The following is a 51341-nucleotide window of genomic DNA, read 5'->3' as shown; positions in this document are numbered from 1 at the left end:
GGCCTGGGTGATATTGTTTTCATATGGCTCACTGGCGTTCACAAAGAATAAAACACCATCATAAATACAAAGTTGCTCAAATATCCATTTTTTTAAAGTTAACAGGCTGATGCTCACGCAGGTGATAAATACAAAATTGTGCAATTCATTCAGGTTTCAGTGATATGAGTTTACCTGGAACATCTCCCTCTCGGTTATTGTCGTTTATTCCCTCCCGCGCACTTAATATTTTCAAACTGATGCTTGATTAATACAGGCGACATCGATCGATTACCACCTTTTGATAGTCACAGGCTATCGCGTGATTATAATTGATCGTTTTTGACTATCCTTTGATTGTGTGTATAATGATCAAAATACACTGTTGTCGCGAGAATTTTATGTGTAAACAACACTATAGCGTCTGACTGAGATTGTTTATTTTCATCTGTAGCCGTTCTTTTTTTGCTCGTAAGTAATAGCCTGGTTTTTAATCCTGGGAAGGAAAATCACATGGATGAGTGCACGTGCTGGCCCGAAAATGATTCTGTTTCTGGAAAGTGGGGCATGGCTATTACTGAGATAGCGGGCAGAGAAAATCTTTACTTTGTTAATCTTGATGAATCTCCATTTTATATATTTTTAATATGCCCTCAGGTTTTTAATTTAAAAAGGGGCATCATTATCCCCTGCCAGGCATTATATCCATTGCCGCTCTTATTATTGACCGAGTTTACCTCTGTATATGCCATATTCCCCTCAGACTGCAGGCCTGAGCGGGTTGCCGGTGAGATTAGGCAGGCACCTGACAACGGAGAAAAAAATATCCAATACTCCGAAACCCGTTTTCTCACGCCTTTTGAATTCAGGCTTCTGCACTTATTCATGCGGGCAGTCAGTATGAAAGATATCCCCTGCACCATTCTATGCACGGCCTGCGTATACCAGGAGCTATCAGAGAAAATGCAGCTCACGCACAAGGGAATGTCCGTTTACATGAAGCGGTGCGGGATATGAAAAACGACGTGATGCTGATTGTATTGACTGAAAACCACTGGTTATACACGGGGCTTGCTGCACTGCTGCCTGAAATGGACTCCCTCCGTATCGGGTTCAGTTCGCCATACCTGCCTCCGGAGGTCAGGGCTGCCGGGCGGGTAATCATCGCGGTGGACAGCCGGATTGTGCTCCGGGGGGAGTGGTCGGCCCTGAATGCCCTTCATGCGCTTCGACCAGATGCCACACGGGTCTGGCTGGCCTGCGAACAGAGCGGCAGGTTATGTCCGTTTGCAAATCAGAGATACCTCTGCGTTAGTCAGCGACAGGATATTACCTCGTTACGCCTGGCTTTACGTCAGTCAGGGCAATACTCACAGGGAAAATTTGCCCGTATCAAAAATATTAACCTGACACTCACCGAGCGTCACATGCTGCCGTTTTTTTTGTCAGGGATGAGCATTCATCTGGTTTCCCGTATAACCGGAAAACCCTTAAAGACACTCTACGCACATCGAAAAAAAATTCTTGAGAAGACCGGAATGCGGCAACTGGCATTTCTACAGTTTGTGAATGAACGAAACCAGGGATTACCAGGCATTTTTAGCTTAGAGGGCGTTAATAAATAGAAAACAAATTTGAAGCGGCATGAGGATGCAAGAAGGAAGGGGGGAGCCCCTCCCGATGCAAGCCTCCGTATCGCGCCGTGGAGTGGCCTCCAGAGAAACGGCAGCTGACGCATCACGGCATTGCAACTTACAACCCCCGTTCTCTGGAACTCACTTATTTGTACACAGCCGACGTCCGGACAGAACCGGCGTATTTTATGGAGTCATTTGTGAAGACATCATCCTTAGTTCCCGTGTCGCTGAGAATGCGATTATTTGCCTGGCTAAACATCGCCGTACAGGCAGCCTTTCCCCTGGCGGTCGCTTTTACGCCCGCGGTCGCCGGCACGGCCGGCAGTGACGGACGTTTTCTGCATGAGCAGGCAGTGTCAGCAATGCAGACCCGGGTGTACACCCTTGGTGAGGGGGAGAGCGTTTCGTCCGTTGCCAGAAAATACAATATGTCCGTAGATTCACTGCGTAAACTGAACCAGTTCCGCACTTTCGCTCACGGATTTGACCACCTGCAGGCGGGGGATGAGCTGGACGTTCCTGTGGCTCCGCTCCCGGAAGTTCGCTGGGATGATACGCCGTCAGGGGCGGTTTCAGACAAAAAGGAAAAGGAAGATGATGCGCAGACGAAAGTCGCCGGCTATGCCTCACAGGCCGGTAATTTCATCTCAGCCAGCACCAGAAGCGACGCGGCAGCGTCCATGGCGCGCGGGATGGCGAGCGGTGCTGCCAGTGGTGAAATCCAGCAATGGCTGAGCCGTTTCGGTACGGCCCGCGTACAGCTGGATGCGGATAAAAACTTCTCCCTCAAAAACTCACAACTTGACCTGCTTGTCCCGTTGTACGAACAAAAGGACAGGCTTGTTTTTTCTCAGGGCAGCATTCACCGCACCGATGACCGGACTCAGGCTAATCTTGGTGCCGGCGTCCGGCGCTTCTATGATGCATGGATGTTCGGTGCCAACAGCTTTCTCGATTACGACCTGTCCCGGGACCACGCCCGTGCCGGCGCCGGCCTTGAATACTGGCGAGACTTCCTGAAGCTGGGCTTTAACGGATATATCCCCCTGACCGGGTGGAAGGATTCCCCTGACCTGACCGATTACCAGGAGCGTCCGGCCAGAGGCTGGGATGTCAGGGCACAGTACTGGCTTCCGGCGCTGCCACAGCTCGGCGGCAAGCTGACCTATGAGCAGTACTATGGCAAAGAAGTCGCCCTGTTCGGTATTGACAGTCGACAGCGTGACCCGCACGCCATTACGGCGGGGATTAACTATACGCCGGTGCCGCTGCTGACGTTCAGTGCAGAGCAGCGTCAGGGGGCCGGGTCAAACGCCGAAACACGCTTTGGCGTGGACATGAATTACCAGCTGGGTATGCCCTGGCAGCACCAGATTAATCCGGACGCGGTGGCTGCCATGCGCAGCCTGGCCGGTAGCAGATATGACCTGGTGGAGCGCAATAACAACATCGTGCTGGAGTACCGCAAGAAAGAGGTTATTCGCCTGAAGACGGCCGATCTGGTGACGGGGCATACCGGGGAGCAGAAGTCTCTGGGGGTATCCGTCAACAGCAAGTACGGTCTGGAGCGCATTGACTGGTCAGCTTCATCACTCATCGCCGCGGGAGGAAAAATCGTGCAGAGCGGAGAGGACTGGGCCGTGGTGATGCCGGTTTACCGGGCTGACGTCAACAGCTATACCGTGCAGGGTGTGGCGGTGGACAGAAAAGGAAACCGCTCAAATCAGGCTGAAACTCAGGTGACGGTGCAGGCGCCTCAGGTCAGCGCGGTGCAGAGTACGTTCACGCCCGCCACCTCTTCGCTGGCTGCGGACGGCAGGAGTGTGCAGGCTCTGACCCTGAGTCTGCGGGACGGGAATAACCAGGCGGTGGACATGGATGTGAAGGACATCAGCCTGAAAAACAGCACGCTGAAAAGCGCCACGGTATCGGCACTGACCCGAAAATCCGCGGGCGTGTACACCGTGACGGTGACGGCGGGCACGGATGTTGAGACGGTGACGTTAACACCGTCGGTAAGTGGCGTCACGCTCTCCCCGGCCGGAGTGACCATCAGCAGCACCACGCCGGATGCGGGACAGTCGGTGTTCACGGCGAGCCCGGAGACCATTGCGGCTGACAACGCGGCCACCTCTACGCTGACACTGGTTGCGAAGGACGCGCAGGGTAACGCCCTGACGGGACTGAAGGACAGTCTGACATTCACGGTAAAAGACAGCGGTGGTCAGACACCGGCCAGCGGTATCATCACGGAAAGCGCCATCACGGAGAGCAGCACAGCGGGTACCTACACGGCTACCCTGAAGGGGACCACGGCGGGTCAATATACCGTGGTGCCGGAGTACAACGGTACCGCGATAGGCAGTCTGAGTGCAACGGTGACGCTGACGGCCACCACGCCGGACCAGAGCCAGTCCCTCATCGCGCGGGACAAGGACACCTACGTCTCAGGCGACGACATCACCATCAAGGTGACGCTGAAGGACAGGAACGGCACGGCCCTGACGGGCGATGCGGGCCTGCTGACCACCTCCACGGTGACGGTGCCGAACGCAACGCTTAAAACGGACAGCAGCTGGAAGGACAACAGCGACGGAACCTACACGGCGACGTACACGGCAGGGACGATGAGCACAGACAATCAGGCATCGCTGAAGCTTGCCGGGTGGGACACGCCGCCGAAGTCTGAGAAGTATGCCATTACGCTGAGAGATGAGGCCCCCGCATCCATCAATACGCATGTCAATGCTTACACCTTTACACAGACCAGTGAAGAGGGGACATTCCCGACCACCGGCTTTACCGGGGCGACGTTCACCATCGTGCCGAAGGACAGCAAGAGCGCGACTGACTACACATGGAAATCCGACGCCAGCTGGGTATCAGTGGCCAGTGGAGTGGTGAAGTTCACCGGCACGGGGACGGGCAGTAAAGTGACCATCACCGGCACCCCGACCAGTGGTCAGGGGAAAATCATTAAGTACAGCTTCACGCTTAAGAGTTGGTTCATAAATAATGGGCCCACCACAATGACCTGGCCCGAAGCGAAAACTTACTGCTCATCGCAGCCGGGTTATTCGCTGGCGACGGTGGCACAAATGTCACTTCATACCAATTATACAGCCACAAGGATTCGTGGCACGGGTGCTTTGTGGAATGAATGGGGCAACGTAGCTGGATACGGAGGTGCAGGTTTCAGCAGAAGTGGATACTGGACGGTTGAGCAAAATACAAGCAATCAATACTACTATGTCATAGTCATGGGCATTGGTTCCATACTCAGCAACCTCGAGGAGGCCAAGGGTTGGATAGCATGTCGCAGGGGACTTTAGTTTATCTTTCGTTCACCTGCGGCAGCCTCAAGGTCAGTGTGGTGTAACATCAGGGTCTTTAGCATTTGGTCTTTAACCTTTTTTATTGTGGTTTTTATACTTCCCCGTGGGAACGCGGGCGAGTATAAGGAGAATGAATGATGGATATAAAGGAGAGGCTGGCGCTGAGTTCCCATCCGGGAAAGCTTACGCTTATTCGGACGGGCATGGGCTTAACCGGGGACTGCAGGTTATTCCGGGGCTAGAGTAGACAGATTCGATGCCACCGACACGGAATGGGGAGGATGCACCGTATGACAGCCATCATTAACAAAGCGGGAGGGGCACCGGTGTAATGGACGTACTATTCAGCGTGCCGGCTGACGCAGTGTGAAAATATTCTATCGCGGGATAAGGAAGTGAGAAAGGGACACGGATTTCGGATTATGCTGACGGAGTTTTGTTGTGAGAAGGCGGAGGATGATGTGAGGGCTGTTCAGCAAACAGTGTAACGATGTTCCGTGTACGAGGCAGAGGGCACAGCATCAGAGCTGGCTAGGGCAAAGAGGTGCTAGAAAAATATAAGACACCGGAACCGCTACACGGTAACGCACGCCCTGCAAGGGCGCTAAGTTCAATCCGGAAGCACGTTGGGTGACACACATAACCTATATACGAACCCACGAAGGCTGGCTGTATCTTGCCGTGGTCGTTGATCTGTCCTCGTGCAAAGTTATTGGTTGGTCAATGCAACCCCGAATGATAAAAGATATTGTCCTGCACGCACTTCTGATGGCCGTGTGGCAAAGTAATCTTCAAAAATGCTGGTTCATTCTGATCAGTGTAGCCAGTACACAAGCTATGAATGGTAGCCGTTCATGAAATCTCACTGACTGGAAGGCAGTATGAGCCTGACCTGTCCCCAGTATTAAACACAATGATCAAATAGGAGATGAGCGGAAGATAAATCATGACCACCTGATTTAAGAAGCATATTTAATTAATTTAACATAAGATAGATTACACGCACTAAGGCTGTAATAGCAAAGTTCTAATGTCCGCTTTGGGCTAAAAGTTAAGATGTCCGTCACGTAGACTCACCATCGAGGGATTCTGATGACGGCTCATGCAGCGGAGTTTTTCACTTTGGACGAAGTTAACCGACTCAAAATCATTCAGGATGTTGTCGATCGTCGACTGACCACACAGATGGCCGCGCGTCGCCTGGGTATCTCCGATCGTCAGTGCCGACGACTTCTTTCGCGTTACCGCGAATACGGCCCGATTGGTATGGCTAACCGTCGTCGGGGAAAACTCAGCAATAACCAGCTCCCAGCTGGTTTTGCCCAGTATGCACTCGGCATAATCCGCGAACGCTACACCGACTTTGGGCCAACGCTGGCGTGTGAAAAACTCGCAGAACTTCACGATGTCCATCTGTCCAAAGAAACTGTCCGGTCGCTTATGGTCAAAGCCGGTCTCTGGGTTCCCCGCAAACAACGAGCGCCAAAGATTCAGCAGCCACGCTATCGACGAGCCTGTTGTGGTGAGCTGACCCAGATTGATGGCTGTGACCATCACTGGTTCGAGAACCGAGCGTCCGCCTGTACTGCGCTGGTCTACGTTGACGATGCAACAAGCCAGTTGATGCAGCTTCGCTTTGTAAAATCGGAATCGACGTTTACCTATTTTGAAGCTACACGAGGCTATCTGGAAAAGCATGGTAAACCACTGGCGTTGTACAGCGACAAAGCCAGCGTTTTCAGAATCAACAATAAAAACGCAACCGGTGGCGATGGCTATACCCAGTTTGGACGTGCGATGCATGAGCTGAATATCCAGACCATCTGCGCCAACACTAGCTCAGCCAAAGGCCGTGTTGAACGTGCCCATCTTATACTTCAGGATCGCCTGGTAAAAGAATTCCGGCTCAGGGGAATATCTTCAATAGAGGCAGCCAATAATTATGCTGATGAGTTTATGTCCGATTACAACCAGCGCTTTGCGAAAGCTCCCCGGCATGACTTTGATGTGCATCGGCCACTTGAAAATGATGATGATTTGGCCGCATTTTTCACATGGCGGGAACCGCGCCGAGTTTCAAAATCTCTGACGGTACAGTATGATAAAGTGCTCTATCTGATTGAAGATAATGAATTAAGCCGAAGGGCTATCGGCAAATATATTGATGTCTGGCACTACCCGGATGGACGGAAAGAACTCCGGCTAAACGGGGACGTTCTTCCCTACTCCACCTACGATCGTCTTCAGGAAATCGACCAGGGCGCTATCGTGGACAACAAGCGCCTCGGGCGCACACTCGAATTTATCAAACTGGTTCAGGACAAACGCGACAATAACCGGTCACAGGCCCTACCTGCCGGTGATGGCCCCTCGCGGCGGAAAAGCAAACCTACTGAGAAGAAATCCCAACGCTCACTTAACGGCGACGATATGCTTGATGCGTTGAAGACATTGCAGTCACGTTCTGGAGACATTTTTGGTAAAAGGAAATAACTTCAATGATATGATATACAATGGAAAGTCTAGGGAAACCGGGGTAAAGTTCGGGTGTCACTGAACCCCGAACCGCTTCGCGGTCAGAATTTCGTCACCATATAACATTGTTGAGGACTTTAAATTGGCAATTTTTGAACTTTTTTCCAAAAGACAAAAAAAATTAAGAGGAGAAGTTCCTGACATATATCAATATACGAAAATTTCAAATTCTTTCCGTGTTCAGGTTATCCATATTGTACGGGATACCATCGGTGAAGATGTTGGGTATGGTGAAGGTAGCGGACTATATAAATTAATTCACCAAACCTTATGTAAGGAATACGGTGTTTTTTCATTGAAGGAACGCGCCCGAAATAATTTCGAGGCCATTTATGAATCGTTTCTTAATGAGAATAATTATGAGAATTGTCTGGATGTAATCGAGATTTCTTTTAAATTAATTGATGGCTATGTGCGGAATAATGAATGGAAATTCAGAGGGAATAAGCAACAACCGGAAGATGCCATTGATGAGTTAAATATAAGATTCAAAGAGTCGGGCCTAGGGTATCAGTTTGAATCTGGAGAATTGATAAGAGTTGACTCGCAGTTTTTGCATTCAGAGGCAGTAAAGCCAACGCTACAACTGCTTGGTAAACAAAGTGATTACATTGGCTCGAATGATGAATTTTTGTCCGCTCATGAGCACTACAGACATCAGCGATATAAAGAATGTTTAAATGATTGCCTAAAATCCTTTGAAAGTTTAATGAAGGCCATACACAGGAGGAATAAGTGGCAATTTAATGATACGGACACTGCCAAAAAGTTAATTAATAGCTGCCTGAGTAATAACTTAGTACCGGAGTATCTTCAAAACCAGTTTTCCTCCATTCGCATTCTCCTTGAAAGCGGCATTCCTACGATAAGAAATAAAGAAGGTGGGCATGGACAAGGTTCTGAAGTGACAACAGTGCCTGAATATTTAGCTAGCTACACACTACATTTAACTGCTACTAATCTTTTATTCCTGGCTAAGTGTGAAGAGAACTACAACAAGTAATAATTAGTGGTTCACGCAATGACGTTATGCTAAAGAGGCCGCTGCGGAAGAAATTTTCGCAGCGGCCATTTTCAACAAATGGACATTTCAACTTTGCCCCACCCTGGACATCTGAACTTAGCTTTGACAAAGGCTGTAGCTGCAATATTCTGATGTCACTTTTACCCATTTAGTGGTTAGGGGAAATTCCTCCCTGTGCAGGCTGCAATGGCGTTCTGGTGCCGCCTCAGTACCTCTGGCCCTTTCATGCGGTTATACTTTTAAAAAAAACAGGAGGCTGGCGTGAAACTGAAAGTGCAGGATCTGAAACTGTTTAACCAAGTCTTTGAGAGCGAACCAGGCTGGATACTCGATTTTTCCAACCGTAGGCTGTCGGCTTTTTTTGATGAAGAGCTGAACATTAATATTGATGATGAACGCTATCAGACGGAGGGAAAGTCAAAAGCCAGACGGGTCAGATGCCTGCTGAAACAGGTGGATAGTGACACCGTCCTGCGGGTGCTGGCCGCCCTCTGGCAGCATAAAACGGAGTCCACCCCAGAGCAGGCAGAGCTGAGTCGTCAGGACTATCATGCCCTTATCTCCCGCCTCGAAAATGCAGACGCCGGTGCGGCCAGAGGTGCCAGGCCCGTCCGACTCTGGCACAGTGTGGACTGGCCTTCACTGATAGCCGAAATGAACGAGATGAAAACCATGCCCCCGCACCCGAGGGGGTTCAGGTTTGAACGCTGGCTGGCGGAGTTGTTCACCGTCTTTCAGCTTTCTCCCCGCGGATCATTCCGTAATACGGGCGAACAGATCGACGGCAGCTTCCGGCTGAATGAGGATTTTTTTCTTTTGGAGGCGAAATGGCACCAGAACCGGACGCCGGCGGCCGATCTGCATATCTTTGAAGGGAAACTCAGTACCAAAGCAGCAGGAACACGGGGAGTGTTCATCAGCTGGATGGGCTTTACGCCCGAAGGTTTGACTGCCTTCGGGAAAGGCAAGCGGGTGATCTGTGTCAGCGGCTACGATCTTTACCATTCCCTCAGCCACGGCATCGCACTGCCCGATCTGCTTGATGCCAAGCTCCGGCACGCGGCGGAAACGGGTGAGCCCTGTGCGAAACTTGACCGTCTTTTTGCCCTTAAAGACAGGATGCAGGCGAGCTGAAACCGCCTGCCGCCCGGCGTCAGACATTATCCATACAGAGCCGGACTAACGTCGCGCGGTCTGCCATCCTGCCTCCGGCGCCCTCCTGGTGCGTGACCGCGTTCTCAGCATCTGAAGTGCGGGAGCGCCAGAGGTGCGAGAATGGTCTTTCCTGAGACCAGCAGGGCTCAGGAGGAAAACCTTTCACCGGGAGAGGAAATAACGGCAAATCAGACGGGCTGGCACAACTGCCCCGGGGGAGTGCCATATCAGCAAATAATACTCATAATTATTGCTTTGTCTGCAATAATCCATAAATCACAACAATCCGATTATTTTTGTGCTCATCCTGCAATAATCCATTTCTCCTTATCCTGAGATCCGAAAACCGGCAGAGTCGGAAATTTTGCGGGCGGGCGGCTTTTACGTTTAAATATCGCTACTTTTATTTGCGTCCTGATACTCGGAGATATTCATGACCAGGCCGATAGAGACTCGTTCTGAGTTTGAGAAGAAGGTGAATGCCGGAGAGGTTATTCTGGAGCCGCCTCGCCAGCCTGGCAGAGATGCCGCCACTGGTCGTTTCGTTTCAAATAAGCGCCTGCCCGGGATGCTTCCGACGTTTCTGATACGCCAGCAGATGAATATCACGTTCTATAACGATATTGATGTGGAGGCCTTTAAGCGGGAAGTGCGTGAACAGGTCAGCCGGATACAGGACGATATCAGAGAGGATCGGTTCAGTGAAGCAGGGATCAGCTATCAGCAGTTTATCGACCAGTATGATGACTGTTTCGCCATGCCTTCCCCGGAGGGGTTTGAGGTGGTTAGACGGCGCGGTATCGATCTCTATGCCACTCTGGAACGCCAGGGAACGAATCTGACTGAGGAACTACATTTACAAAACAACCCCGACGCAGAATCTCTGCGGCGTTTTAGTGGTATCACAGATGCCCATATCAATCTGTTTTTTTATATGCTCGAACTGAATCTGGCGCTCTGTAACAAGATAGACATCGTTCAGGGGCAGTTACTCAAAAAACTGGCCCAGCTTGAAAATCGCCTGACCGCTTTGTTGAAAATCTACATCTATGGCGACAGGAAGGGAAACATCGGGTATGACGACATACCGGCGAGCAAGACACTGTATGGCTGGATTCTACTGGAGCAGAATAACTTGCGTGTCGCTATGGAAATTTACGACACCGATCCGGTTCTGCGGACCCACGAAGGGTTTGCTGAACTACATGAAGAGGTATTTGATGTCTATAAAACAACATGGGAACACATACCGATTTCGTCAATTAAGCGTGAACAATTCAACGATCGCGGTCTGACGAATCTCCGTGTGGAGATAGCCCAGAAACTGTGTTATTACCTGCAACAAATACAGCAAATCCGCCAGTACATTGATGAACTGACCCACGGCAGTGACGCCGCTGTTCCGGCCGAGGCGACTGTCGATATCCGCTCGCTCCTGAACCCCCAACCACCGGAATAAGCCAGATCGCCCGGTCCACTGGACCGGGTTTCACCCCGCCACCTGGCTTAGGCTGGAAGATACCTGGCCAATTCGCTATCAATATAGTCCCCGAGCCTCCCCGCCACCTCGTCAATATTAATCGTGTTGTTCTCCTCAGGCGTGCCGTTCGAGTACAGGTGGAAGAACGTGTACCCCTCCACAAACCGGAAACCGATCTCCAACTGCTCTTTCACCGTCACCGGCATGCTGTAAGGGCTGGCCACGTTAAAGATCCGCTCAGGTATTTTCGGGAAGGCGAAGGTCAGCCAGCTTTCAATTTTCGGTACTGTTTGCCCTTTGCGGGCAGGATTGAGCGTCACCCGAACCTGCCAGGCACCATACTCATAACCCTCCGGCTGGTATATCTCGACCGTACAGTACGTACCTGTAAGCAACGTCGAGTTAACTACAGCCACGGCCTGATGAAGGCCCATCTCGGTCATGCGGGATTCGGCCCTCTCCAGCGCGGCGTTAAAGACTTTCTCTTTTTTCAGCAACAGGGTTTTTCCATAGCTGTTCGGAACATCTTCCAGAACGCTGTGGCAGAGGATCAGTGCCAGGTAGGCCTCGCCAAGCGAAGACTGCACGTAGTGCTGAAGATGTTCGCCGGCGCGTCCGGTGGTGTCGTACAGACGCATGTCACTCTTGATCATACCGATATCAATGGCCAGTGCCTGACAGTGTTGTAGGCGGGCCTCTTCGGTCAGCCTGTCCTCGTTCATCAACAGGACGACCTGCGCGAGCCGGGGCCGGGCAGCCTGCAGACTTTCCAGGGTATTCTTCAGTGACTCTTCCGGCCGGTAGACGCGGGTTTCGACGGTAAACGGCAGGCTGTCGTTCTGGTCGATATACTGATAGAACGCGGTCATGGCCTGGGTAGCTGAATACCCCAGTTGTTGTAATTTCGTATCGACGCGTTCTTTCAGCGCCGCATCCAGGCGGACGTTAATCATGGCTAAAGGCATGGTTATTTTCCTTAGATGGATATTTATGTAAAGCATTATTGCTTTACTGTTTCGTGTAGCATATATGCTTTACATATTATGTAAAGCACTTTTGCTTTACTCTATTTTTGCCAGTGGTGCATTTATTCGTAGTGATTGCACTCTTTCCGGCATTAATGCACTGGGCTTCACAGTGATGTTAATTTATTGCTACTCATGCAACAGTCTGTCATTTCTCTCCCGCAGATCCGATTTCTGGTAGTTCCGGATCTGCCTGACCCCCTCCGGCGCGCAGCGGCGCAGAAACACAACATGCGCCCCTCAGTCAGCTGCATTTTCTTCTATATGTTGTGTTACCCCCCTGCCGCGTGACCGCCCACTCACTACCAGAAATCGCCGTTGCGGGGCCCGATCTGCCGTGCCACACTTCCGGAAAGTCTTCTATAGGAAGAAAGTCGGATCAGGGGAAAACAGGCATCCGGTAATTTACTGGCGGTGTTATATGGCTGCTTATTATCAGGTGAGTGATTTTTACGGCACGGAAATACAAGGGCGATCAGCATCCCGGAAATGATGGGGAGTTGATTTCTGGGCGCGTTTTTTTCATGGGATTGTTTTTGATGGTCGGTAAGCAAAGAGTTGATATGACCCAAATGTACAGAGCGCTGACGGAACTTGGGCACAGACGTATCTGGTTGCGAATAATCAACTCAGGTGTTCTGTTCATGGTTACTTTTGATAGCAGACCTCTTGCTCGTTTAGATCGCGGCTTAGGTTCATGGGGTTTACTGAAATATGCTGACCTGGTAGATGACTACCCTGTTGGGCGTGTTCCTGCGGGAGGCGAATTAACAGAACTGCATGAAAAGGATGATGGTGAGCTACTTTTCAATTTGACGATACGTGAAGATGATGTTGATAGACTGCGTTCATACCTGGCGACGCTTGATGGTTGATATTGTCAGCCGCATACCATAAATACCTGCTGGCGGGATTTCTCAATAACCAGGGAACCAACTTGGCTGATTGATTTCCTGGCATAGAAAGCGTGAATACTGTGACAGAAAGTATCACTTTAAATTTTAGTATTGAGGCATATTTTATTTGCAGAAAGCCGGAGAAGGATGATGTCTGGAGAGTTAACTGACTGGGGGCCACTGATGCCTTCACTTATTGGCGGCGGAATGGCCATCGCCGGTGGTCTGATGACTCAGTGGGTCATTGCCCGAAAAGAACACCGAAAGCATGAGCGAGAGCAAGCTTCGGCCCGCGCCTATATTGGTGCGGAGTTAATCACTGCTCTGGAAGAGCTGGCGCATAGGTGCACTAAGGCTGCCGATGAGGCTCAAGGGGCATGTGAAACACTTGAAGGAGCTGGGCCCGGGCATGGTGACCATCCATATTGTATGGTTTATCCCTTCGAGCTAAATATGATCCGAGGAGACTGGTCCGTACTTCCCGGCCAGTTGACCCTTCAAATCAGACAACTTTCACGGAAAGTAACTGAAAATGAACAGCTTCGCCTTACACACAGAGCTCTTGGATTCAAGAAGCTGGCGATTGAAGCTGAAGGATATATCACTCTCATCAGAACATGCTGCGATCTGTTACCTTCGGTACCGTACCCGCATGATAGCAGGCTAAAACAGACCGCATGGAACATTCTGATGCAACTGCGTTTTAGCAGATTTATGCCGACACCACAGGATCTTATCCAGACCATAATTTTGGTACTTCTTTGTTTCGGAGCTATACAATGGTGGGCCTCACCGAATATCAAAAGTGATCTTGAGAAGGGACATATATGGTCTGCTTGTGATGTCTCACGAATGGAGGCTGTTGATATGTTTAACCGTCAGCAACTTGTACTGATGTGTGATGGAAGCCCTGAAGTCGTTCTTTACAAGGAATATAAACATGCTGTCGAAAAATGGAGCAATTTTCAGAACTCCATTCGCCCGTCAGCATTGTCTGCACCACAAAAATCTACAGGTCCTGCCCAATGATTGAACCCAGCACGCACCGTTCGGGCATACCGATAATCTCTCGTCTGGAGTTATCCGGGCAGGTTCAGTCGTCCCTTCCCGTGACAATTGATTATCCCAGTGCACTGGGGTTACGCCAGATGGCTATTTTGCAGGATGACTTACCGAAATACCTGCTGGCGCCGGAAGTCAGTGCCCTGCTCCATTATGTGCCAGATCTTCACCGTAAGATGCTGCTGGCAACCCTCTGGAATACCGGCGCGCGCATTAACGAAGCGCTGGCACTGACAAGGGGGGATTTTTCCCTGGTGCCGCCCTACCCGTTCGTACAACTGGCCACACTCAAACAACGGACTGAAAAAGCCGCCAGAACAGCCGGCCGTGCGCCCGCCGGCAGTCAGCCTCACCGGCTGGTACCGCTTTCTGATGTTAACTATGTCAGTCAGCTGGAGATGATGGTGGCGACGCTGAAAATTCCGCTGGAGCGACGCAACAAACGAAGCGGCCGAACGGAGAAGGCGCGTATCTGGGAGATCACAGACAGGACCGTCCGCACCTGGCTCATTGAAGCGGTGGAGGCAGCGGCCGCCGATGGCGTCACGTTCTCTGTGCCGGTGACGCCCCATACGTTCCGCCACTCCTACGCGATGCACATGTTGTACGCCGGCATTCCGCTGAAGGTGCTGCAGGCGCTGATGGGCCACAAGTCGCTGAGCTCGACGGAGGTCTACACGAAGGTGTTTGCCCTCGATGTCGCCGCGCGCCACCGCGTCCAGTTCCAGATGCCGGAGGCCGACGCCGTGAACATGCTGAAAAACCTGAAGGGATAAGCCGGGCACGTCAGGGAAAATAATGACGAACTACTCTCTCCGGACCGTGGACATTTTTTCCGATAGTGCCAGAACGTCCAGGCCAGTGAGGGTTTTCAACAGTTCTTCAGCCCCGGGAATGACCGCGTAAGTACTATATGTTGTAGCGGTCGCAGCTGGCCGGGACACCAGATGTTGATTATCCACAGAAGCTGTGGGTAAAAACGGGATAACTGGACAGAATAACCTGAATGTTCAGGGTGGCGTGGGAATTAAAAGTCAGGAAGGTTACAGTGGCGGGAGAACGTCCCAAAACCCTCCGCCGGAGAGTTACCATTTACTCCTGGCCAGTGTACCAGACCAGGAGTAAAAACGTCCTTGAGCATAATCAAATAAATTGATGCTATCATAGAGAAAAAGCACGATGAAAAACTGAAATAACTAAATATCAGCGTTCAAGTGTTATTGAATAGCTAAACAGGTTGTTTTTGTAAAAAAAATATCGTTGAATTTTTTTGATGGTATGCGGATCTGGGTTGCGCTACGTGAATTCTGTAGTTTATGGAGGGGATTTACCCGAGAAAATTCACGAAAACGCGCCTGAATAACACTCCATATTTGAGATATATCTCTGGTATTCCTAGCCTTCAAGCGGTGGCAGCTGAAGCGGACGTGCGATAATCGAGAATACTAACTTTCCATTATTTTCTTCTTTCATGGAGACTTTCAGAGGCGTCAGTGTATTGATTTTCTCCATTGCTGGAAGCAAGAACGTTCGTTTCATCTCGGCGAAGTTAGCGCGTTGAGAATCAGGAAGTTCGTACCGATCTGCAAGCCAGCTAGCCGAAGTTACCCAGATACCTGTTGAACGATACTGGCATAGGCTTTCATAAAGCCGAATAACTCTTACTGAATTTATTCGCCCACAGTCAAGCAGTGTATAGGTGGTAAATTGGCTGGTTAGCCCGGTAAGGTATGGCATTACCTTCGGGTTGATCTCGATATTCCACTGCCCCCTCCCTCTTTTAAGCCCCGCCTCGGCCAGCCATGGGCGTCTTACTTCCTCATATTCGCCTTCTGATGGGAAAAAGGTTACCTGACGGTTTCCAAGTTCATCAATGCCTTTGCGAACATCTGTACTCGCTGTCGCCTGGCTAACTTTAAAGTAGCGCTGATAATCAGCAACCCGAACTGTAAAAAGACCAGGATGTTCCTGTTGATAATAGGTTTGCATCAGGCATAACCATAGAACTCGTTTGGCTTGAAGTGGAAGGTAATAAGCAGCCTCTGTCAGCTCGTTTGATTGAGATATTTTCAGAGAGCTATGCGGTTTTGTCTCTGCCAATACTGTCATTTTCAGGGGTCCATCACAGTTGTGGGAGATTTTATCTTATCCCATAGTGGCAGATCCTGTTCCGTCGTCAAGGAATTCATTAGGTCTTTCCCACAAAACTGTGAAGGCAGAATTTACTTTATCTATTTCCCATATGTACTTTAGCTATTCCCCATACCTACTTATGGTGTTACCCACCATAACCTTGTGCGTTTCCCACACGAACCAAGGCTATTTCCCACATGAGATGCTTCACAGGTCGCACTGTGTCTAGCTTTCCCGGCACCTAAAAAGTCTTAAAAAGATAAAAAAAGAAAAAAATCATTAAAAAAAAACAGTGGATAACTGGATATCTATGGGAAACACCATAAGTACAGTATCAATCTGCAGCTGTGGGAAACACCATAAGTACAGTATCAATCTGCAACTGTGGGAAACACCACAAGTACCGGGGCAATCTGCACTTTGTGGGAAATACCGCAAGTACAGCACTACTCTGCACCCCCTGGAAAACACCGAAAGTACGGCATTATTTTGTACACTATGGGAAATACAACAAGCACGGCATCAACCGGAATGCATTAGAAGCAAAAGTTCAACGCCGTAATCATGGGAAATAGCCAAAGTTTTCTTCTCAATTAATTTTGAGTGACCATGCGATATTTAAGTGCAGTTATCTTGCGCTTCCTCGCTTTGACAGACTTCGCTAGTCAAAGACTGCGGCGAGCACCGTATGTATCCGATCCCCTCTTGATTTAATCGATAATTTAGATAAAAAATAATCAACTTTGCGCTTTTTTGATTGCTTTGCAATAAAACCCAAGATTTAATAAAATAATGCAAAGTTAAAGAGAAAGGAACGCGTTATGGGTTTAATGGATACTCTGGAGCAGTGTATTTTCGCAGGTCATGAGATGACAAAAGCAATTGCGATTGCACAGTTTAATGATGACAGTCCTGAAGCACGCAAAATCACACGTCGCTGGCGAATCGGAGAGGCAGCCGATCTTGTTGGCGTCTCCTCCCAGGCAATTCGTGATGCTGAAAAAGCGGGGCGCCTACCACATCCAGATATGGAAACTCGCGGACGGGTGGAACAACGTGTTGGGTATACCATTCAACAAATTAACCATATGCGTGATGTATTCAATACTCGCCTTCGCAGGCCAGACAGCGTTTTTCCTCCTGTAATTGGCGTCGCGGCGCATAAAGGCGGGGTATACAAAACATCAGTTTCTGTTCACCTTGCACAGGACATGGCACTCAAAGGTCTCAGGGTACTTCTGGTCGAAGGCAATGATCCTCAAGGTACGGCGTCCATGTATCATGGCTGGGTGCCTGATTTGCATATCCATGCTGAAGATACATTACTGCCCTTCTATCTGGGAGAACGTGACGATGCAAGTTACGCGATAAAACCAACCTGCTGGCCTGGTCTGGATATTATTCCCTCTTGCCTTGCGCTTCATCGCATTGAAACTGAGCTCATGGCTAGTTTTGACGAGGGTAAGTTACCAACAGATCCTCATATGATGCTAAGGCTGGCTATAGAAACAGTTGCGCAGGATTATGACGTGATCGTTATTGATAGCGCCCCAAACCTTGGTATTGGAACAATAAATGTAGTGTGTGCGGCAGATGTTTTGGTTGTGCCGACCCCTGCAGAATTGTTTGATTATACTTCTGCCCTCCAGTTTTTTGACATGCTTCGTGATTTGCTGAAAAACGTTGACCTTAAAGGTTTCGAGCCTGACGTGCGTATTTTGTTGACGAAATACAGCAATAATAATGGATCTCAGTCACCGTGGATGGAAGAGCAAATCAGAGATGCCTGGGGAAGCATGGTGTTAAAAAATGTTGTCAGAGAAACAGATGAAGTAGGTAAAGGGCAGATTCGTATGCGTACTGTTTTTGAACAGGCAATTGATCAACGCTCATCGACAGGGGCGTGGCGAAATGCTCTTGCAATCTGGGAACCTGTTTGTTCTGAAATATTTGATCGTTTGATTAAGCCTCGTTGGGAGATTCGTTAATGAAACGCGCCCCCATTATTCCTAAAACTGTAAATACTACAGCACCTGAACCATCATCGAATTCAACCATACCTGCAGCGCCAGTGGTCGACTCGCTTATTGCGCGTGTCAGTGCAATGAAGAGCAATACAATAACACTCCCAGTTTGTGGACGTGATGTAAAATTCACGCTCGAAACAATTCCCGGGGAATCTGTTGCACTTAAAACCAAAGTCTGGGTGAATAACGAGCGTGATCAGGATTTACTGACTGAAGAAACTCTTGATGATTTAATCCCTTCGTTTCTGGTTTCTGGACAACAGAATCCAGGTTTTGGGCGTAAGGCATCTGATATTATAGAGATCGCTGATGGTAGCCGTCGCCGCATGACGGCCATTCTGACTTCATGCGACTATCGTGTGTTAGTTGGTGTTCTTGATGATGAGCAAATGGATGCTTTATGTAAGTTAGGTAATGATTACCGACCGACGAGCGCTTATGAACGTGGATGTCGTTATATTAGAAGGCTTAATACAGAGTTTGATGGAAAAATCTCATCTTTGGCCTATGCCGAGAACATTTCTCGTAAGATTGTGACCAGATGTATAAATACAGCAAAATTACCCAGAGATATTGTGGCTCTTTTCTCACATCCCGGAGAGTTATCAGCTCGTGCAGGTGATGTTCTGGCGAGGGTGTATATTTCCCGCGAAAAGCATGTACTCGAGCAAGCAAATCTGCTGGCGGCCCGCAAAATAGGTGGAGAGATTCTGTCCACAGAAGAAATTTTGAAGACGCTAAATTTGCAAGAAAGAAATACCAGGGCTGTTACACGGAGACAGTTCTCCCCAGGCGTTGTAGCTCATTACAAAGAAAATCAGGTGCTTTTCAAGTTGGATAAAAATAAATTACCAGCAGATATTATAGATAAGATCGAAGAGATACTTTCTAAACATGCTTCTTCAGTTCAGTAATGTTTTTTATATCATTTCTATTCTAAGTTGGGACCACGGTCCCAACACCTGAACTGGGACCACGGTCCCAACACCTGAACTGGGACCACGGTCCCAACACCTGAACTGGGACCACGGTCCCAACACCTGAACTGGGACCACGGTCCCAACTACACGAAGTGAAAAAGGGAATAAATAGTAATTATTATGTAGAGTGCTCACATTTATATGAGAAGTGTTCGTGCCTGCTTGCACCTGTTTAATGATGTAACATACTGATAAAAAACATTTCGCATGGCTATAAGAATCATCTATCTTGCCCAGTCACAGCACTGAAGTTCCTTAAATAACGTAGTAGTGCCCTATAGGTTCAGGATTTAAGGGAGTATCACTTGTTGAGTCATCTCCCTGCCACACCAGATAAGCTTCGCGAGTTCTGAACTGTGTAAACCAACCACACATAGCGACTTTCTTAAGTCTTTGTACAAGCATGGCGGGAGGCTTTGCCGTGCCTTCAAGTTAGCCCGTCAGCCTCGTTCAAAAGGGTTCGCAAGCCGCCATACTGAGCCGTTCTCACCCTGAACGTTGCATTCAGCCCGTTCAGGGCTGAGCTGTGGCTTCCGTTGACTCCCTTTTTTCCTCCGCTGTTCGCCAGGCTTTAGTGGCGGCACGGCGCAACCGGCGCCGCATTTTGCAGAGGAGTAAGGTTATGTCACGTTTTACTCATGGAGATTGTGTGCAGGTCATGTCCCGTTTTCCCGCGCGGGCGATCGATTTTATTCTCACCGATCCGCCGTACCTAGTTGGCTACAAAGACCGGACTGGCCGCACGTTTGCCGGTGATAACAGCAGCGAATGGCTCCAGCCCGCCTGCAACGAGATGTCTCGCGTCCTGAAAAACAACAGCCTGATTGTGAGTTTTTACGCTTGGAATCGCGCCGATATCTTTATCAGCGCCTGGAAAGCTGCCGGGTTTCGCATTGTTGGCCACCTTGTATTTGCCAAAGCCTATGCCTCCAAATCAACGTTCGTCGGGTACTCCCGCGAAAGCGCTTTTCTGCTGGCAAAAGGGTGCCTGCAGACGCCGGCTAATCCCGTCCCGGATGTGATCCCCTGGAAACACACCGAGAATCGCCATCACCCGACAAAAAAGCGGTCTCAAGCCTTTATCCGTTGATTGAGTCCTTTGTTCGCCTACGTCGTCACCACGCCTCACCCATTCCGCTTGCAGGTGAGCGTGTCCCATAGCTCCCTGACGGGGAATGCGCCATCCGGCGAAGAAGGTAAAGCCTGGCTGGCACTGATGGCAGAAAAATCGCGTCTTGCGGCGCTGCTGCCGGAAGGTTGGGAGGATGACTTCATTACCTTCTTTGCACTCGATGGCGACGTGCTGATGTCCCTGATGGCCTTCTGCACGGCCTGTTCGGTGGACGGGGTACAAACGCGCAATATGGGGCACACCTCCCGCAGCGACCTCGACACGCTGGAAACGGCAATCGGCTTCCATATGCGCGACTGGTGGCAACCAACAAAAGCCAATTTCTTAGATGACCTGAAGCATGCGCAAATCGTGGAGGCTCTTAACGAAGCTGGACATTCAGGGGCGACACTGGATGCCGCGAAAATGAAGCGAGGGGATGCAGCGGAACACGCTGAGTTCTGGATGAAAGAGGACCGCTGGGTTCCGGCATGGATGACGGCTCCCATCAAACCAGGCAGTGAAACGGTTGTCACGGCGGAGCCTGATGCCGAAGTGACTGAAACCCCGACTGAAACGCAAACCCCGGCGCAAGCTGCCTGATAACGGACACGCCGCCCGAAAGGGCGGCGGTAAGGAGATCCCCATGATGACGCATACCCCTGAAACCCTGAAAACCATGCTGCCGTCCGAGTTTGAAGATATCCGCGCCTCTGCCGAGGCGCACCGCCATGTGCTGACCAGCGCCGCGATGCATGTTGAGATGGACGACTCTCCCGACGAAGAATGATCGCTTATGACACGAAAGCCCCTGACGGGGCTTTCGCTTTGAAACAGGTTTACTATCCCCAAATTGGGGGTATAATATCCCCAAGTAAGGGATAGAGGCGAGCCGATGGAAGCGCTGTTTATAGAATTACCTCCGTTTGAGAGACACCGCGCGGAATATCTTAGTGATGATGAATACCGGAGTTTTCAACAGATGCTCCTGGCGCAGCCTGATTGTGGGGATGTGATCCCCCATTCCGGTGGATTAAGGAAAGTCAGGTTCGCGGACTCGCGCCGCCAGAAGGGGAAGCGGGGAGGCATACGGGTGATTTATTACTGGTATATTGAAAAGTCACAATTTCTGCTTTTCACGCTGTACGACAAGAATCAGCTCGATGACCTGACTCCGCAACAATTGAGTATTCTGCGCCAGCTCCTTGAGCAGGCCAAAATGAGGGTTAGATGATGAAAAAACGCGATATCTTTGAAGAACTCAAGGAAGGGATTCAGGCATGGGGCGACTATAACGCCGGAAAAATTACGCTGAAAACCCACCGTGTCAGCGTTGAATCGCCGGTGATCACCCCGGAGCATTTGGTTACCGTTCGTGAAAAACTGAATCTTTCTCAGGCTGTGTTCGCACAATACCTTCATGCTGGGTTGAAAACTTACCAGAACTGGGAGCAGGGACTGGCGCGGCCTAATAAACAGGCTGTCCTGTTGATCCGCATGATTGAAAAAAGCCCGCAGACGCTGAAACAACTTGCTTCCTTGTGAGTAGGGGGCAGGGAGGTTTCCTGGCCTCTTAGCCTCTGAGGCAAAGGGCCACAAATCAACGAGAAGATGGCGCCTGCGGCGCCATTATCCGTTCTGGCCACCTGCAGCTGGTTGAGCAGAGTGTGCCTCTCTCCATTTCAATCAAAACAAAGACAAAACAGCTGGCCACATTCGGCTCCCCGTCCGCTCCGGCCGGGTCGTCGAGCCCTGCTGCGGCAAGGCCGCTGCGGAGCAGCAGCCTGCCTCCGCCGAATCCCGCAAAAGCGCGGGTTTCGGGCTATCGCTAGGGTCTGATGGCTGAGGTCAAGGTCAGCATCTGGCGATGCCGTAGCTGTAAGGACGCCCCGGCGTTCCGCCGTGTCGGGTGTGCACACGACGTTGCCAGTGTGGAGGTTACGTTCTGGTAGATTCAGGCGCGGAGGGCTGGTCGTAGCACAGTCGACTCGCTTATCAAAGGGCCGCGTTGTTGCCTGCGAAGGCTCCCTTTGTTCGCTCATTGCCGGTGCTACTTTGTCCTTCGCTGAGGATGAATCGACCGAAACATGAGGGTAGGGCTAAAAACACATATCCCTTCGGACTGATGGGTTTGTTCGTAATCTTCACTCGAGCAATCCTTTCGATGTTGTCTGCACCGACAACCTGATTCAGCGTATGGAAAAGCAAGCTAATGCTGGTTGCGGCCAGCATTATGAAATCTATGACTCACGTTTGTTAGGGCTGGCGCTGGATTACATGTGTAATTTCCCCCTGAAAGACCGTCCGGTATTCATGGGCGCCGCATCCTCACGCGCGATAACTCTGACCTTAGCTGAAGAGAAAAAGGCTAAAGAAACGTGCGAAGAACTGATAGCGCTGATTCGGGCAGAAGATTGATTTGTATGCGCGGCCTGAACATTCGCATGCAGTTTGTAAAAGCAAAAGTGATGCGGGTTATTGACAGCGATAAAGCAGAACGTGAAACGGCAGACGTGCTGGTGAGTGCCTTTTCTCTGTTTTCCTGGACTGCGGTGTCACGATTCACACGCCTCCCTTCATGTTTGCCTATGAACCGGCACTACTGGCAGCCCGGGAGGATTGATTCCACTCGCATGAAACCTGAAAGGCGGAGGGAGTGACGAACACCATTCTGGTGCTGCCGAAACGAAATCATACTGGCAATCTGTTTCTCATCGAGAAACAGATTGCCATGGTGTTTCTCAATGGGAAACAGGAGGCTGATGTGATAAAAAGCTGGAAGAATAAAGGGTTGCAGAAGCTCTTTGAAAAAGGGGATGCCAGCGGTGTCCAGGATCAGGATGCCGAACGCATAAAGCTCCGGTTACTGGTTATTGATGAAGCAACGTCCACGGACGAGTTTCGTTATTATCCTGGCTTTCGTTGCCATCCCCTGAAAGGAGACAGAAAAAATCTGTATTCCATCATCGTCAGGGAAAACTGGCGCATTACATTCGAATTTACCGACGGGGATGCTTATATCCTCAACCTGGAGAACTACCACTCATGGCTATGTTTAATCCCCCGCATCCAGGCGGCCTCATCACTGAGTATCTGAAAGATAACAATGTCAGCCTGCGGATGCTGGCAAAAGAATTAGGTGTTTCTGCGGCAGCGCTCTCTAAAGTGGCCGCCGGAAAAACGTCTGTCAGCCCGGAAATGGCTGTTCGTCTTGAAGCGGGGCTGGGTATCGCTGCCAGACTCTGGTTGTCGATGCAGTCAGCCTGTGATCTGCATAAGGCGCGTGAAACGACGGATGTCTCCGGGGTGACTCTGCACCCTGGCATCCGTGAAGATGCGACTCCCTCTTTTACTGAGAAGCTCTGAGGACAATCGGCAGTGCTGCCCCGGGGGCGTGGTCGGCAAACGGCCAAATCAAACGAGATAATGGCCCCCTTCGGCTCCCTGTCCGTTCCGGCGGGTCGTCGAGCCCTACTGCGGCAAGAGTGCAGCGGAGCAGCAGCCAGCCTCCGCCGAACCCCGCAAAAGCGCGGGGTTTGGACTATTGCTAGGGTCTGATGGCTGAGGTCAAGGGTAAGGGCAGCAACTGGCCGTGAGCCAGCAGCATCGCCGCGCCGACGATGCCGCCGCTCAAGAATCTACCGAAAGATGGGAAGCTGCTGCCCCAGAGCATAAAGCAGCAAAGGTGCTGGCTTTATACGGCTCCGACGCCTGAACAGAAAAGGGATTTGTTTGCATGGGTTTTTCGTGCTGCTGGAGGTCAACCGCAGCCGTGGTTGTTCAACACCCGCGCATAAGCGGTAGAACTGTTCTTTTTCTATGACGATGGGCCGGATTATTTCTCTGTCTGGTTTTCACAGGAATATCCCGTCGCAGCCGGAATACCACTCGATGGTTATTTCTGTACCAATATTTTATTTATCAATCTGCTGTCAGAAGATAATTAATATGATCACTTTGACAAACCGTTACAGAGCACATGGTTCTATTTGTCAAAATCGACCACTCACCAATGATAAACTGGCTTGCATTGTCCCGAGCGCTTTTTCTACAGGCAAGTATGATTCCCATTCCGACCGTTACACCTATATTCCAACGATCAATATCCTTGACCGTTTGCGGGATGAAGGTTTTTAACACTTTTATGCTAGTCAGTCAAATACGTGGGGTATTGATAAAAATGACTATACCAAGCACTTGTTACGTCTACGCCTTCATGACTAGCTTAATGGAAATGAAGTGACTGAAATAATCCTGCTTAACAGTCATGATAGTTCCAGCAATTACAAAATGATCCCAGGCATGTACTGCCAGATTTGTTCTAATGGCCTTGTCAGCTGGAAGGGTTTTTAAGAAATAGAATTTCCACATGAAGAGGATATTGTCGGGTAGGTCATCGAAGGTGCCTATTAGGTTATGAAAACCTTCGATCCCGTTATCAATAATATATATGATGAAAAGCATCGAGCTAACCGGGCCTAAGCAGCGAATTTAGGTGAACTTGCGCTGGAATATAAATATGAGGGGAGGCTTGCGCCAGTGACTGCCAAACATATACTTCCCCCCGTAGAGGGGAAGATAAAAAATACGATTTATGTACGACGTTTAATCGTGCGCAGGAAAATGTCATTAAAGGTGGGGGGCAGGGAAGAGCGGCGAAAGGGAGGCAAACACGGACAAGAGATGTTACTGGGTTCTGGTTGTAGTCCATGATTTTTTCAACTGGTTTTTCTTCATGCGCTGCGTTTACTGATTGTGCGTAAAGCATATCGTGAGCGACGAGAACTTTAGAAATATTTTTAATGTCGTTAGCATATGCGCGATGTTGTTTTATCAGCTTTGGGCTGGGGCCAGTATTGTACATTCCAACGCTGCCTTAGTTTCTTTCATATTGCTTAGAGTTGTGTGCTTCGATCCATGCGTCTGTGTAAATTCATATGCAGGGATCGGCTAGCAACATTTTCCTGTTGATATTTAAAATATTTAATTCTCTTGTATTGAGAGTTGTTGATCTGCATGTTGCAAATATCATCAGTTTTACTTGTGTTTCTGTCATTGATGGCACTGTTTCTAATTCTCTACTCTTTTATTGAGTGAGCCATCAATAATCGTGGGTAAATTCAACACATTTCAAGTGCTGCCAGGGACTGGCATATCACCGAAAAGCCAGCCATAGCTAACCAATTCATTTTGAGAAGTCCAGTAAAAGTGCATATAATACGATGTTAGCAATCGTGAAAAAAATACGCACTCAGTCAACCTATGCAATTTAATTCGTTACAGACGCGCACAGGCGCTCTGTATGACCATCTTTGAGGCCTTCCAGATATAAAAAATACTAAAACAACCCCTTACTCAGCAAGCAGCTCTTTCTTTCAAACTAACAACACACCCAACGCAAGAATTTATCTTGCTGTTTTTGTGTTTAAAAACAGTTGTATATGTGATTTTTGAGGGTGCGTTTATGATGTATGTCGTGAAAAGGTGTGTTGATTGACACACGTTACAGTGCCTAATTAGATGACATAGAGGTGCCTAATTGTGTGTTAATCCAGCACCATAAACGGCACTGTCGCGTGTTACAATTGTGGTTACTCATATTTATTAATTACTTAATCGTGGATTGATGAAGGTTGGTGCCTGATTGTCACACATAAAAATGATGGATAGTGCTGGATTGACACACATTAAACTGGCTAAATTCCAACAGATTTGAGTGGCTTTGTACGCTATCCATACGTTTTTGTGCTCAATGTTTGTGCATAGTGCTGAATTGACACACATTTGAAAGTATAGGAATAATAAAAATAGGTAGTCTAAGTACTTTTTAAATCTTGATTTATGAGCGTTTGTGAGTTTTGGTTTGAAAAATTTAAGTCAAGATAAGGATTTAATGGACAGTTAAGGAAAATTTTATGGGCTGATGAAATTTTCACTTTAAAGAGAAGATTGAAAGGAAAAAATTATATTATGTCCAGATTGAATATCAGAAAGAGGCAACTCACGGAGTGGTTAAATTTTATTCTGTTGTAGGAGGGTTGGTTGACTTTGGATTCATTGTTAAAGAATATCAGAGTGAGACAAAGAAATTCTATCCGACTGGATTTAATCGAGACTTAATCAGAAGGTTGCAGGAACCCGAGAAGTCACTACCATCATGATAGCAATGCTATCTGATATTTATCTTCAGTTAAGAGAGGAAAGAGGAGAGGGGAGAATTCTGAAGATAAACTGGCAGACATTCTCAATCAAAATGTCATCCTCTATGATGACTGCTGAAGACGAAGTTGAAAATAAACGCGCACTTATGGAAAAAAAGAAATAATATTGTCTTCAGTCTTAGCTGCTATTAAATGAAATGATCGGCTTAGCCACTTCAACTGAATAGCAGGCTGCTCATCAGAACGATGAATTTATATGATGGCCTGCCCAATCCAGTTCGGAATTGTCCTCAATAAGTCAGATAATGTTTTGTCAGCGAAAACGTATTGTCTTAACATGTCTAGGTCTTGTTGTAACGCAACGCCTAATCTCTACGGTTGCTCTTTAAAAACTATAGATATAACCGGAAGCGAATGTGTAAGTGAGGTAGATTGAAGATCTTATTAAATAATACATAATGTGGGTCTTCAGGTTAACGTGCAGCTTGCTTAGCCCATTATTAAACCTATAGCTTTCGTTTGAAAAAAAACTATACATTAACAGAAAATGCAGGGCGATTTATGACAGGCAAATGAGGATTGTATTTTATTTTCTAAAAGATATTCGTGACCTGAATGCGTAATGTCATAACAAGGAATTTGGTGTGTGTTGTAGTTGAGTGGTAGTGTCAGCATGCTTTTCAAAATCAACGACTGCTTCTTTTATAAAGAATCTCGTTGGCAGAAAACATCATCAGGCTGTACTTCTCTGCTGTATATCCGGCAGGGAAGTACTTATGCTTTGTTATTTTTCTATTTTCTGTTTCGTTCAGCAAAGGGTTTTCGGCTACTCCAATCTTTTCATAGATAAATTCATCAAAAAGAATTGCCAGTTCCCGCAGCCGATGGATCTCCCCTGTAAATCTTGATGATATTTTTTTCTGGGCGGAAAGCGTAATGAGGCAACCAGTCGGTTAATCAGTCCATCATTAGTGATATACCTCCTGACCCGGGCGGAGACTAGCAGCTCCATCAACAGGTATTCTGGCAAATATAACTTGTGATAAGTAGGTGCAGCTTATCTCTATGCAGGTGCCATCACCTAATGCCGGTTGCGGCGGGCTATGCGTTTGACCTTTCGCTGCAGACGATCTGTCTGAGCTGAAGCATGCAAAAGATTTTCTTCAAAAATTGGCCTCCGATATCAACTCCGCCAACATGAGTTTGTGTCAGGCAGTGTAGGGCATTATTGGTGTTTTATGGCCTGTCTCTCAGGTTTCAAACCAGAAAATCTGCCAGGATATTGCCGGCGACAGCAACATTTTTTCTGACTGGGCCTCAGCCCTTCAGGGATGTACCGTGGGATGTCAAGGTGACAACGTCACGAAAAGGGCGGGAGATGATAAGAAAGGTCATGTGTTGAAGAACAAGAATCTTATCTGGAATGCACTCGGGCCTAACCATTCGGTTGACGGCATTGCACCTGCCTTTTTGTCTCTCAGCGCTGCTGCTGCAGAGGCGAATGATTTTACCCCTGCCCAGCAGGCCCGTATCGGGGAGATAGCCGCAGATTACCTGGTGGCATAACCGGATGTACTTATTGAGGTGAGTAAAAAACTGCAGGCCCGGCAAAACGAGATGCGCCAGCAGGCTTATGTGGGGTCAGTTTGGATATCTAAAATTATTTTACGTTAAGGTGATTTTTTATACACCTGGTCTGCGATAAGGGGACTTGACCACGTTGACAGGCAGCTATGAGCGAAGAGCCTTCAAATTCAGTTGGAATTAACATTCATTGCTGATTAGTTGCCTTTGTCTCCTTCCCTAAGAGATTCTGAATAATTCTGGTGCAGCATTGCCACCAGAGGCATCAGATGATTTTCCGTCAGCGGTGCCAGTAGCAGAGATTCAGAACCATCAGTGGGATACCAGATAACTTCTTCGATCTCCGCCGCTGGCTGAATATCGCTCGCAGTAAGGACGCTGTGATAAATCTCAGCAATAACGACACGTCCTGGCTCGTTTATCGCATTATCTGTGAAACGCCCAACGTAGCTAAGGTCCTGACCAGTCAGGTTTAGATTCAGCTCTTCTTGCAGCTCTCTCATCAGGGCTACGACGGGGGTTTTCATCTGGTTCCATTTTACCGCCCGGCTGAATAAAGTGCGTCGTGCCACGTTTTCTGACCAACAGACAGCGCCCGTATTCGTCAGTAATAATGGCTGAGGCAATGCAGATATTTTGACTGGTGCTCATGGTTCCCTCTTTACGATAACTGGGTTAATAAAATCACGCGGCGTTGAATCCAAAATGGAGTGAAAAGCAGCTGTGAATGAAGCTGGGCATGAGAAGCCAAGCTGATAAGCGACCTGTTTAACTGGCATTCCGTTCGCGAGAAGATCTAATGACGTAGAAATTCTGGCTCTCTGCTTCCAGGCTCTGTAAGTGAAGCCGGTATCCTTAATAAACAATCGCGAAAATGTACGTTCAGACATGGCCGCGATTACAGCCAAATCGCATCAACGATGCATCCCAGCGTTGATTAATCAGCAACTCTCTGGTCGCACAAAATAATCTCTCATCATGCGGCATTGGAAGCTCTGTAGTTAAAGGTGGAGCCTCGCTCAGGATTTCAAGAAGCAACAGAGCCATTTTTCGTTGACTCGCTTTGTGGTAATTCTCACTGAACAGCCCGGCTATCAACTTTTTCACCAGTGCCGTAGCAGTAATCACATGCACCTGATTACTCTTCGTAAAGTTCGTGCATTCAGCGATGAGGCTGCTACTGAAATAGACTGCCCGTAGGTCTGTTTGTGAAAGCAGGTTGTAGCTATGGATGTGAAGAGGCGGTAGCCATAATGCACGCTGAGGAGGGATGACCCATCGATCACTCTCTGTTTCAACCAGCATAACCCCCCTGGAGGCAAACAGTAACTGCCCCTCAACATGATGATGCGGAGGATCTGCCTCTCCGCGTTGATAACTTATCGCTGTGCTTGACCAGCCTGTTGTTTCATCGTGTCTTGGCGCTTTATCTATACTACCTGGCATTTCAGATTTAGCCCTTGCGATTATGATATCGAAGTTAGAACCACCCGCAGTATAGCCTTAATGGGTAGGTGAGTGATTTATCATTCAAATTATAATAGGTATTACAGGAGCATACTCTAATGCGAGTCCACTTTATCGTACATGAAAGTTTCGAAGCCCCGGGGGCTTATGAAACATGGGCAAGAAATCAAGGCCATGATGTGACGTACTCACTCGTATACGCAGGCGATGAGCTGCCAGCAGACGCGGAAGGCATCGATTTTCTGATCGTTATGGGCGGTCCGCAAGATCCGGGCACTACCCTGGAAGAATGCCCGCACTTTGATTCCAGAGGTGAACAGGCGTTGATTGCTTCTGCAATTCAGACTGATAAGGCCGTGATCGGTATCTGCCTCGGCTCACAGCTAATAGGTGAAGCGCTGGGCGCGCCATTCGCGCACAGCCCCGAAAAAGAAATTGGCAAATTTCTGATCACACTGACGGAAGATGGCTGCAAAGATGAGATGTTCTCCCACTTTGGCAGTACACTGGAAGTCGGACACTGGCATAACGACATGCCGGGCTTGACACCAGAAGCAAAAATCATTGCTTACAGCGTAGGTTGTCCACGACAGATCGTTGCGTATTCAGATCGTGTATTTGGTTTCCAGTGCCATATGGAACTGACGCTGGAAGTAGTTGAACTGCTGATTGCGCATTCTGAAAAAGACCTGAGCCGCGCCGCAGAATACCGTTTCGTTAACACTCCTGAAGCACTCCGGGCGCACGATTACAGCGAAATGAATCAGGTGTTGTTTGGCTTCCTGGATAAGCTGGAAGCTCGTTACAAAGCAACTCAAGAATAACGTCATGCCCGGTGATGCTGACTACCGGATATTGGTTTAAAGTCCGCTCCTGGCACGCAGCGGACTTTACTTACATAGATGATGCGTCAGGCTGCTAGTCACAGAGCGCTAACTATTACGCTATGACTGCAAATAAACACTGTTATTTCAGCTTTTCAGTTTTATGAAGCGCTTGTATCCGGCAAACCTGTGACGCACTGTAGCCCGTAGCATCAGCCGTTTCCTGGATACTCAGTTTCTTTACCTGTCGATAGTACAGGACTTTCTGATGTCGCTCCCGATCGGCCTGTTTACCCCGGTATTTCCCCAGTGTATGTGCCCGTTCAATTCCCTGCTTCTGGCGCTGGCGGCGGCTCAGCCAGTCCTTATGCGACATAGCGGCCATCAGGTCGATGAGCATATTATTGATGGCGGTTATCACGGCGCGGGTGATTGGGTCAGCCTGTGAAGTGTCCTTATCTGACAGTGCCAGCCATGAGGTGGGCACATCCAGGCTGACAATCCGAAGCTCGTGTTGTTCGATCTGCTTTTTCAGCGTCATCCAGTCGTTGTTACTCAAACGGGTCAGGCGGTCTATCTGCTCGACCAGCAAAATATCATTGCGGTGACTGTCCATCAGTAAGCGCCCCAGTTCCGGGCGGTCGAGTTTTGTCCCGCTGATGTTCTCCCGGTAGTAACTGGCTATTATATGTCCCCGTTCCTGAACAAACTGCTCCAGCATCTCTTTTGCCCGATCGGCGAACTGATCTTCCGTCGATGCCCTTAAATAAGCTCTGATGAACATTTTTTTCACCACATTGTCGCATTTAGGTTATTGCATTTAATCTATCGCATATAGGTTATGTCATTCATTGTGTGCCGTCACGTTTTGGTTATGGCGTCAGGGTGTACCCTTATGCGATAACCTCTTTTGTTAAAAATACCGCACGGAATAATTTACAAGGAAAACTATATGGCACGGAGGCAGATTCTTTCTCTGTCGGAAAGAGAATCATTACTGGCATTACCGGACGATGAGTTAACGCTGACACGAATGGCGTATTTTAGTGAGCATGATCTGGCGCTTATCAGTGCTCACCGTAAATCCGCCAGCCGTTTTGGTTTTGCCGTCCTTCTTTGCTATCTGAAAAATGTCGGCTTTGCACCGGATAAAAAAATCCCACCCTCTGATGCGTTGCTGAAGCATATCGCCAGCAGGTTAAAACTTACCGGGGATCTCTGGCCTGCTTACCTTTCCGGCAGGGAAACCACGCGACGCGAACATTTAACCGAACTGTACCGCTATCTTGGCGTAAAAGCGTTCACCGGCAAAATACAGCAGAACTGTATTACACACCTGCTGCCGATGGCGACACGCACCGATAAAGGTATTCTCCTGGCTGAAGAGTTACTAATCTATCTCCGGCAGAACAACGTGATAATCCCCGCGATTGATGTCGTGGAGCGTACCTGTGCTGAGGCCATGGCAGGCGGCGATAAAATCGTGTTTCAGACCCTGAATGCCCCGTTAACTTAGGCTCACAGGGATGCCCTGGATCGTTTACTTGAGTCATCGGATAATCAGTCTTCCAGGTTGACTTGGCTTCTGCAACCTCCGGGTAAAATCAATGGTAAGAACGTGCTGCAACATCTTGATCGGCTCAGTAGCATTGAATCGCTGGCATTACCGGAAGGTATAGATCGTACTATTCACCAGAATAGGTTGCTGAAACTGGCGCGGGAAGGCCGGAAGATGAGTAGCCGGGATTTGACCCGATTTTCAGCAGCCCGGCGTCATGCGATCCTGGTGTGCGTGCTGGAAGAAGCCAGAGCCACACTGACAGACGAAGTGATTGAGCTGCATGAGCGAATGCTGAACAGCCTTTTCAGCAAAGCCAAAAGAACACAGGCTGAGCGCCTTCAGCAGACCGGAAAGCTGATCCAGTCAAAACTGAGGCAGTACATCGATGTCGGTCAGGCGCTGTCTGATGCCCGCGATTCCGGTGGCGATCCATGGCTCGCAATAGAAAACATACTCCCATGGCCTGAATTTGTCGCCAGTCTGGAGGAAACTCGTCATCTCGCCAGAAAAAATAATTTTGACCCGCTGCATATTATTACTGAGAAATACAGCACATTACGGAAATATGCCCCACGCATGTTGTCCGCTTTACAGTTAGTCGCAACCCCGGCAGCTCAACCTCTGGCTGATGCGCTGGTTGTGATTAAGGATATGTACCGGAAACAGTCACGTAAAGTTCCTGCGACAGCGCCGCTGGAGTTTGTCCCCGAAAGCTGGCGCAAGGTGGTAATTACACCTGCAGGTATTGACCGGCAGTACTATGAATTTTGTGCGCTCAGCGAGCTTAAGGGGGCGTTGCGTTCCGGGGACATCTGGGTTAAAGGTTCACGCCGCTACAAAAATTTTGATGATTACCTCATTCCCGAAAAGGACTTTGACAAACTCACACCGGCGCTGCCATTGCCCGTATCTGCTGATTTTCATGAGTACATTACCAGCCGCATGACCCTGCTTCAGTCCAGACTTGAAGAGGTCAATGCCATGGCTGCCCTTGGTGAACTGCCCGATGTGGAGATTTCCGACAGGGGCGTAAAAGTCTCTCCGCTGGACAACAGCGTTCCGGCGCAGGTTTCACCGCTGGCAGAGCTGGTTTACAGCATGCTACCGCGCCCTAAAATCACGGAAATTCTCGATGAGGTAAACAGCTGGACGACGTTTACCCGACATTTTTCGCATATAAAAAATGACATTACCCGTCCCGATACCCGCCTGCTCCTCACCACCATCCTTGCGGATGGCATCAATCTTGGTCTGACCAAAATTGCGGAAGCCTGCCCCGGAAGCACCAAATCATCACTCGAAGATATTCAGGCATGGTACATCCGCGATGAAACCTATTCAGCTGCCCTCGCAGAGCTGGTAAATGCGCAGGGAAAAAGACCACTGGCGGCATTCTGGGGCGACGGGACAACGTCATCATCAGATGGACAGAATTTCAGAACAGGCAGCTCAGGCCGCTACGCAGGGCAGGTTAACCCGAAATATGGGCAGGAGCCCGGACGTCAGTTTTATACCCATATTTCGGATCAATACAGCCCGTTTTACACCTGCATAATCAGTCGGGTCAGGGATTCAACCCATGTTCTCGATGGCCTGCTGTACCACGAAAGCGATCTGGAAATCAGGGAGCATTACACCGATACAGCTGGTTTCACCGATCATGTCTTTGCCCTGATGCATCTGCTGGGATTTGCATTCTGTCTGCGAATCAGGGATCTCCACGACAAGAAGCTGTTTATCAAGGGGAAAGCTGACCAATACCCGGCGCTTCAGTCACTGATGTTAACGACCAGCCTGAATCTGAAAGAGATCGAAATTCACTGGCGTGAAGTGTTGCGTCTGGCGACCTCGATAAAGCAGGGAACCGTGACAGCATCTCTGATGCTGAAAAAACTAGCCAGCTACCCCAAGCAAAACCGACTTGCCAAAGCACTGAGAGAAATTGGCCGCATTGAGCGAACACTGTTTATGCTCGACTGGTTCCGCGATCCTGCACTGCGTCGGCGAGTACAGGCGGGGCTGAATAAAGGTGAGGCACGTAACGCACTGGCGCGGGCGGTATTTATGCACCGGCTGGGAGAAATCAGGGACAGAAAGCCGGAAAATCAGAGCTATCGCGCCAGTGGTCTGACGCTTCTGACGGCTGCGATCTCGCTGTGGAATACCGTGTATATGGACAGGGCGATCGATGCCCTGAAGCGTAAGGGACTAAAGATCAACGAATAACTGCTGTCGCCGTTAGGCTGGGAGCACATCAATCTGACAGGCGATTATATCTGGAAAAGCAACCGGATACCGGCTTCCGGTAAGTTTCGTCGGCTGCGGCCAGCTAAAGTCGAAAGGTCAAAAAATAGCCTTAACGTACAATAATTTTCGATATCCAAACTGACCCCAGCTTCAGCTTTACCTCGCCAGAAATCGTCAGAGCACTGATTGCAGTCCGAAATATCGGCAGTGTAAATGATTTCCATTTGCATTTGAGCGCGTTCATGGTTATACATTAGCTGTCAGTTGCACTTTTGTTGTGTTTCTGTTGGCGATGAAGGTGAGGGGATATTCAGAGCATAAATAAAAATCTGTTATCCTGAGTCATCAAGGGGATAAGTTAGCAATGATATCCAGAGTCTAACGACCAGGAACATCATCGGGCACAGTGTCAATTGCGCATTTTACTGCTGCAATGCCTGACTGCGTACTGGAGTATTTAAAAAATGAGCGGCTTTATGTCTTTTGGTATCTTTCCCCGAAAGGTTTAAGGAATAAATTGCTGTTAAAGGTAAAATGGAAAACCATATGAAAACAAATAACAATAACGCGATAGCAAATAAAATCCTTTACGGGTTCCTTTTTTTAGGGATTCTGCCATTAGGTTTAATCTTTATTATATATTCAAATAATCCTGTCTCACCTCTGCTTTATCATTTCGCAGAGATGGCTGGTAGTTTTCCGGCATTCACGTCTTCAAGTATTCCATTAATGTCGAAAGTGATGGATTTATACTGCAAAACATCTCCCTTGCTGGCAGTCTTGCTTTTTACTACATTAATAAAATATAAAAGAGATATAAATGTGACGAAAAGAAGTAGCACTATAAAATCGGCGATCGGTTCAATGCTGCTTAGCGTAGTTGTTTTGTATGTTATTCTGTTTCATAACTTTGAATTAACAACGATGGGCCGGCCTATAAGAAGTATGGCAAATGGTGACTTTTCGTTGTTAATCATTTATGTTTGCCTGTATTTCTTGATTTTTATGTTGACCTATGCACTGCTGCTGGCTCCATTGATTATCAAGAAAGCAATGACAAAATAAGACGACAGACATTCATCTTTGTGCCTGGTCATACAATGCTCACCGTGTGGCTATGACTACAGATATTGAGTATCTATCAGGTCAAATATGAAATGAATGTTAATCGGTGGGATTGAATACCCGCCATATATGCTGGCGGGCGTCTATTAAAAAAATCAGCTGAATAGTTTTTTGATTAGATCATTCAACTTTCCGGCAGTTTCATCGTCAATCATTGCACCAACTGTAGCGGCTAAAACGATACCCATCAGTCCAACAACAGTAGCTGACAGACCAGCCGACAGCAGGGGGCCTGCCATGAATAAAGAGAACAGGGCCAGGGCAATACCTGACGCCATTCCTCCTAACACCCAGGACTCGACTTCAAGCATCAGGGGTTCCCAGTTTCCCGTTTCATACCCCTCGATGCTTTTCTCTCTCACCTTCTCAGCTTTCATTGCAATATCAGCACCCTTAAATGCTTTGCTGATATTGCCGAGTTTATTTGCCATGTCATTGGCATTCATGGCCTTCCATGCATTGATTAATGCGTCCCTGTCTCCCCTATTAATTTTTAAATTCGGATTGTTCATCACGGCATTAAGTGATGCCATTGCCTGTTCAAAACTCCGGATTCTTTTTCCCTGGAAGTTCCTGATGTCCTCTGAGATTTTTGTTGATATATTTTTATATTCTGCACCAAAGTGTTCACTGACTTTGTTACCCATATCGGTAATAATTTCACTGGCTTTGGACAGAACCTCAAGTTCATTTTTCTTGCGTTCCTCGTTCCTCTTCTGAATTGCCGCCATGATTATACCGTTGTTCATTTTTGAGAACTGTGCGAATCGTTGTGCGTATATTCCTCTCGCTGCTCTCATATCATTGTTACGTAGTGCTTTTCTCAGATCCTTGTAATCCTTGCCGTCCTTAATATAAGGGCAATTTTTTTGACCACATCTGAGACAGATATCTGAATTAATCGCTTCTTTCACCGTATCGGATACAAAGTTATCAGTGCTGGGCCAGAGAACCATTGTATCGTCACTGCCGGTATCATAGGTCGGCCAGCCCCAGGATTCTCCCGACCATGCCATACCTGCTTGCGGTGGGACTCCGTTATTAAAATTATAAGAATCAAAGCCAACAACTGGATCAATCATAAATACTCCTTTTTATCTTCCATTTTGTTTTTCTTAACCACTATCCAGCTAAGACTAATTTATACTGTATGTATATACAGTTATTGCACCTTACAGGGTGATTTTTATCGTGTCAATAGATGCAATTGATTATCATTAACAAAGTGATTGTCATCCAAAAATGCAACGATGCCGTTGAAATCTGTCGCTGAGTTTCTGACATGAAGTCTCGTAAATCGAATCTTTAAAAGTTGAGATACAGTGAGCGTGCCGTGCCTTCCTGAGCACTTAAATCTCTATGAAAATACGGGGGGATGAACAGGGGCGGTGCATGTTGAGAGAAGGGCTGTAGATAACAGATTTCGACTGGTTGAAAGTAAACGTGAAGACCGACGCTACCTTGAGTAATCATCGGGTACTGGATTGGCTGGCGATGGTAAAAATTGTGCAGCCTGTTTCCCGCCCTCATTTACCTCCCTCATTTACCTCCCTCATTTACCTCCATGCATATAATTCTAGTTAAGTCTGGTCTCGTCCGTGCTTTTCGTCACGAAGCGTTATACCGATGATGGTTTTTTAATCGTGCGTCCTGCATGCTGATCATTCAGTGCTGGATTTAAGTGCCTCATGTGGGTATTCTTTTCGGGATTCGCCGGGCGGCGATCCTATTTTGATCCTTTCCCAATACTGTGGTGGTTGAGGGGGAGGAGAATTAAACCTGTGACCGGACATGCGCGGTACGGGGAAGTCATACGCGGATGGGACGTATCCGGAAAAACGTCCAGGGTATGAGTCGGGTGTTTTACCGGACTCAGAATGCAAAAACCCCCTGAAATCCTATCTAACTTGGCGGAAAGGAGGATATCAGGGGGTCCAAAAGCAGGCGCTGGCCTGAGATGGATTATAACGCATGCATTTCATAAGACAACCCCTGTCCGCCATAAGTCCGGGACAGGGTGACTGACCAGGTTATTAACCTGCGGGCAATGCCCGTACCTCACTATCAGCCCTCGCGGCGCGGCGAAGCGAATCGCCTGCGTAAAGGGCTGTCAAAGACGCACCGCAATCGTCAGCCGGCATTCGAGGGTAATGGCCCCCGCGGTATGGCGTCGAAGGTGGTTGCCCGTCTGCGTAACCATGACTGGAACCGCAATGCGGCGCTTATCGCGCTGCGTCAGCGCGGCTACACGCCGTGGTCCCGGTTGTTTGATAAAACGTATCAGCCCAAACCGATGCGCATTTCCACGCGTCTCGAGAGCCGGGAAGCGCTGACGGCGCTGTCCCTGACGCTGGCGGCCAGCTGCGACTACAACCCGGACAATGACTATATGTTTGAGGTCATGATGCCGGTGGAAGAGCTGGCCAGACGCATGGGCGTGCTGCATCAGTACGATAATGGCCGTCTGGCCTATGACGTGCTGCTGCATGCCCTGCGCGTCATGGAAGAGCTGGATTACCTCGTCGTTCACCGCGCCCGGGACACCGACTCCGGGCAGTTCAAACCCATGCGTATCTTTCTGACCGAAACGTTCTTTACGTCGCGGGGCATCGCCGTGGACGAAATTCGCCAGTGGCTGCACCAGTTCCGGCAGTGGGCTATTGCCCGCGGACTGACCGCGTCGCTGCAGGAGCGCTATGAGCGCCACCTGCTGAAGATGGCCAGAATGGGGATCGACATCGAGCGGAGCCATTCCCTGCGCAACCGGCTGCGGCAGATCAAACGCTGGGTCGTCAGCCCGGAGCTGCGGGAAGAGAAGCGTCAGGTCATTACCAGCCTGGGTTCACAGATAGAGAGCCTCGACCGCCGGCTTAAAGAGGCCGCTACGCCATCGACCGCAGATCGTTACTGGAAAGCCTGGACGCGCTGGTCAACGAGCGTGGAAGCGCCGCTGTACCGCGTGCGTGAGCTGGAGCTGGCCATGCAGCGCGAGTACCCGGGCCTGAAGGGGAGCGACGAGGAACAGTATTACCGGCTTCTTCTGGAGAAAGCCGGGGCACTCTGACGCCCTGAATTCACCGGTTTCAACCCGACCCGCGTCCCTCGCGGGTTTTGTGCTGCCTGTCATTCAGGAATGGCTCATTTTTCACTCACCTCTGCCGGCGGCCGCTGGCCACTTTCCTCTCTCTTTTCTGATTTTTCGCCGGCGCCGGCAACGGCCGTTCACATCCGGCGTTTTAATATGCAGTTAAATTCGAAGCCTGTCTTTTAAGACAGGTAATTTCGAACGTTATTTCTGAACTAAACATGCCCTTTAAAAAGGGAGTAACCTTCGTGTCAGCTAAAGACTGACACTCGAAGGTAGCACCCCTCGCTTTGCTCAGGGCAAAAACACATCCCCGGGCAACAGCGCTGGCAAAAAGTTTAGTTACATCATTCATAAAATTGAAAAAGGGAACACCACACCTCAGCAACTGTGCTTATCTGAAGCAGAAAGTACCTCCCGTCGCACGCGACGGGCCCCGGATCGGCGCCAGCTGATGCCCCGTCTTCTCCCTGACCCCTGCTAAACCGCCGCCGCACCGGCCCTCTGGGCCGGAACAGCATCGCTTTTAGAAGGGTGTTGTAACTAAATATTCCGTCGCTGCAGGGATGCCGCGGTAAGAAAGGAGAACACGCCCGTAAGCGCCTGACGGCGCTAACGCGGAGATACGCCCCGCCGGCGGCATAGCCTTGTCGGGACCACTCCGACGGCGTACAGGAGCTTATTCATGGCCATAAGCGGGTATGGCTTAGCAGGGAGGGGGTCAGACAGGTGAAACCTATGAAGAATGCAACCGGCGTAGCCGGGTCACGGCGCCCGTTACCTACGGCGTTCTCTTCAGCACCGGCTGGCGCCTCTATGCCCTAGCGGGCATGAACTGAACTTTACCCGCAACGTGCCGATACTTCGGGATCACTTTGAGGAATTCCCCACTATAAAGGATAGCGAAAATGAAACACAGTATGCGCGCTGTGGTACTTCTTAGCCTGGCCCTGACGGGCTGCACCGCTGGCCAGAAATCTTCCCGGCCGCTGTATCTGGCGACAGCTATGCAGTCCCCGGTCTCGGGTGAAACACAAATAACGGTGCCGGCAGACAGTCTCGCCCCGCAACCGAACGCCCGAAATGTCATGCTGTATTCTCTCGAAAATTCCTAAAATAATTGTGACAATGACACCTGCGATCATGCCTAAAATAATCCAATATAAAATGCCCATATTTTCTGCTTTACTTCAGTCGATGTAGAATCAGCCTGTGTCGGAGTATTATCCTTTTTCATGCTGTTATTGATTTATTGAGTTTTAGCGTCTGCGTCAGTTGCCAGCCCGTTTGCAGCGGCGATTGTTTGTACGTTAACCTGTTCAGCCTTCTCAGTAAGTCTGTCTGCTTGTTTATATTTTTCCTGCTTAACAGCATCATTATGCCTGTCCGCTTCGTACTTTATGGCTAAAGCTTAAGAGGCTATCTTTTTCTTCAGAAAAACTCAAAATTGCATACATGATCATCACCCTGCATTATAGTAATATTCTGAGTTCAATGTATTATCAATTCGAGAGTTAAGGTTTTTTATCTCACAATCAATATCTGAGTGATTGTACATTTTCTGCTTTTTGAGCCCTAGTTTTTCTATAAGCTCCAAATCAGCGTCATACTCTGGATTTGAAGCGGTTAGTAATTTACACCCATAAAATATTGAGTTAGCGCCAGCCATAAAGCACATCGCTTGCGTTTGCTCACTCATTTTTTCTCTACCAGCAGCAATTCTGATATATGATTTAGGCATTAATATTCTTGAGATGGCAATCATTCTTACATAATCGAACTGATCAACCGCTTCATTGTTCTCCAGGGGGGTTCCTTTGACTTTAACAAGCATGTTAATCGGTACACTTTCAGGTGATGGGGACAGGTTAGCAAGTTGTAAGAGTAAACTCATTCTGTCATTGTTTTTTTCACCTAAACCCAATATGCCGCCAGAGCAGACTTTTATTCCTGTCTCCCTTACTCTGGCAATGGTGTCCAGCCTGTCCTGGTAGCTTCTTGTAGTAATAATACTCCCATAGAATTCAGGAGATGTATCCAAATTGTGGCTGTAATAATCGAGTCCGGCATTTGCTAAGCTTGATACTTGCTCTCTTGTTAACTTACCTAATGTCATGCAGGTCTCCATACCAAGAGCTTTGACTCCTTCTACCATCTTGATCAAAAATGGCATATCGCGATCATGTGGGTTACTCCACGCAGCCCCCATGCAAAACCGTGTTGAACCTGACGCCCTGGCTTTCTTCGCAGTCTCCAGCACCTTTTCTACTTCCATAAGCTTTTCATTCTGTAGGCCAGTCTTATACCTTGCACTTTGAGAGCAATATTTACAATCCTCAGGACAGCCGCCGGTCTTAATTGAAAGTAAGGTGCTCATCTGGATTTCGCGGGGATCGAAATGTTTTCGGTGAGTAACTTGTGCATCAAATATTAGTTCTAGGAGCGGCTTATCGAATAGCTCTTTTATCTCTTCTGGATACCATTTCTTTTCCATTATAAATACCCCATTATGAAAATAGTTAAAGGATGTTAGATTTTTAACTCAAAGAGCTGAAACCACGAGGTTTATTGCGTGTGTAACTTTTAAAAGTTCCTCTTCTTTTATTATGTAAGGCGGCATAACATAAATTAACTTGCCAAATGGTCTAACCCAGACCCCATGGTTAACAAAAATTTCCTGAACTGTTGGTAAGTCTACTGGCTCATACATTTCCACGACACCTATAGCACCAAGAACTCTGACATCCTTAACTGACGGAAGAAACTGTAAAGGTGACAGTTTTTCCAACAAAATTTTCTCGATATTTTTCACCTGTTCCTTCCAGTCACCTTGTTTAAGGATTTTCAGGCTGGCATGCGCTACACTACACGCTAATGGGTTTGCCATGAAAGTTGGTCCATGCATGAAGCATTTAGCACTTCCATTACTAATACTCTCGGCAACTTGTCTGGTAGATACTGTTGCTGCCAAGGTCATATATCCACCTGTAAGCGCCTTGCCCAAGCACATGATGTCAGGAGTTATTCCTGCATGTTCACACGCAAACATCTTCCCTGTCCGGCCGAATCCTGTTGCCACTTCATCAGCAATCATTAGAACATTGTATTCATCGCAGAGAGACCTGACCTTTCTCAGGTATTCCGGATGATATATTCTCATCCCTCCCGCGCCCTGCACAATTGGTTCAAGAATCACTGCTGCAATTTCATGGCTATGTTCTTTGAACGCTTTCTCCAACGAATCAACATCATTCTCCTTCCATGCTTCCCCAAACCGACTTTCTGGCGCTCTGGCAAAGTGATTAAGTGGCAAATATCCCTGATACAGAGAATGCATGGAATTAACGGGATCACAGACGGACATTGCACCGAATGTATCGCCGTGGTAGCCCCGTGCGAGAGTGAGAAATCTCTTACGTTCTGTTCCCTTACCCCTCCAGTACTGTAACGCCATTTTCAAAGCCACTTCGACAGATACAGAACCGGAGTCTGCGAGGAAAACACATTCCAGCGGCGAAGGAACCAAATCTACCAGCTCACGGCACAATGAAATTGCCGGTGTATGTGTTATTCCTCCGAACATCACATGAGCCATTTTCTTTAACTGATTTTGAATCGCCTCATTAAGGACAGGATGATTGTATCCATGTACTGCAGCCCACCAGGAAGACATACCATCCACTAAAGTTCGGCCATCTTTTAAACGCAACTCAACACCATGCGCCGAAACAACTTCATAACATGGCTGTGGGTTTGTCATTGATGTGTATGGATGCCATATATGAGCGCGATCAAAATTCAAATCATTGATTGATAAGTGCACAGATGTAAACCTCTATGATTTATTTTGGTTTACGTTATATGATCAACTAAACTTTATGCAAGAAAGAATTGCATTAAAAAAATTAAGCTATTGATTATGCTATTTTTTTAATGTTTTTCCTCACGTGTGATATGCCGATATTAAATTACTAACACATTGACATATCACCACAGAAAACTATTTATTATTTAACTTCAAACGTTCGTTTTATCAGAAGGATATCTTAGGTTTTCACTTAAGACAAAAAATAAGTGGGATTAACAGAAGTTAGAGCAATGAAAAGACGCAACATAAAGTTGAATAAGCCAACATAGCCAAATATATAAAGAAGCTCAAAGTCCTCGTTCGTGCTAATACCTAATTTTACAGTATTAAAGTCAGTCAAGGGTAGTCTCTTTCATCATCTTTCTCCACTACTACGATGAACCTGTTTTTATATTTAAATTACTCCGGGGTTTCTGTGGTATCTTATTGGGCTTAAAATTGAAGAAGCTATTTCTATATTTTTCTCTAGATCTAAAAATATTAAACGTCTTTTTTTTGAGTTGGTTGCTTTACATTAAAGATGTGATGATTATCATTTAATATAAAAAGAAAAATATAGAGCGCTAGCAGTAAATTTTAAAATAATATTACCTATGCATTATCTTTAAATACTCCCTGATGGCTTTCTGGTTTTGTCATTATGGATATAGCATTACTACCTGAAAGCCCTGCATAAATAGATCGTTCAAACCGATCATTACAGCCATTTTTGATAGTTTATGACTATCACTTTTTGTATATTGATCGCTTTTGACGATCTCTTCGTTTTGTGTATAATGCAATCCCGTTAGAATTGATACCGTAAGGTGATTGTAATGCTGCGTGAGTCTTTCTGCTTTCACGTACATAATATTCAATTAATTCATGTCTTTAAGTGATACTGCATCAGGGGAGTTGCAATGGCTGAAGGGACCTGCTGGCCAACCACAGACTATTTGTTCGAGTTGGGAGTAAAAGAACTAACTGCCCGACTGGGTAGAGATGATTTTTACTTTATCAACCTTAATGAGCTTTTACTTTATCCATTTGTTATTGAAATGCCTGTTTCAAATGAAAGGGAAAACATAGTAATATGTAGCAATAATCTTATCCCTTTAGCCAACCACCTCTATAATAACCACAGTTGTATCTCTGCGGTATTTCAATCAAATATAAGCATTGAATGTATTGCCCGTGAGCTTAAAGTTTTTAATCCCTGTAAAAGACGCCTAAGTACATATTCATCACAGCCAGTACTGAGTAAAAATGAGTTCAAAATCCTTCAGCTCATGGCGAATGGTATGGATGTCAAAACTATTGCTTTAGAGAAGGGACTAAAAGCATCTACGGTGTATACATACAGGAAAAGACTTTACGATAAACTTAATTTTTGCCGTGCAGGCCAGCCCTCTTTTAAAAAAACGCAATTCAAATATTAATGGAGTAAATCGGCTTTCAATTGCCGTATCTTGCTATGGAGTTTTTCCGTGATGAACAGATATACCCCCTCTCGTGAACTTTCTTTGCATCTTAAAATATTGGCCTGGATAAATATCGGAGTTCAGATAGCTTTCCCACTGGCCGGGGCCTTTACCCCCGCTGTCGCCAGCGCGGGCAGTGATGGCCGTTTTCTGCAGTCTCAGGCGCAGACAGACTGGCAGACCCGGGTGTACATCCTGGGGGAAGGGGAGAGCGTTTCGTCAGTGGCCAAAAAGTACAATATGCCACTGGACTCACTGCGCACCCTGAACCAGTTCCGTACTTTCGCGCGTGGCTTTGACCACCTGCAGGCAGGTGACGAGCTGGATGTTCCTGTGGCCCCACTCCCGGAAGTGCGCTGGGACGATGTCCCGGCCGCATCCGTATCAGGTCATAATAGTGAAGACATGCAGGCGAACAAAGTTGCAGGCTACGCCTCACAAGCTGGTAGTTTTCTCTCCGGTAGCGCAAAAAGTGACGCGGCTGCGTCCATGGCCCGGGGTATGGCGGGCGGTGCGGCTGGCGCCGAAATCCAGCAATGGCTGAGCCGCTTCGGAACTGCCCGCGTACAGCTGGATGCGGATAAAAACTTCTCCCTCAAAAACTCGCAGCTTGACCTGCTTGTCCCTTTGTACGAACAAAAGGACAGTCTTGTCTTCACCCAGGGCAGTATTCACCGGACCGATGACCGCACCCAGTCTAATCTGGGGTTAGGGTACCGCTGGTTCGCCGGTGACTGGATGCTGGGTGCTAACAGCTTTCTTGATTACGACCTGTCCCGGGGGCATGCCCGGCTGGGACTGGGCGGAGAGTACTGGCGTGACTTCCTGAAGCTGGGTGTCAACAGCTACCACCGCCTGACGGGCTGGAAAAACGCGCCTGACCTTGAGGACTACGAGGCTCGTCCGGCTAACGGCTGGGATGTCCGGGCGCAGTACTGGCTGCCGTCCCTGCCGCAGCTGGGTGGTAAGCTGACTTATGAGCAGTACTACGGTGATGAGGTGGCTCTGTTTGGCAGGGACAACCGTCAGCGAAATCCGCACGCCGTCACGGCAGGCGTGAATTACACGCCGGTGCCGCTGCTGACGTTCAGTGCAGAGCAGAGGCAGGGGCAGTCAGGCAAAAGCGATACCCGTTTCAGCGTCGATATGAACTACCAGCTGGGAATGCCATGGCAGCACCAGATTAATCCTGACGTGGTGGCCGCCATGCGCAGTCTTGCCGGCAGCCGGTATGACCTGGTGGAGCGCAACAACAACATCGTGCTGGAGTACCGCAAGAAAGAAGTTATCCGCCTTAAGACGGCAGACCTGGTGACGGGCTATGCCGGTGAGCAGAAATCTCTGGGGGTATCCGTCAACAGCAAGTACGGGCTGGAGCGCATTGACTGGTCGGCTTCGCCGCTCATTGCCGCCGGAGGTATAATAGCTCAGAACGGGAGTGACTGGATGGTGGTGATGCCGGTTTACCGTTCAGGCGTCGAGGCATCTAACACCTACACCGTCAGCGGTGTTGCCGTAGATAAAAAAGGGAACGTATCCGGACGTGCGGATACCCAGATTACCGTTACACAGGCGGCGATTGATACTACTACAAGTTCACTAACCCCGACTGCAGCGACACTGCCAGCAGATGGTACCTCAACGCAGGAATTTGTCCTGAAGGTAAATGATAAAGAAGGGCACCCGGTCGATATTGCTGAAAATGAAATCAGTCTGGATAAAACATCCAGGCTTCGCGGGAGCAGCAGCGCCACCGTTTCATCGTTTACCCGACGCGCGGCCGGAGAATATGTGATGACAGTCACCTCCGGGACGATGCCTGAAGCATTCACGGTTACACCCTCGGCCCGTAATACGAAATTTGCGTCTGCAGATGTCCAGTTGACAGCAGACAATGCCACGGCAATGGTAAGCGATCTGGATGTGGTTGAAGACAATGCCCTTGCTGATGGTAAGTCACAAAACAGATTTCGCGTGACCGTTGTCGATGCGCAGAGTAATCCTGTCCCCGGTCAGTCAGTCAGCCTTCAGGCAGATAACAGCGCCACTGTTGCAGAGTCAGCCATCACAGAAGCAGATGGTACGGTCATTGTTCCCGTTACTTCATCGCTTGCAGGCGAAAAAACCGTTACAGCCAGTATCAACAATAAGGCAAGTAAGACGCTGAAGCTCTCTTTCCGTCCTGACCAGAACACGGCGCGGATTGAGCAAAAAGATTTTAGCATTCTTCCTGAGGTCTCCCTGGCTGACGGAAAGACAGAAAAAACCGTCTCAGCCCGGGTGACTGATGCGAAGGGCAATACCGTACCGGACGTCCTGGTGACACTCAGTGCAGATAATGGCGCAGTGCTCGCTGAGGAGAAAGCCAAATCGGATAACCGGGGTATGGTCACCACCACGATGACCAGTACTGTTGCAGGTATTGCGCACGTGGCTGCCAGCGTGAACAGCCAGTCAGTCTCAAAGGAGACTACCTTTACCGGCAATAATGCAACGGCCATTGTGACCTCTGTTGATACAGCTGCTGCGTCCGGTGTTGCTGACGGTGTAACGGCTGTGACATTCAGAGCACTCATTAAGGACCAGAATGGAAACCCACTTTCCGGTATTCCTGTTGACTGGAAATCCAGTAAGGACAGCAGCATTGTCGTCTTTAATAATGCGCAAACCGTCACGTCAGAAAAGGGGATTGCTGAAGTACGGGTTACCAGTACGCGGGCGTACAGTGACGTGGTAGTGACTGCGTCCACGAATGCATCGTCAAAGGATGCTTCTCCGTTTACCTTCGTGGCTGACAGGCAGAACCCGGTCATCAAGGCATTCAACACTAACAAGCAGACGCTGACGGCCAATGGTAAAGATTCAGCAGAACTGACAGTCAGCATTACTGACACCAATGGTAACCCGCTCTCTGGTGTGGAAGTGGCGCTCACTAACAACAATAATGCCGGAGTTACACCCTCCCACCCTGTGACGGGTGCGGATGGCACGATCTCCGCTGCCCTGACAACGATTCATGCAGGTGAGATGACCGTATCCGCATCCCTTGGTAAAGGGGATGCGAAGTCGCTTGTCCTCACGGCCATATCTGATGAACAGACTGCGAATGTCAGCGTGACGGCAGGTACCACTTCCGCGACCGCAGGACAGGCGCAACCCGTTATTCTGACGGCCACTGTGGTAGACGGGAATAACAACCCGGTCTCTGGCACCAGTGTGGCGTGGCAGACCAGCCATAACCTGCTGAGTGACACCGTCAGTCAGACGAATGCAGAAGGCAAGGCCACGGTACAGCTTACCGGAACAGAGGCGGTCCTCACCACGGTCACTGCCGTACTGTATAACAGTAAAAAAGGTTCGGCTCAGGTGACTTTTGGTCCGGGAGAGCCAGAAAATGACCACAGCCAGCTTTCGGTGTCCCCTCAGTCCATTACGGCTGACGGTCAATCTAAAGCGCTGGCGTCTCTTATGCTTCGCGATAAATGGAATAACCCTGTACCCGGGAAAACAATCGACTGGAGCGCAGATACAACCTCGGGTATCCACTTTACGCCAGTGGAAAAGGGAGAGGGAGTTTATCAGGCTGCGGTCACCGGAACCGCTGAGGGTGTGTGGACTCTGAAGGCGGAAAGTGGAACGGTTAATCTGCAGACGCCTCTGGCGCTGCTGGCAAGCCAGGACTCTGCGCAGATTGACAGTGTGACTGTACCCGGCCCGGATACGGCCAGAGCTGACGGGCAGGAAACCGTGACGATTCGGGCGCAGGTTAAGGATGAGAATGGCAATACAAAACTTAAAGGGGTTGCGGTGGGCTGGAGTACCACTCTCGGAACGCTTTCCTCAAGCCTGAGTAAGACAGATGAAAACGGCGTGGCTGAAATGACGCTGAGTAGTCGTGCAGCAGGCAGCGCCCGGGTTTCAGCTATGCTGGGTGGTGGCGCGCCGGTTCAGGCAAATAAAGCCGTCACCTTCACCGCTGGCGATATCAGTGCGGATAAATCCTCGTTCAGTATCTCTCCGTCCAGCATCATTGCAGCAAAAGAAAGTGCCACGCTCAGCGTCACTGCCCGTGATGCCGAAGGGAATCTGCTCCCGGGTCTGAAAGACAGGATAAATGCCGGTTTCACGCCTGACCTGAATATGACCGTATCCGCTTTCAGCGAGGTATCACCGGGCATCTACGCGGCAAGTGTATCGGGTAAAAAAGCAGGTACATCCCAGGTAAGTGCTGACGTCAGCGGTATCCGCATCAATCATACCGCCTCAATAACGCTCCAGGCTGATAATGATACTGCCAGAGTCAAAGGTCGTATCAGCGTCACACCGGCTTCTGCCACCGTAGGCGATGTTGTCACGTATGCAGCCGTGCTGACCGATATTAACGAAAATGCTCTGGGAGCAGGGCTCCCTGTCACCTGGAGCGCAAATGAGGGCAGCACACTCAGCGCACAGATGACCCGCACGGATAATTCCGGCACTGCACATGTCACGCTGAGCCGGAAGCTCGCAGGCACTGCCAAAGTGGAGGTTATTCTCCCTTCAGGTACCACGTCTGCGCCTGACGTGATATTCAGTGCCGGTGATGTGGATGAAAGTCGCTCAGAACTGACACTGGTACCTTCAGTGGTTGTGGCCGGAAAAGAGACAGCCACACTGGCACTGACATTGCGTGACAGTAATGGCAACCTGCTTACAGGGAAGAGCGTCAGTGGTCACAGCGATAATAATGATGTGACCGTTGGTGAAAGCCAGGAAAACAGCAATGCGCCTGGCCACTATAAAATGACGGTGAGCAGCGACAAGGCAGGCTCTGCCACGCTGACTGTTAACGTGGGTGACAAAGCGCTGAATAAGAGCCGGATACTGACGGTGAAAGGCGATACAGACAGCTGGAAACTGACTGCGGTTACGCCGGACAAAACCAGCCTGACAGCCGGTGACGCCAGCGGGGTGACCTACAGTGCTGTAGTCACAGATGCTAAGGGGAACCCGCTGAATAATGTGGTGGTTTCCTGGCAGCTTCGTGGCGAGGCGGAAAGCTATGCACCAACGTCGCGTACTAATGAAAAAGGTATTGCGACCACCACGGTGAAAAGCCATACCGCAGGGCTTCTTCAGATGACCGCGTATCTTGATGCGGATAACCATATCCAGGCGGATAACGTCACCGTTGTCGCCGGTATTATAAAAAACGCCACCTTTAGTGCAGACAAAACCAGTATTGGCTCTGACGGTAAGGATACGGTCACGTTCACAGCCGGCCTGGAAGATACCTGGGGTAACCCGGTCACGGGAAAAACGGTGATAATTGAAGGTGCAGACTCGCTGGCTGGCTTTAAGCTCAGTGAGGTGCAGGACCAGCAGAATGGACGCTATGTGGCAACAGGTACTGCAACAACCAAGGGGCAGGTCACACTTAGTGCACGTGTGGACGGTAACAAAGTGGGGAACTCCGCTACTGTCACGGTCGGAGCTATAACACCAGATTTACGGTTTGATAATGCGCAGCAGGAGGCGACATGGACAAGAAACTTTACCGCATCTCAGTCTGTGCGAGGGATGCCTGAAGGGCTCAAACAAATGTGGTCCAGCTCAGATGAAACAGTTGCTACAGTAAGTAACGCGGGTAAAGCGACGCTCAATAAATCGGGCGAAGTCAGAATAACGGTCTATACACCGGGTAATGAACAATACAATCCGGCAATGGCTACCTATACGTTGAAAGTAAACAAAGCGCAACCACAGTTAATCTTTGGTTCAGGGGAGCACCAGACTACTTATGGTAGTGATTTCGTATTGCCTGAAGTAAAAAGCATAGATAATCAGATTGATTTGAACGACCTGACAATTGGCTACACAAGTTCTGAACCGGAAGTGTCAGATATTGACGGGAGCGGAATGATCAGAATGAAAAAGGCGGGAAGCGTTAAGTTTTATGCCAGCACGACGGAAAATGACAGGTTCGAAGCATCTAAAGCAGAATATGTTCTTGTGATTGCTAAAGCCAGACTTCCGGTTTCATTTTCAGAGTCACTAAGAAAAGTCAATATGCAGCAGATGTATACCAACACAAATGCATATAGGCAAACTCCCGAACAAACCTTCCCGACAGACGCCACTGTAGAGGTGTCGAGTAGTGAAAGTTCTGTTCTGAAAATTGATACTGATGGTGCCGTTAAACTGTATTCACCGGGAAACACACGCATTAAAATTTCTGTAAAAGAAGATGACCGATATGAAGCTTCATCGGGGGATTACGATTTAAACATTTATGGCAGACCAGTTATGTCACTTACCAGTATACAGGGAACGTCTCTTGGACAACTTGTGGATGTTACAAAACAGGACTGGCAGCCTTACTTTATAAATGATGAGCTACAGATAGACTGGTCTTCTAAAGTAGATCCCTATTATCTTCCAGAGAAGGTAATCGTAAAAATATTAGAGGGTGATAATTTACTCGTTGAAAAAATGTATGGAAAAGGTGAGACCTCATCAGGAAAAACTAAGATAAAGGCTCAGGCTGCATGGGTTAGTAAATCACTCACTGTTAGTGTGATCGGCTATGGTTATTCTGATATTGAATCCGAAAAGGTAAGTAAAGGGTTTACTACGAGTGTTGTTGGCATTAATAAAATTATTGCTTCTGCAACTGCAGTCCTAAAACATGACGTGTATATCGCAGCTGAGAGGGTTAAAGACAATGAAAATACTTGCAGAACAACGTATTTTCCGAAACAAAGGGATGTTTACCTTGACTTTAATGTCCAGATAGTTCCACTTTACCCAGAGCAAGCGACATTATTTGGGCATGATATTAGCCTTAACATTGATAATTACACGCGAAAAAATAATGGTGGCGAAGTAACATGGAACAGAGGTATGGCGAGTGTAGAAAATAGTGGAAGGCTACGTTTTACTGGGTCGGGTAGTGGTATTAATTCCAATACTCAACTAGCAGAAGACTGTTGGGGTAATCATGCAGGTGGCATGGACGATAAAGGGTCAGTACAAGCGATTGTGACTGTAAAATATGCGGGGAAAACGTATGCACTTAAATCATCACCCATGACATGGAGCGGTGACTCTGGTTCTTCCAATCAGTCAAGTGTAAACCTGACAGTACAGTAATAGGTTTATTATGTAGCCCTGGCGCATGAGTAATAAGGTAAGGCTATTGAATTGACCGATAGCCTTATCGATCGCGACCCTGTACATGATTCTGTGTAAATGCCTTTTCTCAGAAGTGACCGTCTAGGTGGTTACCGAACTCGATAATAAAGCGGCTCATTGCCATACGCCAGTCCCTCAGCGGCATTGTCCATTTCCGTGATGCCGCCTGTATTGCCAGCCACATCATCTTTTTCACCGCGTCGTCTGTCGGGAACACCTTCCGTTTCTTGATGGCATGCCGGAACACGCTGTTCAGTGACTCGATGGCGTTGGTCGTGTAGATCACCTGACCTTCTCCCTGAAAACAGTGCCAGGCTAAACTGAAGTCTCCGGTCTTTCTTCCATCTCAAAGAGAGGCACACCGCCATGAAAAAGACCCGTTATACCGAAGAACAGATAGCCTTTGC

At 48.6% G+C, this 51341-nt stretch carries 34 protein-coding genes and 9 pseudogenes; 34 read left to right on the top strand and 9 right to left on the bottom strand.

Translation table 11 applies throughout. The annotated features are described in order from the left end of the window. Positions 1 to 492: 492 nt before the first annotated feature. The 9 genes and pseudogenes from WFN87_RS22310 (at position 493) to WFN87_RS22275 (ending at position 11124) form a co-directional block, all read left to right on the top strand. The gene (locus WFN87_RS22310) at positions 493 to 996 is read left to right on the top strand and encodes a hypothetical protein (protein WP_336983767.1); all 504 of its coding nucleotides are present in this window, start codon (positions 493 to 495) and stop codon (positions 994 to 996) included. Continuing rightward, entirely contained in the window at positions 993 to 1604 is a 612-nt protein-coding gene (locus tag WFN87_RS22305) for a transcriptional regulator (protein WP_336983766.1), read from the top strand. The genes WFN87_RS22310 and WFN87_RS22305 overlap by 4 nt, the downstream gene beginning before the upstream one ends. 209 nt (positions 1605 to 1813) lie before the next feature. After that, a complete protein-coding gene (locus WFN87_RS22300) occupies positions 1814 to 4948 on the top strand; it encodes an inverse autotransporter beta domain-containing protein (RefSeq protein ID WP_336983765.1) in 3135 nt (1044 codons plus the stop codon). A gap of 347 nt (positions 4949 to 5295) precedes the next feature. After that, positions 5296 to 5439, top strand: a pseudogene (locus WFN87_RS24220) (hypothetical protein); the annotation flags it as partial. A 127-nt stretch (positions 5440 to 5566) separates the two neighbouring features. Further along, a pseudogene (locus tag WFN87_RS22295) lies at positions 5567 to 5796 on the top strand (DDE-type integrase/transposase/recombinase); the annotation flags it as partial. A 247-nt stretch (positions 5797 to 6043) separates the two neighbouring features. Beyond that, positions 6044 to 7444, top strand: coding sequence for an ISNCY family transposase (locus tag WFN87_RS22290; RefSeq protein WP_336983764.1), 1401 nt, complete (start codon positions 6044 to 6046; stop codon positions 7442 to 7444). Between the two features lie 124 nt (positions 7445 to 7568). Beyond that, on the top strand, positions 7569 to 8489 hold the full coding sequence (locus tag WFN87_RS22285; RefSeq protein WP_336983763.1) for an STM4504/CBY_0614 family protein: 921 nt from the start codon (positions 7569 to 7571) through the stop codon (positions 8487 to 8489). A gap of 282 nt (positions 8490 to 8771) precedes the next feature. Then, positions 8772 to 9644, top strand: a complete 873-nt coding sequence (locus WFN87_RS22280) for a restriction endonuclease (protein ID WP_336983762.1) — start codon at positions 8772 to 8774, stop codon at positions 9642 to 9644. A gap of 454 nt (positions 9645 to 10098) precedes the next feature. Next, the gene (locus tag WFN87_RS22275; protein ID WP_336983761.1) at positions 10099 to 11124 is read left to right on the top strand and encodes a hypothetical protein; all 1026 of its coding nucleotides are present in this window, start codon (positions 10099 to 10101) and stop codon (positions 11122 to 11124) included. A 47-nt stretch (positions 11125 to 11171) separates the two neighbouring features. Here WFN87_RS22275 and WFN87_RS22270 read toward each other — a convergent pair whose 3' ends face one another. Further along, on the bottom strand, positions 11172 to 12110 hold the full coding sequence (locus WFN87_RS22270) for a type II toxin-antitoxin system RelB/DinJ family antitoxin (protein WP_336983760.1): 939 nt from the start codon (positions 12108 to 12110) through the stop codon (positions 11172 to 11174). A 503-nt stretch (positions 12111 to 12613) separates the two neighbouring features. Between WFN87_RS22270 and WFN87_RS22265 the strand changes: the two genes are divergently transcribed. From WFN87_RS22265 to WFN87_RS22255, 3 genes are all read left to right on the top strand, one after another. Beyond that, positions 12614 to 13045 carry a hypothetical protein gene (locus WFN87_RS22265; protein ID WP_336983759.1) on the top strand — a complete coding sequence of 144 codons (432 nt, stop codon included), beginning with the start codon at positions 12614 to 12616 and terminating at the stop codon, positions 13043 to 13045. A 168-nt stretch (positions 13046 to 13213) separates the two neighbouring features. Further along, positions 13214 to 14095: a hypothetical protein gene (locus tag WFN87_RS22260; RefSeq protein WP_336983758.1), complete on the top strand. Its 882-nt coding sequence runs from the start codon at positions 13214 to 13216 to the stop codon at positions 14093 to 14095. A gap of 119 nt (positions 14096 to 14214) precedes the next feature. Continuing rightward, positions 14215 to 14904, top strand: coding sequence for a site-specific integrase (locus WFN87_RS22255; RefSeq protein WP_336983771.1), 690 nt, complete (start codon positions 14215 to 14217; stop codon positions 14902 to 14904). 619 nt (positions 14905 to 15523) lie between these two features. On the opposite strand, the gene WFN87_RS22250 is transcribed toward WFN87_RS22255, so the two are convergent. After that, complete coding sequence (locus WFN87_RS22250; RefSeq protein ID WP_336983757.1) at positions 15524 to 16237, bottom strand: replication initiation protein; 714 nt, start codon at positions 16235 to 16237, stop codon at positions 15524 to 15526. Between the two features lie 845 nt (positions 16238 to 17082). Between WFN87_RS22250 and sopA the strand changes: the two genes are divergently transcribed. The 15 genes and pseudogenes from sopA (at position 17083) to WFN87_RS24210 (ending at position 28106) form a co-directional block, all read left to right on the top strand. Continuing rightward, positions 17083 to 18249, top strand: a complete 1167-nt coding sequence (gene sopA / locus WFN87_RS22245) for a plasmid-partitioning protein SopA (RefSeq protein WP_336983756.1) — start codon at positions 17083 to 17085, stop codon at positions 18247 to 18249. Next, complete coding sequence (locus WFN87_RS22240) at positions 18249 to 19202, top strand: ParB/RepB/Spo0J family plasmid partition protein (RefSeq protein ID WP_336983755.1); 954 nt, start codon at positions 18249 to 18251, stop codon at positions 19200 to 19202. Before sopA ends, WFN87_RS22240 begins: the two co-directional genes overlap by 1 nt. Positions 19203 to 19890: 688 nt before the next feature. Next, positions 19891 to 20366, top strand: a pseudogene (locus WFN87_RS22235) (DNA methyltransferase); the annotation flags it as partial. 1 nt (position 20367) lies between these two features. Further along, positions 20368 to 20982: pseudogene (locus WFN87_RS22230) on the top strand (ParB/RepB/Spo0J family partition protein); the annotation flags it as partial. Between the two features lie 43 nt (positions 20983 to 21025). Beyond that, positions 21026 to 21169 (top strand): hypothetical protein, encoded by a 144-nt coding sequence (locus WFN87_RS22225; RefSeq protein WP_336983754.1) that lies wholly within the window; start codon positions 21026 to 21028, stop codon positions 21167 to 21169. A gap of 105 nt (positions 21170 to 21274) precedes the next feature. Further along, positions 21275 to 21613 (top strand): toxin, encoded by a 339-nt coding sequence (locus tag WFN87_RS22220; protein WP_336983753.1) that lies wholly within the window; start codon positions 21275 to 21277, stop codon positions 21611 to 21613. Then, positions 21613 to 21924, top strand: a complete 312-nt coding sequence (locus tag WFN87_RS22215; protein ID WP_336983770.1) for a helix-turn-helix domain-containing protein — start codon at positions 21613 to 21615, stop codon at positions 21922 to 21924. The genes WFN87_RS22220 and WFN87_RS22215 overlap by 1 nt, the downstream gene beginning before the upstream one ends. Before the next feature lie 564 nt (positions 21925 to 22488). Further along, entirely contained in the window at positions 22489 to 22797 is a 309-nt protein-coding gene (locus tag WFN87_RS22210) for a hypothetical protein (protein WP_336983769.1), read from the top strand. A gap of 346 nt (positions 22798 to 23143) precedes the next feature. Beyond that, complete coding sequence (locus WFN87_RS22205) at positions 23144 to 23476, top strand: type II toxin-antitoxin system RelE/ParE family toxin (protein WP_336983768.1); 333 nt, start codon at positions 23144 to 23146, stop codon at positions 23474 to 23476. Beyond that, positions 23425 to 23745, top strand: coding sequence for a HigA family addiction module antitoxin (locus WFN87_RS22200; RefSeq protein WP_336983752.1), 321 nt, complete (start codon positions 23425 to 23427; stop codon positions 23743 to 23745). Before WFN87_RS22205 ends, WFN87_RS22200 begins: the two co-directional genes overlap by 52 nt. A 226-nt stretch (positions 23746 to 23971) precedes the next feature. Next, complete coding sequence (locus tag WFN87_RS22195) at positions 23972 to 24094, top strand: hypothetical protein (RefSeq protein WP_336983751.1); 123 nt, start codon at positions 23972 to 23974, stop codon at positions 24092 to 24094. Positions 24095 to 24618: 524 nt separating this feature from the next. Next, a complete protein-coding gene (locus WFN87_RS22190) occupies positions 24619 to 24732 on the top strand; it encodes a DUF932 domain-containing protein (protein WP_336983750.1) in 114 nt (37 codons plus the stop codon). Between the two features lie 1804 nt (positions 24733 to 26536). Then, entirely contained in the window at positions 26537 to 26704 is a 168-nt protein-coding gene (locus tag WFN87_RS22185) for a hypothetical protein (RefSeq protein ID WP_336983749.1), read from the top strand. 1060 nt (positions 26705 to 27764) lie between these two features. Next, positions 27765 to 27926, top strand: a pseudogene (locus WFN87_RS24215) (conjugal transfer protein TraH); the annotation flags it as partial. Between the two features lie 12 nt (positions 27927 to 27938). Next, positions 27939 to 28106, top strand: coding sequence for a hypothetical protein (locus WFN87_RS24210; protein ID WP_442892789.1), 168 nt, complete (start codon positions 27939 to 27941; stop codon positions 28104 to 28106). Positions 28107 to 28321: 215 nt separating this feature from the next. Here WFN87_RS24210 and WFN87_RS22175 read toward each other — a convergent pair. Together WFN87_RS22175 and WFN87_RS22170 are read right to left on the bottom strand one after the other, a co-directional pair. Further along, positions 28322 to 28775: pseudogene (locus WFN87_RS22175) on the bottom strand (NUDIX hydrolase). Then, positions 28772 to 29570: pseudogene (locus WFN87_RS22170) on the bottom strand (AraC family transcriptional regulator). Before WFN87_RS22170 ends, WFN87_RS22175 begins: the two co-directional pseudogenes overlap by 4 nt. 119 nt (positions 29571 to 29689) lie before the next feature. Here WFN87_RS22170 and WFN87_RS22165 point away from each other — a divergent pair. Continuing rightward, positions 29690 to 30415 (top strand): type 1 glutamine amidotransferase, encoded by a 726-nt coding sequence (locus WFN87_RS22165; RefSeq protein ID WP_336983748.1) that lies wholly within the window; start codon positions 29690 to 29692, stop codon positions 30413 to 30415. A 142-nt stretch (positions 30416 to 30557) separates the two neighbouring features. Here the strand turns inward: WFN87_RS22165 and WFN87_RS22160 are convergent, their stop codons facing one another. Further along, positions 30558 to 31199, bottom strand: a complete 642-nt coding sequence (locus tag WFN87_RS22160; protein ID WP_336983747.1) for a recombinase family protein — start codon at positions 31197 to 31199, stop codon at positions 30558 to 30560. 168 nt (positions 31200 to 31367) lie between these two features. Between WFN87_RS22160 and WFN87_RS22155 the strand changes: the two are divergent. Beyond that, positions 31368 to 34346, top strand: a pseudogene (locus tag WFN87_RS22155) (Tn3 family transposase). Positions 34347 to 34769: 423 nt separating this feature from the next. Then, on the top strand, positions 34770 to 35288 hold the full coding sequence (gene cui, locus WFN87_RS22150; protein ID WP_336983746.1) for a colicin immunity protein Cui: 519 nt from the start codon (positions 34770 to 34772) through the stop codon (positions 35286 to 35288). Positions 35289 to 35443: 155 nt separating this feature from the next. On the opposite strand, the gene WFN87_RS22145 is transcribed toward cui, so the two are convergent. Continuing rightward, a complete protein-coding gene (locus WFN87_RS22145; RefSeq protein WP_336983745.1) occupies positions 35444 to 36430 on the bottom strand; it encodes a colicin-like pore-forming protein in 987 nt (328 codons plus the stop codon). Positions 36431 to 37365: 935 nt separating this feature from the next. Here WFN87_RS22145 and WFN87_RS22140 point away from each other — a divergent pair. Further along, complete coding sequence (locus WFN87_RS22140) at positions 37366 to 38412, top strand: Replication protein (protein WP_336983744.1); 1047 nt, start codon at positions 37366 to 37368, stop codon at positions 38410 to 38412. A 929-nt stretch (positions 38413 to 39341) separates the two neighbouring features. Continuing rightward, positions 39342 to 39548, top strand: coding sequence for a hypothetical protein (locus WFN87_RS22135; RefSeq protein WP_336983743.1), 207 nt, complete (start codon positions 39342 to 39344; stop codon positions 39546 to 39548). Positions 39549 to 39895: 347 nt separating this feature from the next. Here WFN87_RS22135 and bioB read toward each other — a convergent pair whose 3' ends face one another. Both bioB and bioA read right to left on the bottom strand, forming a co-directional pair. Beyond that, positions 39896 to 40927: a biotin synthase BioB gene (gene bioB / locus WFN87_RS22130; protein ID WP_442892788.1), complete on the bottom strand. Its 1032-nt coding sequence runs from the start codon at positions 40925 to 40927 to the stop codon at positions 39896 to 39898. 48 nt (positions 40928 to 40975) lie between these two features. Then, positions 40976 to 42256 (bottom strand): adenosylmethionine--8-amino-7-oxononanoate transaminase, encoded by a 1281-nt coding sequence (bioA, locus tag WFN87_RS22125; protein ID WP_336983742.1) that lies wholly within the window; start codon positions 42254 to 42256, stop codon positions 40976 to 40978. 944 nt (positions 42257 to 43200) lie between these two features. Here bioA and WFN87_RS22120 point away from each other — a divergent pair. Both WFN87_RS22120 and WFN87_RS22115 read left to right on the top strand, forming a co-directional pair. Further along, positions 43201 to 43719, top strand: coding sequence for a helix-turn-helix domain-containing protein (locus WFN87_RS22120; RefSeq protein ID WP_336983741.1), 519 nt, complete (start codon positions 43201 to 43203; stop codon positions 43717 to 43719). Between the two features lie 51 nt (positions 43720 to 43770). After that, the gene (locus tag WFN87_RS22115) at positions 43771 to 50892 is read left to right on the top strand and encodes an Ig-like domain-containing protein (protein WP_336983740.1); all 7122 of its coding nucleotides are present in this window, start codon (positions 43771 to 43773) and stop codon (positions 50890 to 50892) included. Positions 50893 to 51001: 109 nt separating this feature from the next. On the opposite strand, the pseudogene WFN87_RS22110 reads toward WFN87_RS22115, so the two are convergent. Next, a pseudogene (locus tag WFN87_RS22110) lies at positions 51002 to 51223 on the bottom strand (transposase); the annotation flags it as partial. Between the last annotated feature and the right edge of the window lie 118 nt (positions 51224 to 51341).

Origin of the sequence: Cedecea sp. AS113, assembly GCF_037152415.1 — a bacterium.
GTDB lineage: Bacteria > Pseudomonadota > Gammaproteobacteria > Enterobacterales > Enterobacteriaceae > Cedecea.
The sequence above is the reverse complement of the archived record's forward strand: the minus strand, read 5'-3'. Positions and strand labels throughout refer to the sequence as shown.

Excerpts from the sequence above, each read along its gene's own strand:
- WFN87_RS22305 (WP_336983766.1), top strand. The coding sequence starts at position 993 with ATGAAAAACGACGTGATGCTGATTGTATTGACTGAAAACCACTGGTTA.
- WFN87_RS22260 (WP_336983758.1), top strand. The coding sequence starts at position 13,214 with ATGATGTCTGGAGAGTTAACTGACTGGGGGCCACTGATGCCTTCACTT.
- WFN87_RS22275 (WP_336983761.1), top strand. The coding sequence starts at position 10,099 with ATGACCAGGCCGATAGAGACTCGTTCTGAGTTTGAGAAGAAGGTGAAT.
- sopA (WP_336983756.1), top strand. The coding sequence starts at position 17,083 with ATGGGTTTAATGGATACTCTGGAGCAGTGTATTTTCGCAGGTCATGAG.
- WFN87_RS22255 (WP_336983771.1), top strand. The coding sequence starts at position 14,215 with ATGGCTATTTTGCAGGATGACTTACCGAAATACCTGCTGGCGCCGGAA.
- WFN87_RS22310 (WP_336983767.1), top strand. The coding sequence starts at position 493 with ATGGATGAGTGCACGTGCTGGCCCGAAAATGATTCTGTTTCTGGAAAG.
- WFN87_RS22250 (WP_336983757.1), bottom strand. The coding sequence starts at position 16,237 with ATGACAGTATTGGCAGAGACAAAACCGCATAGCTCTCTGAAAATATCT.
- WFN87_RS22115 (WP_336983740.1), top strand. The coding sequence starts at position 43,771 with ATGAACAGATATACCCCCTCTCGTGAACTTTCTTTGCATCTTAAAATA.
- WFN87_RS22225 (WP_336983754.1), top strand. The coding sequence starts at position 21,026 with ATGATGACGCATACCCCTGAAACCCTGAAAACCATGCTGCCGTCCGAG.
- bioB (WP_442892788.1), bottom strand. The coding sequence starts at position 40,927 with ATGGAAAAGAAATGGTATCCAGAAGAGATAAAAGAGCTATTCGATAAG.
- WFN87_RS22220 (WP_336983753.1), top strand. The coding sequence starts at position 21,275 with ATGGAAGCGCTGTTTATAGAATTACCTCCGTTTGAGAGACACCGCGCG.
- WFN87_RS22270 (WP_336983760.1), bottom strand. The coding sequence starts at position 12,110 with ATGCCTTTAGCCATGATTAACGTCCGCCTGGATGCGGCGCTGAAAGAA.
- WFN87_RS22145 (WP_336983745.1), bottom strand. The coding sequence starts at position 36,430 with ATGATTGATCCAGTTGTTGGCTTTGATTCTTATAATTTTAATAACGGA.
- WFN87_RS22160 (WP_336983747.1), bottom strand. The coding sequence starts at position 31,199 with ATGTTCATCAGAGCTTATTTAAGGGCATCGACGGAAGATCAGTTCGCC.
- WFN87_RS22290 (WP_336983764.1), top strand. The coding sequence starts at position 6,044 with ATGACGGCTCATGCAGCGGAGTTTTTCACTTTGGACGAAGTTAACCGA.
- WFN87_RS22215 (WP_336983770.1), top strand. The coding sequence starts at position 21,613 with ATGAAAAAACGCGATATCTTTGAAGAACTCAAGGAAGGGATTCAGGCA.
- WFN87_RS22185 (WP_336983749.1), top strand. The coding sequence starts at position 26,537 with ATGATAGCAATGCTATCTGATATTTATCTTCAGTTAAGAGAGGAAAGA.
- WFN87_RS22240 (WP_336983755.1), top strand. The coding sequence starts at position 18,249 with ATGAAACGCGCCCCCATTATTCCTAAAACTGTAAATACTACAGCACCT.
- WFN87_RS22120 (WP_336983741.1), top strand. The coding sequence starts at position 43,201 with ATGGCTGAAGGGACCTGCTGGCCAACCACAGACTATTTGTTCGAGTTG.
- cui (WP_336983746.1), top strand. The coding sequence starts at position 34,770 with ATGAAAACAAATAACAATAACGCGATAGCAAATAAAATCCTTTACGGG.
- WFN87_RS22135 (WP_336983743.1), top strand. The coding sequence starts at position 39,342 with ATGAAACACAGTATGCGCGCTGTGGTACTTCTTAGCCTGGCCCTGACG.
- WFN87_RS22200 (WP_336983752.1), top strand. The coding sequence starts at position 23,425 with ATGGCTATGTTTAATCCCCCGCATCCAGGCGGCCTCATCACTGAGTAT.
- WFN87_RS22165 (WP_336983748.1), top strand. The coding sequence starts at position 29,690 with ATGCGAGTCCACTTTATCGTACATGAAAGTTTCGAAGCCCCGGGGGCT.